Here is a 57671-nt window from a genome sequence, read left to right on the forward strand (position 1 = left end):
AACCAGCCACTGTCAGAATTTGAACTCATATTTACTTCCTAATTCATTATTGTTTTGATGACCTTGTGGTTTTTTATTTAGCTAAATTTTTACTCATAAAAAGTATAATAAATGCTCGATCATCAGTGTTTTTTATGCAGCTAAGGTAATGGTTTGCTAAACGCAGCTATACGTTTAGGTAAGAGTCACACCCTTATCCTAGTTACAATTGCGCCTAAGTATACATAGACCTTTGTGCGAGGGGAAGCGTTGAGCGCGCTATCATACATCGGTTATGTAATTGTTAAATACCAGTGTGTGAACCCCTATTTGCTGCAGTAAACACCTAAACTTATCAAAAAATATCTTTAACATCATAGGTAACATTGTCATACCAACGTTATCTTTAACACTGTTTAAATACAGCTTGAAAAATAAATAAAAGCTTTGTTTTACGGGTAGTTACAGCTACTAAATTTTTAATAATAGTTAACCTTTACTACTTTAATTTAATAATCACCACTTAGATTAAACATGAGCGAATATTGGCGTATGGACAGTAATGATTCGCTCATTGCAGCATATAATTTATACAAGGCCAGCTTGACTAAATTGAGTTGCAATAACCCCGACTTTTAGTGAACAGCCAAGCTTGAATTCGTTAAGTGCTTGAAAAAGCCCTCTAGTTAGTAAAAAAACATTTTTTCGTCCAAATTTCTTTACAATAAACTATGCTCGTAAACAGAGTTAGCGTATTATTCACGCCAACTAGTTTTTCCTTACCTGAGGGTGTATGCGTTTAGATATTCACTGTGCAGACCGAGTTGGTATTGCTCAAGAGATTCTTAATATTTTAGTTAGCTACAATGTTGACTTAAAGGGGATTGAAGTCGACTCAGTAAATTGTCGTATGTATGTGAGTTTTCCTGAGATTGAATTTGAACAATTTCAAAAAATCATGCCGTCTATTCGCTTAATCGATGGTGTACATGATGTACGCACAACCGCGTTTTTACCGTCTGAACGTGAGCACAACGAACTTAACACCTTATTAAGAGCACTTCCTGATGGCGTTATATCTATTGATGCTAAAGGGTGGGTGCGCCTGTGTAACGACGCAGCCTGCAAAGATTTACAACTCACAGAAAAAGAAGTCACCGGTGCTAATATTAATAATTTGCTCAAAGGCTTTAACTTTACCCGTTGGTTAGAGGGCAAAGAAGTACTGGGGCAAACCACGCGTGTTGAAGTAGCAGGTGAAGATTTTATTGCTGATATTCTGCCTATTGCGGTCCCTCAAGGCAGCGAAGGTGATGTGTTAGCGGGCGCGGTAATTAATATAAAATCGCAAAGCCGTTTAGGTCAGCAAGTGAGTGCTTTTAGGCGTTATGGCCAAGAAAGCTTCGCGACTATTCATAACTTTAGCACGGCGATGCGCCGTGTGGTTCGCGAAGCGCGAAAAATGGCGCAACTTGAAGCTCCCATTCTTATTACGGGTGAAACGGGGACGGGTAAAGAGTTGCTAGCACGAGCTTGTCACTATGCATCTAACCGCTCAGTAAAACCATTTATTGCTTTATCGTGTGCCTCGTTACCAGATGATGTTGCTGAGTCCGAACTATTCGGTTATGCCGGGTATGAAGAAAACGCAGCGCCTAAACGTGGTGTACTCGAACAAGCGGATGGTGGAACGGTATTTTTAGATGAAGTAGGTGAAATGTCGACGCAGCTACAAACTAAATTGCTACGTTTTTTACAAGACGGTACATTTAGAAAAGTTGGCGACGAAAACGAAGTTAAAGTGAACGTGCGTATTATTGCTGCCACGCAAAAAGATTTACCTGCAATGGTTCAAGAGGGCGTATTTAGAGAAGATTTATACTACCGAATTAATGTATTAACACTGGAAATTGCGCCGCTTAGAGATCGTAAAGCGGATGTTGGGCCACTTGCTGAACACTTTATTCAAAAATATGCGCAGCAAAATGGTCATACAGTCCCCGAGTTATCTGAAGAATGTTTAACGTTTTTACAAGATTACCCATGGCCTGGCAATGTACGCCAATTAGAAAACGCGATTTACCGTGCGGTATCGTTGTTAGAAGACAGTGAACTGCGCGTTGAACATTTACAGTTACCTACGTTTACCCATGATTTAGGCTATTTAGAGTCTGATTTTGAGGGCTCGCTTGATCAAGCGGTTAAGCGTTTTGAAGCCACCTTACTGCGTAAGCTTTATCCTGCCTATCCTAGCTCTCGTCAGTTAGCTAAACGCTTGGGACTAAGTCATACTGCTGTGGCTAATAAATTGCGTGATTACGGCATTAACCGCAAAACGGTTAAAGTTTAAAAATAGATACCCAAATATCCTCATTTAGTGATTGATTCCTTGGTTTAAAAACAACCAAAGGAGTCAATCGCTATGATACACTGATAAAAACTCAACTGGTAAGACCTCTACTGTGAACTTATATTTTAGACTACTGCTGTTATTTTTTAAAATTAAACGTAATCGTGACTATCAATCGTTGTTAGATACGGTTGATATAGACTACAAAGCATTACCAAGTGACTGCGATATTAATTTGCATTTAACCAATTCACGCTATTTAGCGATGATGGATTTATCGCGTACCTGGATGACTGAACGGGTTGGTTTGCTTAAGCAAATAATGAAACGTCGTTGGTTTCCTATTGTTAATGCGACAGCTATTACCTACATCCGCGATATTAAGCCAATGCAACGTTTTACTATTAGTACGCGTTTGGTTGGCTGGGATCATAAATACTTTTACATTGAACAAAAGTTTCATTCAGAGCGTGGCTTACATGCCATTGCTTATGTGCGCGGCGTGTTTAAAAGTAAGAAAGGGGTGGTCAGTGTTGAGCATATGCTCGAGGTTGCAGGCTTTGACGGGGTTGCCCCCATTTTACCGGCTGAAATAATTCACTGGAAAGAAATGCTTGAGCAAAAAAAAGTAAATAACTTACCTCGCTAAACACAGGCAAAAAAAAAGGCCTAACGGCCTTTTTAACACACACATAAACGTTATTAAAACGAGTATTTAAGACCAAACATGGCAACAACAGGGTCAAGTGACACGGTTGATGTTAATGCTTTTGCGCCATTAGCATAAACAATCGCATCAGTATCAATATCCATGATAGATACCATAGCGTGTAGGCCCCATTTTTCATCAATCTTGTAGTTAGCACCTACTTGAGCAACAAAACCAAATGAATCATCTAGTTTTACTTCTACATCGTTAGTTCCTAACGTTGCTTTAAGTGCTGCAGAAGGCTGTTCGTCAAAGAACGTCGTATAGTTAATTCCCACACCTACAAACGGACGAAGTGCATAGCTGCTATCTAAAAAGTGGTACTGTGCAACCAGTGATGGTGGTAAATGTTTAATATCAGCAATTTTATTACCAGCTAAACCACCAGTACCTTCTACATCATGAGAAAACGGCGTTGCTGCAATAAGCTCTAATACCCATTGGTCGTTAAATGCGTAATCTACAGTAATACCTAACTGAGTATCTGAGTCGCCTTTTAAGCCTAGAGTGGGTGCTTCGTTGATTTTTGAACCATCGTTATCTGGATTAACATTAATTGCGCCAACATTAACACTAAAGTTAGCGTGTGCTGCAGGAGAAAGAGCCAGTAAAGAAGTAAGTATTGCAATGCTTAGTTTAGTTTTCATGTTGTTCTCCGTGAACTACTGTGTGACTATTTGTTGATTGAGGCTATTATTGCTCGAGGTTAAAAATAAAAACCTGTTCTAGATCAAAGTTTCAAAAGCGGATGAGTAAAGAGCCTCTATTTATTGATTTAGATTAAACTTTTACTTAATTAGTGCTTAAAAATTATTGACTGATCACTTAAATACAAGCCGCAAACGAAGTATTCATAATATAATCAGCTAGTTTTGTTAAACTAAGGCTATGTTCACGGTTTAATAAAAGTAAGCGACCTCATGACTCCCTCTGGTCAACTATTTCTTCAAGGCTCCATTGCTAAAGCGCTGTTGAAATTAGGTATTCCTATTATCCTCATTAATATATTGCAGTCGGCTTATCAGCTTACGGATGCATTTTGGGTTGGGCGATTAGGAGCAACCCAAGTCGCTGCAGTGTCTATTAGTACCCCGATCACTTTTTTAGTCATTGCTATAGGCTCTGGGCTTGCAATGGCCGGTGCTATTTTATCGGCGCAATACATGGGCGCAGGTCAGCAAGATAAAGTGAACCATGTTGCAGCGCAAACGGTGTTAATGGTTGCATTTACCGCCTTAGTGTTAGGGCTACTTGGTTATGTACTTTCCCCATACTTTTTAAAACTGCTAGGCGTTGAGCAGGCGGTTTACAGTGATGCGCTTAAGTTTATGCATGTGTCCTTTATTGGCGTTATTTTTGTGTTTATTTACGCCATGTTCCAATCGCTAATGCGGGGCATTGGGCAAACTAAAGTACCTTTAATCATAGTTAGCACCACCGTGTTACTTAATTTTATTCTCGATCCGCTATTTATTTTTGGTTACGGCCGCTTTGAAGGGCTTGGCGTTATGGGCGCTGCGCTGGCGACTTTGGTTACACAAAGTTTAGCGGCGCTGGCGGGCATTATTATATTTTTACGCGGTCGCCATGGCATTCAATTACAGCTAAAAAGCTTCTATCCCGATTGGCAATATATGAAACGGGCTTTTTTCTTAGGAGCGCCTGGTTCTATTGAATTATCAACACGTGCTTTTGGCTTGATTATCATGTCATTTTTAGTGGCAAGCTTTGGAACCGTTACCATTGCGGCTTATGGCGTGGGCTCTAATATTTTGCAAATGGTGATGATCCCTGCCATGGGTTTATCAATGTCGGTATCAACCTTGGTGGGGCAAAATATGGGCGCCGGCAATATTAAACGGGCTGAGCAAATAACGAAGCTTGCCAGTATGTGGGGATTAATAGGCCTTTCTTTTGTTGGGGGCATTGCTTACTTGTATGCTGATACGCTGGTGGCATTTTTTATTCCCGAAGATAACAGTGTAATAAATAAAGGCGCGCAGTTTGTTCAAGTGATGTGTTTAAGCTGGGGGGGAATTGGTGTTCAGCTTTGTATTGTTGCTGCTTTTCGTGCCTCTGGGAATATGCTTAATGCCATGATTATCGCGTTATTATCACAATGCGTGGTGCAGTTTCCTGCCGCTTATATTCTTTCTAATCACACTTTGCTTGGCGATCAGGGAATATGGTATTCGTTTGCAATTACGAACATAACCATCGCACTGATAGCGTTCGCTTGGTTTATGCGTGGCGCATGGAAAAAAAACAGATTAACCAAAGAAGATAAACACATTGTGCAGGTGACACGAGAAACATTAATAGAAGAGGGCACACGTTAGCCTGTAATTTCATAATGCGGTCATAAAAAGTCGTTGTAATAAATACACTGCTAAAACGAGGTGTGTTTATTATGACAAAAGCTATCAACAAAAAAGTACCCGCGCCGTACTTAACTATTCCACAGTTAAAAACGCTCAGTCACTTACAAACGCTGATCCGTTTTAAGTCAATTACGCCTAATTCCGCAGGTGGTGTTGAGTGGCTGGCACATCAGCTAACTGATTTAGGTTTTAGCATTGAGCAGTTTAGTGCCCATAATGTCACTAATTTAATTGCTAAAATATCTTTTGGAGCAGGTCCTGTGGTGGCATTTTCTGGTCATATTGATGTGGTCCCTGCTGCGCAAGGTGGCTGGTTAGCTGATCCGTTTGATGGAAAAATAATTAATGATGCGATTTATGGGCGTGGTGCCGCTGATATGAAAGGGGGCATTGCAGCCATGCTCAGTGCAACGCAGTCGCTAATACATAGTGCGCAGCAAAAGCAGGGCACCTTGTATTGGTTGATCACCTCTGATGAAGAAGGTGAGGCAGAGCATGGCTCAGTGTTGATTGCGAAACGCCTAGCACAACAAGGTGTTGTACTTGATGGCTGTATTGTTGGTGAGCCTACAAGTCATTTGCAAGTGGGCGACACCATAAAAAATGGCCGACGTGGCGCGCTGTCAGCGCGTTTAACTATTCAAGGAAAAGCAGGACACGTGGCCTATCCTGAAAATACCATCAATGCTGCGCATATCAGCGCTGAAGTAGTGAATAGATTAACCCAAATTGATTGGCTTTTAGATGAGCCAAGCTCAAAAACAAGCTTGCAAGTAACCGGTATTAATATTGATAACGTGCTTGATAATTTAGTGCCTGCTCAATGTAATATTACGTTTAATATTCGCTACAGCCATGGGTATAAAAGTACAGATGTGAAACAGCTGGTACTTACTGCACTGAATGATTTAAACGAATATTTAACGGTGCAATGGGAGCGTCCATGTGAACCTTATTATACAAGCCATCGGTCAGAGCGCTGCTTACTCGCCCAGCTAGAGCAGGCAATATTTAACGTGACCGGAAGCTATCCGGTACTTAGTACCAGCGGCGGGACTTCAGATGGGCGGTTTTTTGCAAGTAAAAACACGCAAGTGATAGAGTGCGGGGTTTTAAATCAGACCATTCATCAAGTTAATGAACATGTGCCCATTAGCGACTTGTTACAAATAGAGAAAATATACACCCAACTATTAGTACATATATTTACTCAGTCTAATAATCAGGGGATTTGATAAATATGAAATTGCCTAAGTTTAAGTATTTAAGTTTAAGCGCCCAAGCTTAGGCGCTTAAGTTAATATTTTAACGGCAAAGCTTAGTTTATTGAGGCGGTGTCTTGCGCTCCCAAATAGCGTTTTGCTTTACTCGGTTTTACTTTCTCAAGGTCGACCAATACCAATCCATCAATACAATTATTAAATTGCGGATCAATACTAAAACTTAAAAACGTTACCCCATTTGGCTCACATAGCTCGGTGTATTGTTTAAATAGTGTGGGTACATGGGTGCCCATATTAGCCAGTATGTGTTTAAGTTCTACAAAGTCTTCTTTGATGTTGTTACCCATAAACAAATTAGTGCATTGAATCTGTTGCTCACGGGTGTGACGAAATGCATTGTTAGGCGTTGCGAGTGACTTTTCAGAGCCATAATAGTGCTGATAATAATGTACCAGTAAGGATTTTGCTTGCTCTGGCAGTGCGTTTGACACACTCACTGCACCAAATAAGTAACGATACTGAGGGTAGCGGTTAATAAAAGCACCAATGCCATACCATAAATAGTCGAGGCTTTTTCTGCCCCAGTATTTGGGTTGTACAAAACTACGGCCTAATTCTATGCCTTGCTTGAAGTATGGCGTCATCTCTTGGGTATAATTAAATAAGCTATCGGTATAAAGCCCACGTTGAGAGTGCTGTTCAATTACATCCTGCGCGCAGGCTAATCTGTAAGCGCCAACTAGTTCGAGTGATTGTGCATCCCATAAGACTAAGTGTTGATAATGCATGTCGTATTTGTCTATATCACGGCGATTGCCACTGCCTTCACCTACTGCACGAAAGGCAATTTCCCGTAAGCGACCCAGTTCACGAAATAACGGTGAGCTGCCTTGGTATTGGTATAAATAAATAACCATGCCATCACTGGTTTTACCTAAATGTTCACAGCTTTCGATGGCTTTTTTTAATTCTTTTTTACACTCTGGTGAGGCAATAGGGGCATGAGTTTTTAGTGGCAGTGTTTTTTTAGTGGTTAAACGGTACAGCTGTTTTCGTATAAGCTCGACCACTTCCTTGTCTTTTAAATCGGGTATTAAATAAGATTCAGGAGCAATGGAGGCGCCTATTTCAAATTCGAGCGATTTTTGGCGCTGTTTAAACATTTCTTTGACTAGTAATAAACTGGCAAGCGGTTTATATAGCATAGAGGCACCGTAAAAAAGCGGGCTGTTTCTGGCTTTTATATGTATGGGTAAAATTGGGCTATTGGCTTTTTTAGCGATACGTAAAAACCCGCTGTTCCATTTACAGTCTTTGATCCCTGTTGGTCGAAGTCGAGAAACTTCACCCGCAGGGAAAATAAGTAATGCTCCTTCATTTTTTAAATGCTGGTGGATATTACTAAGCTCTTGTTTTTTACTTTGCCCCGACAAATTATCAACGGGTAGTAATAATGAATGCATTGCATCAACGGTCATTAGCATTCGGTTAGCCACGACTTTTAAATCGGCACGCACCGTCGATAACACATTAATTAATGCAAGCGCATCTAAGGATCCAATTGGATGATTAGCAATAATGACAATTTTCCCTTCACTGGGAATATTTTCTATTTGTTTTGCTTTGTATCGAGTGTCAAAATCAAGTTCATCAAGTACTTGCTCGACAAATTCTATTCCTTGAAGATGGGGATAAGTTGTTGCAAAGTTTGTAAACTCTTGTTCATGTAATAAGTAGCTAAGGCTCTTTTTTACCAGTTTTTTTATTTTAAATGAGTTAGTTAACTGTGGTAAGTTAGTCGCAATTACTTTATCTACACTGATCATACGCACCTCTTTTTTATACTAGGCTAAAGCCAATATGTTTAGCTTAGAGTGCGGATATGACAATACGCGGTCAGTTGTGTGACTTTTTAAAACCGTTTACATACTATTGAATTGAACCATATCAGTACTATTATTCAGGGTTACTTTTTAAGGAATCATCATGTCAGTTTTGGTGGCTATAACAGGCCGGGACAACACAAAATTAATAGCAAAAATGCAATCACGATTGCCTAGTATTCGAATTGAAGAACTTGATGATTGCCAAAATTTAGAGAGTGTAGAGTTCGTTTTAGCGTGGAATGCGCCTGCATCACTGTGGCCCACGTTACCAAACCTAAAGGCTGTGTCATCATTTGGCGCTGGCGTTGATAGCATTGATTTAAGTTTATTACCTGCGGATGTAGAGGTCGTGCGTATTGTTGATAAACAGTTAGCCAACGATATGGCTGAATACGTACTTACCCATGTATTAGCACAAAAATTGCGATTAAAAGAATATGCAATAAAGCAACAGCAAAGTATATGGAAACCTAAAAGAGCGCATAAACATAATCAAGTAAGCATTTTAGGGTTTGGCGAACTAGGTCAAGCATGTGCACATAGGCTGGTTAATAACGGTTTTAACGTAAATGCTTGGAGCCGAAGCCCTAAAACATCAAACATTGCGACACTCTATCATGGTGATGACGGCTTAACACAGATGCTTGCGCAAACCGATTATTTAGTATGTTTATTACCGCTTACCAGCAGTACCCAAGGCATTATTAATAAACAGTTACTTGAGCAACTGCCTGAACATGCTGTGGTGATTAATGTGGCCAGAGGTGGGCATATAGTAGAAGCTGATTTACTTGATGCACTTAACAATACACGTATACGCGCAGCAACGCTTGATGTGTTTGCCAGTGAACCACTGCCAAGCGAACACCCTTATTGGTTGCATCCAGGTATTACTTTAACACCGCACTGTGCTGCGTTGTCAGATCTGGATAGTGTTATTGAACAAATAGCAGAAAACATTTTGCGTTTAAAAGCGAAACAGCCATTAATAAATTGCATTGATAAGCAGCAAGGTTATTAATTGGCAGTTGTTGGCCTTCAAGGATTAAAATTTGTTTAATTTTTAACAGAAACAGCTTGTTAACATTTGTAATTTTTATTATTGTTAAAAACAGTTCTAACAATAATAAAAAAATAGGATGAATTATGAAACCCAATCAAGGGGGCGCAAAAATTAGCATCGTGGTTGTATCTATCATTATATTAGGAATATCTGCCTGGTTTAATCAAGCCAATGCGGCAGCGCTGCTGATCTGACCCTTATTTTCACAGCAAGATTTAGCTACGCTTGCTGTGTATTTCTCTATTTTGATGCTTTTTATCATCACTTTTCTTCAATAAAACATACGTCGCACCACTTCCTCCATGCTGCCTAAGTGCAGTATGAAACGCTAAAACGCATGGAATTGTTTGTAACCACTGATTTACGTAACTTTTTAATATCCCTGGCTTGGTTTTATTTTTAATACCTATGCCATGGCGAACGAGTACCATTCTTATATTTCGCTGATGGCAGTCTTGAACAAAGGCTAATAATGATGCGTGTGCATTTTTTAAAAGTTGCCCATGTAAATCAAGCGTCGCATCAAGCTGATATTTCGCTAATCTTACATTTTTAAAAACCGCGCTTTGTACGCCCTCTTTTTTAAAGCTTAATATGGCAAATGGATCGAGTAATTCAAGTGGTTCATCCAACGGATTGAACTGTTCAGAGACTAAATCTGATTGTGCTGCTTTATTTTTTTCTTGCTGGGCGATGACCGCTTTATGGTTTTTAGGTGGTAAGGTCACAGTGTCATGCGTTATGGGGGTAACATCTTCCATAGAAGATAAGAATAAATCGAAATCTGACAATGGCATGGGCTTATCTCAAATTAGGCAAGGGTCTGTTGACCTTTGCGGATTAAAATTTGTTCAAAATAGAGGCGGTTTAATCGCGGCGCGAGGTTTGTAACCTAGTGGGCTAAGTAAAAACCGAGCAACAAAGAGTAAATCGCCCCTAGGTAGAACCCAAAGGGCAGCGCCTGTTTGGCATTGATGCTGCGTTATCACCTATCTATGGGGAATACCACACCACATAGGCTCTGCCTTGCCTAAATACCAAACAGACTGCTGCAAATTTAACCTTGAAAGGTCAACAGACCCTGTTACGAGATAAATTTTAACTTAGTTCAAACCCAGACCCAAGATTTTTAACAGTGAGATATAAAAATGCCCAGAAAAACTGGGCTATAAAATATTCTAAGGGGAAGTAATTAATGCTGAGATACGCTAAATTGCCCAAACGTATAAACTTTGAACAAGTAAAATGTGTTGATCAACACTAAACTCATATTTGAAATAATACTCGACGACATAAGATCTAAGCTAAATGATAGGAATAACAAACCACACGCACTAATCGCAGCAACGCGAAGCAGTGTCAGTTGGTTGATAAAGAATGCACCTAAACCTAGTGCAAGTAGTAATGTATTTAAAAGCCAATCTAGCTCGTTTAGCATGGTCGTTTCAATAGTTCAGTTGTTGAAAAAAGGAGCGCCATTATGTTGATCTTTTGCACAGCTTTCAACCAAGTAATTTTAAATTTTCAGATTAGTTTTTTTAATGCTAAAGGTAGGTCATTAATACCGAAAATAATCCCTCTTCAGCAATAACATGATATTTTTGGCAGCTTTGTGGTTGCTGAAGATCTACACAGAGGTATAGTGTTCTGCGATGCTTATCTAGTCTAGGGTGCAGCGTTGAATCCAGTAGCTTTGGTTTATTGGCAAATAGCCCTGGCCAATAAATACTTTTGCTAACCATGGCTGATTTTTTATAGGTGAGTAAACTAGGCTTTGGCGCTAAAACAAATATAAGTAATAATATCGTGAAAATAAAAAATGCGGTTAGTTTGGCGCCACGTTTTACACCTACTGCGCGCGGGTTTGATTGTGAGCCAAGGTTTGCAGGCTTGTTACTAAGTATTGGTTTAACATAGGCCGCTTTATTTTTTTTGCGACGACTCTTTTTTGTATTTTTCGACATAAAGCAAATCTGGCCTTTTTGGCTTAGCTCTCTATAATAAAGTAAATATTTGTATTTTAAGCAAATCACCAATTTCGCAGACACGGCTTTTAGCCTATAAGGATTATATATGAATACGCAGCTATCTATTTTAATAGTTGATGATGTTAGCACGGTGCGTAGCTTTCTAAGTCAAACATTGATGCATTTAGGGATAGAGAATGTAAAAGAAGCGTCTACGGCCGCGCAGTGCATAAGTGAATGCCGTGCAGCAAACTTTAACATTATATTTTTAGATATAGAGCTACCTGACGGCGATGGTAAAGAGCTTATTGCGCAGATAAATGAGTTATCACCAGAGACAAACGTGGTGATGGTGTCGGCGCATTCAGGCGTTGAAAATGTGAAGGATGCAATAGATAGAGGGGCAAAAGGATTTGTGGTTAAGCCTTTTTCTCCGAAGAAAATTGCGGCGATGCTGAAAAAGTTTTATCCAGAGCTCGATAACGTTTAAAAAGCGTATTTATTTTGGGCAAAAAAAAACCGGCAAAAGCCGGTTTTTTTAATCTTGCAAAAACAAATTATAGCGCTTTAATTTTAGCAGCTAAACGGCTCTTATGACGAGCAGCTTTGTTTTTGTGGATTAGACCCTTAGTTGCGTAACGGTCTAGGATAGGTGTAGCAACAGAAAAAGCTTGCTGTGCAGCTTCTTTATCGCCAGCTTCAATAGCTACGATTACTTTTTTGAAGTAAGTACGCATCATTGAACGACGGCTTGCGTTGTGCTGACGGTTTTTTTCGCTTGTGATAGCGCGTTTTTTTGCAGACTTGATGTTAGCCAAGGTTTGCTCCTAACAATCTTAAATAAAGCTTAAATTAAAGGCCGTGGAATATGCCTGTTTTTATCATGAATGTCAATTTAATTTTAACAATCCAAGAAAAACTGCTCCTTATAACGAACATCAATTTGCCGCTTTAGCAGTTAATGCCGCTATTGTAACAAAGCAAGGGGTTCGAGCCTAGTGCTTTAAAGCGATTTATAAAAAAGACTATGGCATAATTAACTTAATTGCTGATTTTTAATATGGATTTATAGTGTCAAAAGGTTTGTTTCGTTCCGGGATGATTGTAAGTGCAATGACAATGATCTCGCGTATTTTAGGGCTAGTACGAGATGCCGTCGTAGCTAACTTGTTGGGGGCAGGGGCTGCTGCCGATGTGTTTTTATTTGCAAACCGTATTCCTAATTTTTTACGCCGTTTATTTGCTGAAGGGGCTTTTGCACAGGCGTTTGTACCGGTATTAAGTGAAATTAAACAGCAGCAAGGCGATGAGAAGGTCAGAATATTTGTTGCCCAAGCCGCCGGCACGTTAGGCACTATTTTACTGATAGTGACGCTCTTTGGTGTGATAGCGTCACCTGTTATTGCTGCTTTATTCGGCACTGGTTGGTTTATTGATTGGTGGCAAGGTGGCCCTGACGCAGAAAAGTTTGAGCTTGCCAGTTCACTATTAAAGCTGACCTTTCCTTATTTATTTTTTGTAAGCTTAGTGGCGCTTAGTGGCGCAGTAATGAATGTGTACAACCGTTTTGCAGTTGCCGCATTTACTCCTGTATTACTTAATGTTTCTATTATTGGTTGTGCCATTTTATTGCATGACCAATTTTCTGTTGGTGCATATGCATTAGCAATAGGCGTATTTTTAGGGGGCGTGGTACAGCTATTATTTCAACTGCCGTTTTTATATAAAGCAAAAATGTTGGCCCGCCCGCGATGGGGTTGGCAAGACGAAAATGTTAAAAAAGTACGTAAATTAATGCTCCCAGCGTTATTTGGTGTATCAATTAGTCAAATTAACTTATTACTCGATACGGTAATAGCTTCATTATTGATGACAGGCTCTATCGCTTGGCTGTATTACTCAGATAGACTGATTGAATTCCCACTTGGTTTATTTGGTATTGGTATTGCGACGGTTATTTTACCTGCGCTATCAAAATTACACAGCAGTAAAAAAAGTAGCGACTTTCAACATACCCTAGATTGGGGAGTGCGATTTGTTATTTTTTTAGGGCTCCCGGCCATGATAGGGTTGATGATTATTAGCCCGTTGATTATTACCGTGCTGTTTGATCACGGTGCGTTTAAAGAGGCTGGCATTGATCACGTTAAGGCAGTGAGCTTAGGGGTGGTTGCCTACTCGGTGGGATTAGTCAGTTTTATGTTAATTAAAGTGTTGGCGCCTGGGTTTTATTCTCGCCAAGATACGAAAACACCGGTGCGCATTGGTATTGTCACTTTGGTGCTTAACATGGTGTTTAATATTATGCTGGCGCCCTTTATTGGCTATTTAGGCTTAGCCCTGGCAACCTCTATGTCGGCTAGTTGTAATGCCTACTTACTGTACCGACAGCTTAAAAAAGAGAATGTTTATCAGTTTTCCAGCATGAGTGGCTACTTCACTTTGAAGTGTTTGTTGGCAAGTATAACAATGGGCGCATTGGTTTGGTTTACTAGTAGGCAATATGACTGGGTTAGTTGGCACTTTAGCGAACAAGTTATGTTATTGGTTGTGTTATTAATTATTGCGATTGTTAGTTACTTTTTTATGTTGTTTTTGATGGGTGTTAGACTAAATACGATAAAAAGTGTAGCAATTACTGAATCAAATTAAAAAAAAGATTATAATCGGACACTCTGCGGCCCGAGGTCGCATTTTATCGCTCGCTGAAAAAGGCATTAGGTGGCATGGAGTTAATTAGAGGTATACACAATATACGCCCACAACACTTTGGTTGTGTGCTGACCATTGGTAATTTTGATGGTGTTCATTTGGGTCATGCTGCCGTATTAAAAGGGCTTTTAGCTGATGCAAAAGAAAATAATTTACCCAGCACCGTAATGTTATTTGAGCCTCAGCCACAAGAGTTTTTTGCAAAAAATAACGCTCCGGCTAGGCTGACTCGACTGCGTGATAAACTACGCCTATTGAGTAACTTAGGAATTGAACGCGTTATTTGTATTAGCTTTAATCAGGCTTTTGCAAACATGCATGCTGAGCAGTTTGTTAGCGATATTTTAATTAAAAAGCTGGGCGTTAAAGCATTAACGGTTGGTGATGATTTTAGGTTTGGTAAACAGCGCCAAGGTAACTTTAGTCTATTGGCAACTATGGGCACCCAAGCGGGAATGAGTGTTAAAAGCACTGCCAGCTTTAGGCAATTAAATGCTAGAGTAAGCAGCACCTTGATACGAGAGGCGCTTGCAGAAGGTGACCTAGTTAGTGCAAAAGTTATGCTTGGGCATAATTATGCGATATCTGGGCGAGTTATTCACGGCTGGAAAAAAGGCCGAGAACTAGGTTTTAGAACGGCAAATATTGCTCTAAAGCGTCAAGTTTGTCCGGTCAATGGTGTATTTGCGGTTCAAGTGATGATCGCAGGAAAGCAAGTTTTTGGGGTGGCTAACATTGGAAACAAACCCACGTTTAATGGAACTCGTGCCTTATTAGAAGTTCATCTTTTTGATTTTGCACAAGATATTTATGGACAATTTATGCATGTGGAGTTGATTGAAAAACTCCGCAACGAGAAAAAATTCGAGACATTAACACAACTGACGGCACAAATAGCAACCGATGTTGCCGCCGCTAAGCAGTGTTTTGGTTTAAATTAGGTAGCCGATAGAGACGGAAAGTAGGATTAATGAGCGACTACAAACATACTTTGAATTTACCGGAAACAATGTTTCCAATGCGTGGCAATTTGGCACAACGTGAACCAAAAATGCTTAAAGCATGGTATGAAGACGACCTGTATGGTCAAATTCGCAGCGCAAAGAAAGGTAAAAAAACTTTCATTTTGCATGACGGCCCTCCGTATGCAAACGGCGATATCCATTTAGGCCATTCAGTAAATAAAATATTAAAAGATATTATTGTTAAGTCTAAAACCTTATCAGACTTCGATGCGCCATACGTACCGGGTTGGGACTGTCATGGTTTACCAATCGAGTTAATGGTTGAGAAAAAAGTCGGTAAACCCGGTGTTAAGGTAACTGCTGCAGAATTTCGCGAAAAATGTCGTGCCTATGCTAAAAAGCAAGTGGAAGGTCAAAAAGTAGACTTTAAACGTTTAGGCGTTTTTGGTGATTGGGATAAGCCTTACCTAACCATGAACTTTGACTTTGAAGCCAATGCAATTCGTGTACTAGGTCGCATTATAAAAAATGGCCATCTACATAAAGGCGCAAAACCTGTGCATTGGTGTACAGATTGTGGCTCTGCATTAGCAGAAGCAGAAGTTGAATACCAAGATAAACAATCGCCAGCTATCGATGTACGTTTTACTTTTGCTGATCAAGACGCAGTAGTAAATGCGTTTAACTTAGCTGATGGTCATCAAGGCACTGGCAGTGTAGGGACTGTTATTTGGACTACGACACCGTGGACTTTGCCAGCTAACCGTGCGGTTGCTGTGCATGCTGATTTAGAATACGCGCTAGTACAAGTAGACGATGAAGGTGCTCAGCAGCGTCTGATTTTAGGTTCTGAGCTTGTTAAAGATGCGATGGATCGTTTTGGCTTTAACCACTTCCATATCCTTGGCTATGTTAAAGGTGCAGCACTTGAAAACTTAAACGTTGCACACCCATTTTATGACTTTAACGTACCGGTTATTGTAGCTGAACACGTAACCACAGATTCTGGTACGGGTGTTGTACATACTGCACCTGGTCATGGTCAAGAAGATTTCGTGGCAGGCCTTGAGTATAATCTTGAAGTAGCTAACCCAGTTGGCGCAAACGGAGTGTACTTACCTGACACTGAATTATTTGCCGGTCAACATGTGTTTAAAGCCAATGCGAGTGTAATTGAGGTATTAAAAGAAAATAATGCCTTAATGCATCATCATGCATTAACTCATAGCTACCCACATTGTTGGCGCCATAAAACGCCTATTATCTTCCGTGCCACACCACAATGGTTTGTTAGCATGGATCAGGCTAACTTACGCAAAGATTCACTGGCTGAAATTAAAAATACTCAATGGTTACCTGAATGGGGCGAAAGCCGTATTGCCAACATGGTTGAAGGCCGCCCTGATTGGTGTATTTCGCGTCAACGTACGTGGGGTGTACCTATTGCATTGTTTGTTGATAAAGACACGGGTGCATTACACCCAAATACTCAAGAGCTGATTGAACAAGCTGCAGTACTTGTCGAAAAATCAGGTATTCAAGCATGGTATGACCTAGAGCCTGCTACTTTGCTAGGTGAAGAAGACGCTAAACAGTACATGAAAGTACAAGACACGCTAGATGTGTGGTTTGACTCAGGTGTGACTCATGCCTGTGTTGTTGATGCGCGTGAAGATTTAGTTGGTCCTGCAGATTTATACCTTGAAGGTTCTGATCAACACCGTGGTTGGTTTATGTCATCAATGATGACTTCAGTGGCAATTAATGGTCATGCACCATACAAGCAAGTGCTTACGCATGGCTTTACGGTTGATGAAAACGGCCGCAAAATGTCTAAGTCATTAGGCAATGTTATTTCGCCACAAAATGTGATGAATAAACTGGGCGCTGATATTTTACGTTTATGGGTAGCATCAACTGATTACACAGCAGAAATGACCGTATCCGATGAAATATTCAAACGTTCGGCAGATCGTTACCGTCGTATTCGTAACACCAGCCGTTACTTACTTGCTAACCTAAGTGGTTTTGATCCAAAAACGGATCAAGTTGCTGTTGATGATATGGTTGAGCTTGATAAGTGGATTGTAGGGCGCGCAGCACAGTTACAAGATGATATTTTAGCGGCTTACGATAGCTACCAAATGCTATTAGTAACGCAAAAGCTAATGAACTTCTGTACCGGTGAGCTTGGTTCGTTCTACTTAGACGTTATAAAAGACCGTCAGTACACGGCAAAAAGCGACAGCCATGCACGTCGTTCTTGTCAAACAGCGCTTTATCATATTGCTGAAGCTATGACTCGCTGGATGGCGCCAATCATGAGCTTTACAGCGCAAGAAATTTGGGAAGCACTTCCAGGTGAGCGCAGTGACTATGTATTTACTTCAACATGGTATGAGGGATTACAAGCACCAACAACGACCAAGTTTAGTAATGAAGACTGGCAAGCTATTTTAAATGTGCGTGACGAAGTGAACCGTCTGTTAGAAGCTGCACGTAAAGAAGATGTGATTGGCGCAACATTACAAGCAACCGTAAACCTGTTTGCCAGCAAAGAGCTTGCAGCAAAACTTGCGGCGTTAGGCGATGAGCTACGTTTTGTGTTGTTAACCTCTGCGGTTAACGTTACCGAGGTAGACAGTCAACCTGCAGATTCACAAACTACTGAAATTGATGGCTTATACATTAGCGTATCAGCAACAGATGCTAAAAAGTGTGAACGTTGTTGGCATTACAGTGAAGATGTAGGTGTTGAGCCTGCTCATCCCGAAATTTGTGGTCGTTGTGTAAGTAACGTTGACGGTGAAGGTGAAAAGCGTCAATTCGCTTAGGAGTTGTTTTTAGTGAGCAAACTAACCCAAAAAAGTGGTTTAGTGTGGCTTTGGTTGAGTCTATTACTGCTTGTAATAGACTTTGCCAGTAAAACACTGGTTGTAAACACCATGGCTTATGGTGAGTCAATTAATTTACTGCCTGTTTTTAGCATCACTTATGTACATAACTACGGTGCAGCCTATAGCTTTTTAAGCGAAGCGGGTGGCTGGCAGCGTTGGTTTTTAAGTGCAATAGCAATCGCGATTAGTTGTTTGTTGGTGTGGTGGTTAAAACGTCTTCCAGCGTCTAATAAAGTATTATGTGGTGCTTACTCGTTAGTTTTAGCCGGTGCTATTGGTAACTTGTACGACCGCATTGCTTATGGTTACGTTATTGATTTTTTACATGTGTTTTACGAAGACTCACATTTTCCCGTATTTAATATTGCAGACTGCGCTATTTGTATTGGTGCTGCATTATTACTATTTGACGCCTTTACCGGCGAAAATCCAAAGGAGCATAAAGCATGAGCCAAGCTGTAATTGGTGAAAACTCAGACGTTATTTTTCATTTTTCTATTAAACTAGAAGATGGCTCTGCCGCTGACTCAACGAAAGTGCATAACAAGCCGGCTAAGCTCACTATGGGTGATGGCAGCTTAACCGCTAATTTTGAAAAATGTTTACTTGGCCTAACGGCCGGTGAGAGCAAAACATTTGAGCTTGAGCCGGAAGATGCCTTTGGTCAACCAAACCCAGATAATATTTATTATGTAGATCGTAGTAAGTTTGGTGTAGAAACGCCGGCTAAAGTAGGTGCTATTATTGCGTTTACTCAACCTGATGGCACCGAGCTTCCGGGTTTGGTGCGTGAAGTGCAAGGCGAGTCAGTTACTATCGATTTTAATCACCCATTAGCGGGCCAGCGCTTAACGTTTGAAGTTGATATTATTGAGGTGCAAGGTTAATGGAAATATTATTAGCTAATCCACGAGGCTTTTGCGCCGGTGTTGACCGCGCAATTAGCATTGTTGAGCGCGCTTTAGATATTTTTGAAAAACCAATCTATGTGCGCCATGAAGTGGTACACAATCGTTATGTGGTTGATGGCTTAAAAAATCGCGGCGCTGTGTTTGTTGAAGAGCTTGATCAGGTACCGGATGACAGTATTGTTATATTTAGTGCTCATGGTGTATCACAGGCTGTACGCAGTGAAGCAAAACGCCGTGAGCTTAAAGTATTTGATGCAACCTGCCCGTTAGTGACTAAAGTGCATATGGAAGTTACCCGTGCCAGCAGAAAAGGCATTGAATGCATTTTAATTGGTCACCATGGACACCCCGAGGTTGAGGGCACTATGGGTCAATACGACAATCAACAAGGTGGCATTTACCTAGTTGAAACCGTTGATGACGTGTTAAAGCTTGATGTTAAGAATGCAGATAACCTTTTTTATTGCAGCCAAACAACCTTGTCGGTAGATGATACTGCGGATGTGATTGATGCTTTACGCAGCAAGTTTCCTGCTATTGATGGTCCGCGTAAAGATGATATTTGTTATGCAACTCAAAACCGTCAAGATGCAGTACGTGACTTAGCAGACAAAGTCGATGTGCTATTGGTTGTAGGCGCTAAAAATAGCTCTAACTCCAATCGTTTACGAGAACTAGCTGATAAAATGGGTACGCGTGCGTACTTAATTGACGATGCCAGCAATGTTGAAGCGTCATGGTTTGATGGTATCAATAGTGTGGGGGTTACCGCAGGCGCCTCAGCACCTGAAGTGCTAGTGCAGCAAGTGATTACCCGCTTAAAAGAGCTCGGTGGTAACCAAGTAACAGAAAATCCTGGTGAAGAAGAAAACATTGTTTTTGCTGTACCAGTAGAGCTGCGTTAATTTAGAGATAAATCATAAAAGGAGGGTCGAATGGGTAAGCAACTGTCACCAGATGCGTTACTTTTTTCGGCCCTTTTTAATGAGCGTGGTGTGCTTGCATCCCTCGTAGTAACACAGGTTGTGGCTATTATATTAGCTTTTGCTCCTAATGCTGGCGATGACATATGGCTGCATTTGGGGGCGATCAGTTTGTTTCTCCATGTAACTGTGCTGGTCAGTACCTCTTTTTTATATCTTTGTCGTCGATTACTCGCAAAACAGACTCAGTTTATTCAGATCAGTTTTTTTATTGCTTCATATAGTCTCAGTACTGCTGTATTTAGTCTGGTGTTTTCTCATATTGCTTTTGATATTGAAAACGAAAAACAACTGACGTTTTTTGTGCTGCGTAATTGCATTATTGTATTTTTGCTTACCTTACTGTTTGTACAATTTTTGCTTATTCATTTTGAAAAAGAGCAGCAAACCAAAGCACTTTCTCGTGCAGAACTTGATGCTTTGCAGGCACGGATCCGACCCCACTTTTTATATAATAGCTTGAATACGGCGGCAGAATTAACGCATCATGACGTTGAGGCTGCAGAGCATGCAATTTTAGCACTAGCAGCGCTGTCTCAAGCTGCAATGCGTTCAGGTCAAAGTGTATTACTCAGTGATGAAATAACATTAACTAAACAGTATATTGCGCTTGAATCATGGCGCTTTGCAGAGCGCTTAAAGGTTGAGTGGTTATTACCAGAACATCTCCCTGCGCTCTATATTCCATATCTAACATTACAACCTTTGGTAGAGAACGCAGTATGTCATGGCATTGAGCCAAGCCAAAGTGGTGCTACTATAAGTATTGAACTGCATGTGACAACACATTATTTAACCTTAATTGTAACTAATCCTGTACCTACTGAAACTGAAAATACTAGAGAGCATAACGGTATGGCTCTTGATAATATTCGTTCTCGTTTAAGTATTTATTATAAAGGTCGGGCGCAACTGACAATAACCAACAAAGATAATCAATTTAGAGTCAAAGTAGTCATCCCAAAACAAGCAGAGAATACGTTATGAATGTATTGATTGTAGATGATGAACCCTTAGCAAGGGCACGATTGAAGCGTTTACTCGCTGAGAACCATACATCCATTCATGTGCAAGGAGAGGCTAGTAATGGCAACGACGCTTTAACACAAATGAAAAAGCAGCAGCCTGATTTAGTGTTTTTAGATATTGATATGCCAGGCTTAAATGGCATCGAAGTGGCCAATCAACTCAATGATCTAGCGGTACCTCCGGCTATTATTTTTATAACCGCTCATCCTGAGCATGCACTTGATGCGATGCAGTTAAATGCAGCCGGATATTTGGTAAAACCTATATCAGAAAAAAGTTTGCAACATGCATTACAACAGCTAGGACGTTTAAACAGAGTACACCTGCAACAACAAACAGAAAAAATAACCTATCAATTAGCAGGCACCGTAAGAAGTATAAAAATAGAAAATGTTTTTTATTTTTATGCACAGGAAAAGTATACCAAAGTTGTGTTCGATGGTGGGGAGGCTCTAATTGAAGACAGTTTAAAGCAACTTGAAATGCAATATCCTCGTCACTTATTGCGAATTCATCGAAATACCTTAGTGAATAAAAATAAAATTTTGGCACTCCATACACTTAAAAACCATCAACATGTTATTGAACTCAAAGGGTGTTCACCTTTTTTAGCTGTTAGTCGTCGAGCGCTCAAAAGCGTAAAAAGCGTACTTTAGCACACCGACCTATTAACCGCTTATCAACATAATTAACCGTTGGTCGTGGTCCTAGTTGAATCTATTTTTTTATTGCATACACTTAGTATCAGATAATTATTATTTGGTTTTACTATGTCTTTGAGCACGTTTAAATTGCAAAAAGGTTTTACCCTTATTGAGGTCCTGATTGCGTTTATTATTCTTAGCTTTGGTTTATTGGGGGCTGTAGCCCTGCAAGCAAAAGCAAAACAAGCAAGCTTTGATTCAATGCAACGTGCTGCTGCTGTTGCGCTTGGTAATGATATTATCCAACGTATTCGGGCTAACGATACATCGCAACTAGCTACATTATACGACCTTGAGTTTACCAGCGAGACAAGTATTAATTCCTCTACAACCTGTTTTACAAGTTCATGCAGTAATGCACAAATTGCGAGTTTAGATATAGAGCAGTGGAAGCGTGCTATTCGTGCCCGCGAAAATACGGGATCACTTGATGGTGCCACCGTATGTATTAATCCAGAGTCGGTAGCAGGCTCTGGCGGTAAGGCGTTTAATATTGAGGTCATTGTTTCTTGGCAGGGTCGTCAAGAATTTAAGGCGAGTGAGGCAACAGGCAAAATTAGCTGTGGTGTAGCAGATAAAAGGCGCCGTTTAGTTGTACTTACTAGCTATATTTACGTTAGGAGCTAAGATGAAGCAAGCCGGTTTTACACTCATTGAAATGATGATCTCTTTATTTATAGGGGGATTAATTTTGGGTGGCGTAATGTTTACCTATATTGGTATGAAAGTGACGACCCGCGATACGATGACAATAGGTGAGCTGCAAGAGTCCGGTCGATTAGCCATTAATATCATGCAACGCGATATAGAACAAGTAGGCTTTTGGGGAACATTTTATGATGATTCGTTTACTGCAATAAATACATCATCATTAACAAATCCTACGGGTGATTGCTTTGAAGGTCTCAACAATGGCAGCTTTCCTGATTTAACCAGCAGCAGTAATTTTAAAACCCTTTATGCAAAAACAGCGGCAAGTTCAAGTGAACTTAATTGTGTTAATAACCCTTTAGCGGGTACTGATATTTTACAGGTTAAGTTTTTACAAGGTCACCAACTAGAAGTTGATGCCGCAGGTGTTAATGAAACGCAAAGTGATGAGAATTACTTTATTGCTGAGCAAGAAAATGCACGCTTTGTTCGAGGTGTTATCGACCCTGATAGTTTAAATGTTAATGCCAGTGTTTGGCCTTACAGCCATCATAGTTATTATATTGCTGAGCAAACTTATACAGTCAATAATAAAAGTATTACTGTACCCGCACTCATGCGAAAACGTTTAGTAGCTGGTTCTATGAATACAGAAACTATAATGGAAGGCGTGGAGAATATGCGTTTTGTGTTTGGTTTAGATACCACCACCGACAGTCGCGTGGATACCTATAAAAGCATTAATAACATGACAGCCACAGACTGGGAAAACCGCAAAGGTATTTTAACGGTACAAGTTTTTTTATTGATTAGAGCACTGCAACCGGACCCAGGTATTACACTCAAAAACCAAACCTATGTATTAGGGGAAGATGCTAATAAACGCACCCTTACTTTTTCAGATAACTTTAGACGTACTGTATTCACAACAACTATCCGTTTAAATAACGTGGGAGCAAATTTATGGCGTATTTAATCCCGATGAAAAATAAACAGCAAGGTGTGGTGCTTATCACTGCACTAATAATGGTCATAGCCGTTACAGGTATTGCAGTGACCTTAATGAGTAGCAGTAGTATAGATATTAAAATTACTAATTCAGCACAAGAGCGAGAAGTTGCCGAAAATGAACTTATCGGCGAAGTGCAGCGCATGATTGCCGATGAAGCGAGCAATGGTGCAACAAATCAATTTTTCTTAACGCCAGAGGAAGTAACTACCATGGCGTCTGGCAATGAAAAAGGCATGGTTATAGCCGAACATAATGATATGCAAAGTAGAATGATTAACTTAAATAAAGGCGTGCTTGATTTAGAATGTCCTCGTCGTTTTAGTTTTACAGCTGGGATCTCATGCAACATGGTACAAGTTTCAACAACTATTGAGTATGGCTCTAAAAGTAAGCACCAACTAACAATTGTGACAGGCGTAGCCCAAGAGATGGCTAGCCTAAGCAAGGGGATTTAAAATGAAACTGATACTAAATAAAGCACTCATTTCTTTAATAGGAATAATGCTTAGCATGTCAGCAGGCGCTGAAGATATAGAGCTGTATGTTAATCATAATGTACAAACCAATGAAAAGCCTCGCGTAATCATGATTTTTGATACATCGGGAAGTATGGCATGGGATGTAAATGATGGTGATGCCTGTTATAAAAGAAGCGGTAATAGTTATTACGAGGTTGATTGCTTTGAAAGTAAAGACAGTTATAAACGAAATGAGCAATGTTATAAAAGAACTAGTTACTACAATTATGAACCCACATGTAGTGATAGCCGCTTAAGAGTTGCGCAAAATGCTATCACCCAATTAGTGAACGATAACGATGATATTGAATTTGGTTTAATGCGCTTTAATGGTAGTAATGGTGGGTATGTTTTAGCCAGAGTAGGGGCTGAAAAGTCATTTTTACTAAATAAAGTAGAAGAGTTACCTGCAAGTGGTTCAACTCCATTAACAGAAACACTCTGGGAAGCCTACCTGTATATCACGGGACAAAACGTATATTACGGTGGAAATACTAATGAACGAGATTTTACAGCAGAGTCATCAGGGATATATAAATCACCCTTTGCGCCTGTTACTGGCGAGCCACTTAGGTGTGATAACAGTATTAATATTATTTTAATGACAGACGGCGATCCAACCAACGATTCAAATAGAAATAATGATATATACAACCTTCATAATAGTTATTTCTCTGGTAATCCGCCTGCTGTTAGTAACAGCTATTTGGCGGCGCTAGCAAAAATTATTCACGGTACAGATGATGTAAAAGTTGACTTGTATAGCAAAACTAAGAACGTACTTGATATAGGACGTGTATTTCCTATCGGTTTTGGTACGGGTATGAGTGACTCAGGTAAAAACTTACTTACTGAGACTGCAGATTACGGTGGTGGGCAATACTTACATGCGAATACAGCTGCGCAACTATCTGATGCACTTAAAAATACGATTTCTCGTATTCGTGAAGTAAATGACAGTTTTTCATCGCCGTCAGTGGCGAGTAACAATGTAGATCAAACTCGAAGTCGTGATGCTATTTATTTTGCTATGTTTTATCCAGAAACCGGGGCGCGCTGGCGTGGTAACCTGAAAAAGTTAAAGGTATCGGGCAGCCAAATAGTCGATGCAACCAACAAACAAGCCCTTAATAGTGACGGTTTAATTTCAAAAGAGGCAAAAACATTTTGGTTACCTGCGGGCCAACCCGCTGATGGTAACGCGGTTGCGCAGGGGGGGGTAAACCATTATTTAAGCACCATAGATCCACTTGCTCGTAATTTATTTACGGAGAATCAAGGCTCGATTGTTAGTTTTGATACTTCGGCTGTTAGTGACATTCTCAGTGGCATTGTTAATAACCCGCTGACCTTATCCACTCAAGATGTTAATTGGGCAAGAGGAGTAGATGTTGATGATGAGGACAAAGATGGCTCATCACAAGACCAACGCGCTGATATATTTGGTGATCCGTTGCATTCAAAACCAATTGCAATTGATTATGGTAATGATGATATTCGCATCCTCATAGGGACAAATGCTGGCTTCTTACATATGTTTAAAGATGCCGGTGAGACTGTAAGTGAAAGTTGGGCATTTATACCTTCAGCACTGTTTGAAATTATTAAACCACTTAGAAATAAACAAGCAGATAGTAAAGTATATGGTATGGATGGCCCTATCAGTGTCTACTTTAGTAATAAAAGCTTAAATAGTGAAGGTTTGAATGACGGTATTATAGATGCTAGCAAAGGAGACGAGGTATGGGCTTTTGCAGGAATGCGCCGTGGTGGTAAAAACTACTATGGTTTAGATATTACAAATCCTAATCAGCCAAAACGTCTTTGGAGCAAACCCATTGAAGGGGGTAAAGGCGACTTTACTGAATTGGCACAAACGTGGTCAAAGCCACAAATAGCTTATATTAAAGCTTTTGGTAATAAGCCTTTGCTTGTGTTTGGCGCGGGTTACGATACAAATAAAGATGCGGCAATAAGAGCAGAGGACTCAAAAGGGCGTGGTATTTATATTGTTGAGGCAAAAACAGGCAGCTTAGTTTGGGCGTTAACCCCAGACAGTAATGGCTTTAAAGGTAAACACAGTATTGCTGCTGATTTAACTACGCTTGATTCAGATTATGATGGCTACATTGATAGAATTTATGCCTCAGATACCGGTGGTAATATTTGGCGAATTGATATGCCTGGAGAAGATAGCAGTGAGTTTAGCCATTTCAAACTTGCAGAGCTAGGTAGTAATCAAGATACTCAAGATAGACGATTCTTTTATAAACCATTGGTTGCGCGTACTTTGTTTAGTAAAGTAACAGAGACCACGGTTAATGGTAATAAAGTCATTACTCGTTTAGATACTCCTTATGATGCAGTTGTTATTGGCAGCGGTAACCGTTCAAAACCAACGAATACAAACGAGCAAGATCAATTGTTTATGATCCGTGATGAGAATACTCTGACGCGTTCATTTAAAACTAATGCTCCTGCGCCAATTGTGCCTGCAGATTTAATGGTGATGAATAGTGACCCCTTTGGTAATACTTTAGATGACTTAGATGGTTTCACCCTTGTTGAAGCTGAACTGGCGAAAAAGAAAGGGTGGCGTTATGAGCTAGCGAAAGGTGAAAAGTCATTAGCTGCAGCTACCGTTGTTGGTGGGGTTGCTTATTTTACCTCTTTCACGCCAGCATCTGATGAAGTTGTAGAGAATCAATGTTCTTTAAGCGGCGGTGGCGGCGCACTTTATGCTTTTCATTTGCATTACGGTACTAAAGTGTATGAACAACTAAAATTTGCAACCAGTTATGATGTGCCAGATACACCACAGCTTTATTTTGGTGCGACTAATTCCTGTGCTGATTCTAACAATGATGGAAAATGTGATGATAATCCAGAGGAAGATGTTATCGAAGAGAGCCAGTTTTTTCTAATTGGCCCAGGGATCAAAGGGGAACAAGCTGAAAATCCACTTAAGCCAATAGAAATTACAGGACCTGGCTTAAAAGTGGTAGATGGTAAAATTAAGCTAGTGAATGATAAACAACCCATTGGCTTTGGTTTTAAAACGCAGCAAACATATATTTATAAGCGTGAAGAAAACGATGAGATCAACAATTAAGGGCTGTATATGAATAAGACACAACAAGGATTTACATTAATTGAGTTAATGATCACCGTTGCGATTGTTGGCATCATTGCCGCCATTGCAGTGCCTAATTACAGTGAATATATAAAAAGGGCATCACGCGCAGAAGCCGCTTCTGCACTTTTAGATGCCGCAAACAAGCAAGAGCAATACTTTGTGGATAACCGAGCATATTCAACTTCGTTTAGCGACTTAGGTATTCAAAGTAAAACTGAAAACGGTCATTTTGAGCTAACAATTAATGTGGTTAATAGCAATGAGTTTACAATCACTGCGAAACCCATTGCTGGTGCTGTGAAAGGGGATGCTGATTGCACGTCATTAACCATTAATGACGTTGGCTTAAAAGGAGCAACGGGTAGTAAAGGCAATACCGACATCAACTATTGCTGGGGTAGATAACATTAGTTATTTTTGGCATTTGTTAGTAGATTTTATTCGTATTCGCCCAGTTTGACTTATTGACAGAGCAAGCCCCTCAAGGCTTGCTTTTTCGTTATTTGGGCAATAGATAAAAGTACCGTTTTGAAAGCCGTTTAAAGAGCCGTCGGGTCTAAAAGTGATGGCATCCCGAGGATACTCTAAGCTATCAGAGGGATGGGTATGTTCAAAGGTACTAATAAGGCGCTCGTCATCATCCAAAGAGGTTGACTTGTCGTTATCAATAAAAAGTGACACCTGATTGTCCCAATCATCTTCTAAACACTCATTATTTTTCAAGGCACATAGAGTGACGTAGCTATTATTTTCTATTGCATAAAGACGTGCATAATTAATGTTTCTGTGTAATAGATTAATCTGGTTATCTGCGCGATTGAGCGCCAAGAAATCAGGAAAAAACCATAAAGAGAATTGGCTTAGTATCGCTATAACTGAAATGGTTACTAGTAATTCTAATAATGTAACGCCACCATTTTTGTGAACACTTATAATTAACTTCATCCCTGAAGCCTTTCATTGAACAGTCCATTATATTAGTTTAGTAAACAATCAAAAAAACGGCAAAGTAAGAAATGGCTTTTAACCACAGCTCTCTGTGGTATCCCCTAAATAAAAAGCGGTGCCTGATTGCGTTAATGTTAACGCTTTTTGGTTTTTGTTGTCGCCGTTAGGACAAAATATGAAGTTCCCAGGATTTGTAGTTATACGTCCGCTGGTATTAAATCGTATACGGGTATCTGTAAATGAAACGCGATCATTAGGACTAATTTCCTCCATGACTCTGATCAAGCTATCTGTTTCATTATTATATTGGCCATTATTATTAGCATCTATAAAGGTAATAATTATTTGATCAACATCCCATTTACTTGAGCAAGTTAGGGTTTTATCATCACTTTTTACTTTTGTACCTGGAGCAGCGCACACAATTACGATCTCATCGGTACTAGCCGCTTGTGAACGTGCAAAACTAATATTACGTTTAAGTTCTAATAAAAAATTTTCACCTCGGTTTTCTTCCAGCATATCGCTACTGTTCCACAACGCAATAGTGGCTATAATGCCAACAATGGCCACGGTGACCATTAACTCTAATAGGGTAAATCCACGGTGCTTAGTTTTCATATAAATCTCATTAACTCGGTGATGTTTTAGTATAGTTATTTTTATTAAAATAATCATACCATGATTATTTTTCACCGGTGCTATTCAATCTCTTTGTTTGCTATGAACCTCATGATTGTCTAAAATCGAGGCAACTGAAGCTTTCAAAAGTAATTACTATGAAAAAAATAGAAGCAATCATTAAACCGTTTAAGCTCGATGATGTGCGTGAAGCATTATCTGATGTAGGCATTACGGGTATGACAGTAAGTGAAGTAAAAGGGTTTGGGCGTCAAAAAGGCCACACAGAGCTATACCGTGGTGCTGAGTACATGGTTGATTTTTTACCTAAAGTAAAATTAGATATTGTGCTAGGCGATGAAGACGTAGAACGTGCTATTGATGTTATTGTTAAAACAGCACAAACTGGCAAAATCGGTGATGGTAAAATATTTGTCACTGACGTAGAACGTGTGGTTCGAATTCGTACTGCAGAAGAGGATGAAGAGGCTATATAGTCGAATAAACCTCGTAAAAAAAGGCGCTAATTTTATAACTAGCGCCTTTTTCGTGTTATTTATTTCTGCTATTAAATTTACGCGTTTGCTCTGCATGCTGACTTAGTTCAGTCAAGCCAAGCTTCTCGTAACTTTTTTCCATCATGGCGAGTGCCGCATCAAGATAACTACTTTGTGAGTAGTGCTCTACCACATATTTACCGCGATTTGCGGCTGCTAAATAGGCTTCACGTTCGTAATAGTAAGTTGCCACTTTTAGCTCATAACGTGCCATGCGGTTTAATAACCAAACTAAACGACGTTTTGCTTCTGGCGCATAATCACTTTCTGGAAAACGTTTAACTAAAGTTGATAAGTCGGTATAAGCAACACGGGTGCGTTTAGCATCTCTGTCGGCTCTGTCTACGCCAAAGTATTCTTGGAAAGCATTTTTATCCGCCTTAATATTAACCAAGCCACGCATGTAGTACATGTAATCTAAATCTTTGTGGTTTGGGTTTAAGCGAATAAAACGGTCGATTGTAGCAAGCGCTTGCTCTGTATTACCTGATTGGTAATGTGCATACACTAAATCCATTTGGACTTGTTTTGAAAACGGACCAAACGGGTAGCGAGAATCAATTGCCGTTAATAATTCAATTGCACGAGCGTATAAACCAGAATCAAGCGTTTGTTTTGCATCTTCGTATAGTGCTTGTGCCGATCTGTTGGGTACGCGTTGAATATCTTCTTGGTCAGGTGCAGACGAGCAGGCCCCTAAACTAAGCACTGAAACTGAAAAAACAATGGCGAATGCACGTTTCCCTATTTTATTTATCATTTTATTTGTTACCTTCGATGTCTTCGGCTAGGCCAAGTGGGTAAAACCGAGTAAACTATGCGTATTATGTTATGCTTTTATTAAAAGCGATTCTAACCCAGTCAAGCAAAGCTTGCACTGGTAAATTGGGTAAAGTTACTAATGTCAGAGCAAATATCTCTCCAAGCCGAGGTCCCAACAGACTTAGGTGGTAAACGTCTAGACCAAGTATTAGCACAATTGTTCCCTGATTATTCACGATCACGGATAAAAACGTGGATTTTAGATGATAAAATCACCGTTGATGGTGAAATTTTCAACACCCCGCGTGAAAAACTACTCGGTGGTGAAGTTGTAGCTGTTGAAACAACAATAGAAGCACCTCGTGAATACGAAGCACAAGATATCAAATTAAACATCGTTTATGAAGACGATGATATTTTAGTGATCAACAAACCAATGGGATTAGTGGTTCATCCTGGCGCAGGTAACCCTGACGGTACGGTGTTAAATGCTTTATTACACTACTATCCAGAAATTATTAATGTGCCACGAGCAGGTATTGTGCATCGTTTAGACAAAGATACAACAGGTTTAATGGTTGTTGCTAAAACGATTCAGGCACAAACACATTTAGTTAAAGCACTGCAAAAGCGCGAAAACTTTACACGTGAATATGAAGCGTTATGTAATGGCACTATGACAGCCGGTGGTATGGTTGAAAAACCAATTGGTCGTCATGCTACGCAGCGTACGCATATGGCAGTACATGAAATGGGTAAACCAGCTATTACGCATTACCGTGTTGCCGAAAAATTCCGCGCCCATACACGTTTGCGTTTACGTCTTGAAACAGGGCGTACACACCAAATTCGTGTGCATATGGCATACTTAAACCATCCATTAATTGGTGATCAATCTTATGGCGGTCGTCCTCGTCCACCAAAAGGGGCAACGCCTGAGTTATTTGAGTTACTGCGTAGCTTTAAACGCCAAGCGCTTCATGCCGTTAAATTAAGTATTGCGCATCCAATCACCGGTGAAATGATGACCTGGCAAGCGCCTATCCCTGATGATATGGTCCAAATGACTCAAGCATTGCGCGAAGACACAAAAGCAAACCCTGATATAGCGAGTTAACAATGTTTGGCTTATCAGCTACATGGCAATCTCTTCATGGTGTAGATACATTGAGTACTACACGTGAAGGGGGCGTATCTCAGCCTCCATTCGATAGTTTGAATTTAGGGTTGCATGTAGGTGATAACAGCCAAGATGTATTAAATAACAGAGCACGTGTAAATGCTCATTTGCCTAAACCGGCAATTTGGTTAAATCAGGTTCATAGCGCTGATGTAATTACAGTGGATGAGCGATTTGACCCCAATCAAATACTCACAGGCGATGCGTTATATACGCAATTACGCAATCAACCTTTAGCCATAATGACTGCTGATTGTTTACCTATTTTACTCTCATCGAGTGACGGGCAAGAAGTGGCCGCAATTCATGCCGGTTGGCGAGGGTTAGAGCAAGGGGTGATAAACAATACGCTGGCATGTTTTAAAAATGCCTCGGCAAATATACATGCTTGGTTAGGTCCTGCAATAGGGGCTAATCAATTTCAAGTAGGCCAAGAGGTAGTCGAGTTATTTACAGCAAATAACCCCCTAATGCACAGCGCGTTCAAAGCTCAAAATAATGAAAAGTATTTAGCTGATATCTATCTAATAGCAACTATTTTACTTAATCAACAGGGCGTTATAAACATTAGCGGAGGTGAATATTGCACTGTTTCTCAAGCTAACTTGTTTTTTTCTTATCGGCGCGATGGCCAAACCGGTCGTATGGCAAGTTTGATCTGGCGCAAGTAAATAATCATTAGGTGATTATTTTTCCCACAATACCTTGAACAAACCCGCTAACATACCCATCTATTAAGTAATTCGTTTTTTTATAGGTAAACCCCCATGCGTTTAGATAGATTTACAAGTAAATTTCAGTCTGCGCTTTCAGATGCGCAATCATTAGCGCTAGGTCGCGATCATCAATTTATTGAACCTGTGCATCTAATGTACGCTTTGTTAAAACAAAGTGGCTCAAGTGTACGTGCACTATTTGCACAAATGAGCATCAGCGTTGATGAACTCAACACTAAATTATCACAAGAGATAGAAAAGTTATTTAAAGTGGAAGGTGTTGGTGGCGATGTACAGTTGTCAAATAACATGGTTTCACTGATAAACCTATGTGATAAATACGCCCAAAAACGTAAAGATAAATATATTTCAAGTGAGTTGTTTGTATTAGTTGCGTGTGAAGATAAAGGCCCGCTTGGCAGTGTTTTTAAAGCACTTAACATTACTGCGAGTAAGGTTGAAACGGCAATTGAAGCGATTCGTGGTGGCCAAAAAGTTGACGATCCTAATGCGGAAGAAACACGTCAAGCACTTGAAAAGTACACCATCGATTTAACTGAGCGTGCAGAGCAAGGTAAGCTTGACCCTGTAATCGGTCGTGATGATGAAATTCGCCGCACTATTCAAGTATTACAACGCCGTACCAAAAATAACCCTGTGTTAATTGGTGAGCCAGGGGTGGGTAAAACAGCCATAGCTGAAGGGCTTGCACAGCGTATTATTAATGGTGAAGTGCCTGAGGGCTTAAAAAACAAGCGCGTATTATCACTTGATTTAGGCGCATTAGTTGCTGGTGCAAAATACCGAGGTGAATTTGAAGAGCGTTTAAAATCAGTACTTAATGAGTTGGCTAAAGAAGAAGGCCAAGTTATTTTATTTATTGATGAAATTCATACCATTGTTGGTGCTGGTAAAAGTGATGGCGCTATGGATGCGGGTAACATGTTAAAACCTGCCTTAGCACGCGGTGAACTCCATTGCGTAGGCGCAACCACTTTAGATGAATACCGTAAGTACATTGAAAAAGATGCTGCGCTTGAACGCCGTTTCCAAAAGGTATTAATAGAAGAGCCTTCAGTAGAAGACACCATTGCTATTCTGCGTGGCTTGAAAGAGCGTTACGAATTACACCATTCAGTGGAGATCACCGACCCTGCAATCGTTGCCGCAGCGCAGTTATCGCATCGTTATATTAGTGATCGCCAATTACCCGATAAAGCAATCGATTTAATTGACGAAGCGGGCTCTTCTATTCGCTTGCAAATTGATTCAAAGCCAGAAGCTTTAGATAAATTAGAGCGTCGTATTATCCAATTAAAAATTGAAGATAACGCATTGGCCAAAGAGAAAGATGAAGCAAGTCAAAAGCGCCGTACAGAAATGGTCGAGCTGATCACTGAGCTTGAAGGGCAATACCGTGAACTAGATGAAGTATGGAATGCAGAAAAAGCGTCTTTACAAGGCACGCAGGTTATTAAAGCTGAGCTAGAGCAGGCACGACTTGATTTAGAAGTGGCTCGCAGAGCAAGTGACTTGCAGCGTATGTCTGAACTGCAATATGGACGTATACCTGAGCTTGAGCGCAAACTCGATTTAGCATCACAAGCAGAAATGCAAGAAATGAGCTTGCTTAAAAATCAGGTAGGCGAAGATGAAATTGCAGAAATTTTATCACGTTGGACCGGGATCCCAGTGGCGCGTATGCTCCAAGGTGAACGTGAAAAACTATTACAAATGGAAGAGCAGTTACATAACAAAGTCATTGGTCAAGATGAGGCCGTCGTTGCGGTGGCTAATGCCATTCGTCGTTCGCGTGCAGGGCTTGCTGATCCCAATCGTCCAATTGGCTCGTTCTTATTTTTAGGGCCTACAGGGGTTGGTAAAACAGAACTTACCAAGGCACTAGCAGGCTATATGTTTGATACCGAAAGTGCCATGGTGCGTATAGATATGTCTGAGTTTATGGAAAAACACTCAGTCGCACGTTTAGTCGGTGCGCCTCCAGGGTACGTAGGTTACGAAGAAGGTGGTTATTTAACCGAAGCTGTTCGTCGTAAACCCTATTCGGTTATTTTGCTTGATGAAATAGAAAAAGCGCATCCAGATGTGTTTAATATTTTATTACAAGTCCTTGATGACGGGCGTTTAACGGATGGCCAAGGGCGTACGGTTGATTTTAAAAATACGGTTATCATTATGACCTCCAACTTGGGCTCAGATATCATTCAAGAGCAAGCGGAAAGTAATGACTATGACGAGCTTAAAGCAAAAGTCATGGGTGTTTTGCATAATGAATTTAGACCCGAGTTCATTAACCGTATTGATGAAACTGTGGTATTTCACTCACTTTCACATAGTCATATTAAAGAAATTGCAGATATTCAATTGAGTAAATTACGTCAACGATTAACAGAGATGGGGTATTTACTTGAGTTGACAGACGCTGCTCTTGAGCGAATTGCTGCCAGTGGCTTTGATCCTGTCTATGGCGCTCGTCCGCTTAAACGGGCAATACAGCAAACCATTGAAAATCCATTAGCACAAAAACTGCTTAATAATGACTTTCAACCAGGTTGTATCATTGTCATTGATGCTAACGAAGACGGCTTAGTGTTTACGAGTCGATAATCTGAGCACAGTAAAAAGCCGCTGTTTACAGCGGCTTTTTTGTTTTTATTAAAGGGAGTTGGTTAAACCTTAAAAGTCAGTAATAAATCATTCACTTTTCTTGAGCCTTCCACTAGTTCAGCCGCACCGCGCGCTACGCTAAAACTCAATTGTAAATTGTCATCCCCTAAGCCTTTAATCTTTTCAACATTACTACCAATGTCTTTACTTACAACCTGCTGCTGTTCTGCTGCGGCTGAAATATCCGTGGCGAGCTGTGAAATTTCACTAATTTGAATAAAAATACTATCAAGCTCTTGTTGTGTTTGTCCTGTTGTATTAACACAGTCATCGGCTTGTTGTTTTGTACTCTGCATGATTTTAGACCAGCTAAACAAGGTATCTTGAATTTCTTTAATTGAGCTGTGAATTTGTGCTGTGGCGTTTTGAGTACGTGACGACAGCGCTCTTACTTCATCGGCAACAACGGCAAAACCACGGCCATGCTCACCGGCGCGTGCCGCTTCAATAGCCGCATTAAGTGCCAATAAGTTAGTTTGTTCAGCAATCCCTTCTATTTCACTCATGACTTGGCCAATTTTATCTGCTTCAGAGGCAAGCCCCGTTGCTGTGGCGGCCGCTTGCTCAACTTGTACAGCTAAGTCAGACACCATTTTACTGTTATCTGCAATATGATTTTTGATATCAGAGCAGCTTTGATAAGTAATGCCCACTTTATCAGCTGTGTTATTAGTATTGTTAGAGATTTCACCAATCGTGGTACTCATTTGTGACATGGCTGAAGCAATTTGTTCTAGCTGAGTGCCTTGAGAAGAAATACCTTGCTCGGTCAACGTCGATTGTTGATCTAACCCTTGGGCAATCGTATTAAAACTCAAGGTTGAATCTTTTACCCGTCCCAGTACCGTTCTTAATTTAGCACTGAGCATCTGCTCTCTATACTCACTAATGCTGTGTGGGTGCGAGCCACTAAACACATAACGAGATACAGAGTCTGCTTGGCTTTTTTGTTGTTTGAGGGTTGCTGGTGTGATTACCAGCTCATCATAATTTAAAACTAAAATAACAATACATACTAATAAGTTAATCGCGGCAAGCGAAATTGAGCCCCATATTGCGACACTTGCTAACCAAATTAAAATTCCCGCAATGCTTAAACCTTGTCTCAATGATGTGCGTTCGCGCCAGCTGAATAATGATTTATTAGCGTTAATTTTGGCATAGAGCTTTTGTGCTCTGCGTTTTGCGCGTTGCTCTAGTTTTATTCGCACAGACTGATAACCAATCAGTTGGCCATGCTCAAAAATAGGCGTTACAAATGCATCAACCCAATAATAGCGGCCGTCCTTACATAAGTTTTTTACCGCGCCACGCCACGAATGGCCTTGTTTTAAAGTGTCCCACATTTCTTTAAATGCAGCTTTTGGCATATCAGGGTGGCGAACGATATTGTGATTTTTATTTATCAGTTCATCCATCTCGTAGCCTGCGATACTACAAAACTCATGATTGGCATAAGTAATAACACCGCGTAAGTCAGTGGTTGAAACCAACTCTTGGTGTTCTTCGAAGTTAACTTCTTCATCTATTAAGCTTTGATTACGACGCATAGTGACTCTTTATCATTCTTTATTATGGCGGCTATTGTAATTACTAAAACTAATGTACGTTAGTGATATGTGTAAAATAGCAGGAATAAGACATTTTTTTTGATATTTATATGATCTTTATCAATATTAAGCGTAATTGAATTTTTCAGTTATGACAAACTTTTAGGGTTTAACTCTATCTTATCAAAGCGTTTTAAAACGCCATGTTGTCAGCGGGGGGTTATGGCAAATAATATGTAAAAGAAATTGTATATTCGTAGTGGCAATGGCAAGATTATCTTTTATAGCGTGAAACAAAGCGTGTTTAAAATCCAGTAAAAACTATATCTAATAAATTCATATAGTTTTTTCATCGTTTAATCTTGAGTAAAGGTAAAAAGACCCCATAACCTTATGATTAAGCCACTTGGCTCGAGGAAACTTTTTTTTGACAACTTATAATTTAAAGAACACGCTCAACGCGCTATCTAATGCAGATAATCAACAGGCTATTAAAGGCATTATGCGCGGTATTGAGAGAGAATCATTAAGAATTAACCACGATGGTTCTATTTCTAAACAGGCTCATCCTCAAGGTGTGGGCTGTGCGCTCACCAATGAGCATATTACCACTGATTTTTCTGAGTCTTTACTTGAGTTCATTACACCGGTTAGCGAGTCATCAACGCAAACTTTGCAGCAGCTAAAAGATTTACAAAAGTTCACCCTAGAACATATGGGCGATGAATTATTGTGGCCAATTAGTATGCCGTGCTTTATAAATCATCAAGACGATATTGTATTGGCACAATTTGGCGACTCTAATGTCGGTAAAATGAAAACCCTATATCGCGAAGGCTTGAAGAATCGTTACGGCAGTATGATGCAAGCGATTGCTGGCGTGCATTTCAATATTTCTTTTCCACAAACGCTATGGCAGTCACTGCACTCATTAAAGCAAAGTGACGCGAAACTTGAAGATTTCATATCGGATAGTTACTTGGCGTTAATTCGTAACTTTAAACGCGAACTGTGGTTAATTAGCTACATGTTTGGCGCATCACCGGCATTATGTAGTTCTTTTTTACAAGGGCGTAAAAGCGACTTACCGTTTAAAAAACTCGGTAAAGGCACTTTATATTTGGAAGTGGGTACCGCATTACGATTAGGTAACTTAGGCTATACCAATAGCGCACAATCGTCATTACGAGTAATGTATAACTCATTAGATGAATATGTTGCAGGACTTAAAAAAGCCATAAATACGCCTTCAGATATTTACGGCAGTATTGACGATTACACCAGTGCTACGCCAAAGCAATTAAATAAAAACATTTTGCAAATAGAGAACGAGTTTTACTCGCCAATTCGTCCTAAACGTAATGCAAAAAATGGTGAAACGCCCACCGATGCATTGCTAAGAGCGGGTATAGAATATATTGAAATTCGTGCATTGGATGTTAACCCGTTTAGTGAAGTTGGGATTGACTTAGAGCAAATACACTTTTTAGATGTGTTTTTAACTTATTGTTTATTAAAAGATTCAGCACCTATGGATTGGCAAGAGCAAACTCGTAGTACTGAAAATCTTGATACTGTGGTTAACCAAGGTCGAGAACAAGGCTTGATGCTTAATTTTAATAACGAGCAGCGCAGCCTAGAATCTTGGGGTGATGAAATATTTAGTCAGCTGAGTGATGTTGCTCAGTGGATGGATACTGCTTACGATGTTGACTACTACTCAAACACCATTAAGCGCATGGCGACTTGGATTCATGATCCGGCATTAACGTATTCTGGTCGTTATGTTGAGCAGTTAAAAGCATCAGGGTTAGATAATGGCCACTTTGCACTGTCACTTGCTCAGAAGTACAAACAAAGCCATGAAACAGCAAGTTATACTGAATTTTCAAAATCGTGGCTAGAGCAACAAGCTGCAGAGTCGTACCAAGCCCAAAAGGCAATTGAACACGCTGATAAACAATCATTTACCGCATTTTTAGATACATATTTCAGGGTCTGTTGACCTTTGCGGATTACAATTTGTTCAAACTAGGAGCGGTTTAATCGCGGCGTGAGGTTTGTAACCTAATGGGCTCGATAACTGCTCCTGCGTTATTCTACTGGCTTACATCCATGTAAGAATAAGTAAAAACCGAGCAACAAAGAGTAAATTGCTCCTAGGCAGAACCCGAAGAGCAGCACCTGTTTGGCATTGATGCTGCGTTATCGCCTATTTATGGGTAATAACCACACCACATAGGCTTTGCCTTGCCTAAATACCAAACAAACTGCTGAAAATTCAACCTTGAAAGGTCAACAGACCCAAGTAAGTAGTAGGCAAAAAAAACGCAGCTCATAGTAGCTGCGTAAATATTCTTTAGGGATGAAACAATGCTGTACTGCTGCATTCATAGATTCAGACCCACGCTTTTTTAAAAAGTTCAGTGAGATCTTAAAAAATGAAAAAAAATATTATTACTTTATCTCTAGTGCTTACCTTAGCGGGGTGTGCCACTGCGCCACCTAAGCAACCCGAAGATATTTGTAAAATCTTTGAAGAGAAATCTGACTGGTATTTTGATGCTAAAGACGCGCAAGATAAGTGGGGCTCTCCCAAACACGTATTAATGAGTATGATGTACCAAGAAAGTTCTTTTCGTCATGATGCCGCGCCACCCATGGAATACTTTTTATGGATAATTCCAACCGGCCGCGCAAGTGATGCCTATGGTTATTCTCAAGCTAAAACTCCAACTTGGTCTGATTATATTCGTGAAACAGGTAATAGTGGTGCTGATAGAGATGAATTTGAAGATGCGATCGATTTTATGGCGTGGTTTGTTTATAAAACTCACAAAGTTAATGGTGTTTCTAAATGGGATGCTTACGCACAGTATTTAAATTATCACGAAGGGTGGGGCGGTTATAAGCGAGGCACTTATCGTAAGAAAAAGTGGTTAATGAGCGTTGCCAATAAAGTAAAACATCGTGCAAGCCGTTATGGAGCACAGCTAAGACGCTGTGAGGATGATTTAGACAAAGGTTGGTTAGAGCGTTTATTCTTTTAACTAATCTAAACCCAGATTAATAAAAAAGGAGCCATTTGGCTCCTTTTTTGTTGGTTTATTTTTTACGTTTATTGGGCTGAATTTTAACTTGTTTAATCATGTTTTCTTTCACTTCAAGTACCTCAACCGGATAACCTGCAATACGAATGCTTAAGTTAGCATCAGGGATGTCTTCTAAGTACTCAACAATGAGGCCACTTAGCGTTTTAGGGCCATCTAATGGGAATTCCCAACCCATTTCTTTATTTAAGTCGCGTACGTTAGCACCACCATCAACAATATAAGAGCCATCATTTTGTGTGGTTACTTCTTCACTCGGTGTCCGAGTTTGAGTAGTGGTGAAATCGCCCACAACCTCTTCAAGAATATCTTCTAGAGTAACTAAGCCTTGGATATCGCCATATTCATCAACAACAATACCAATTCGTTCTTTTGATAATTGGAACTTCAGTAGTTGGGTGTTAAGCGACGTTCCCTCAGGAATAAAGTAAATTTCACGTACAGCGCGCAGTAGCGAAGGTTTATCGAATTGCTCTTTAGTAAGAAGACGCAATGCATCACGAGAGTGAATAAATCCCACTGCATCATCTATATTGTCGCGATATAAGAGTACGCGAGTATGTTGAGCGTGAGTAAGTTGTTTACTGATTATTTTCCAATCGTCATTAATATCAATCGCCACAATTTCATTGCGAGGGATCATAATATCTTCAACGGTAACTTGTTCTAAATCTAAAATAGAGGTCAACATACTTTGGTGACGAGCGGGGATCAGCGCCCCCGATTCATTTAGCACGGTTTTTAATTCTTCTTTACTCATGCTGTGCTCATCTATTTGTGCAGCGCTAATACCAAATAAGCGCAATATACCATTGGTCATCCAGTTAACAACGACAACAAATGGGAAGAGAATTTTTAGTAACCCTTTGAGTATCACCGAACTTGGAAAAGCGACTCGCTCAGGATAGAGGGCGGCCAGTGTTTTTGGCGTTACTTCAGCGAAAATCAGCACCACAAGTGTTAATGCACCTGTTGCTATAGCAATACCTAAATCACCATACAAACGAATACCAATAATGGTGGCAACTTGGGCAGCCGCAATATTGACAAGGTTATTACCAATAAGGATAAGACCTATCAACCTGTCAGGTCGACTGAGTAATTTACTAACGCGTTTCGCAGCACGATGATTCTCTTTAGCGAGGTGTCGTAAACGAATACGGTTGATTGACATGATTCCGGTTTCTGACCCGGAGAAGTAAGCAGAAAAAAGTACCAATAAACCTAAAATGATAAACAGCGTACTTGTCGATATGTCGTCCAACGATGGATCCTTTTTTTATAAACCAATGCGTATTAAGCTAGAGTGAGCTTTCAGAGTCAAGTTAAAACTTATTTAGAACCACTTCTTGTATAAAACGGCTGCCAAAATAAGCGAGTGTGAGTGTAAATGCGGCAATCATAATACTCACTACCACCATTTTCCCTCGCCAACCTCGTTTTACATGGCCAACGGCAATCGTAGCAAAAATAGCCCAAGCAACTAAAGATAAGATTGTTTTATGAATAAACTCTTTGGCAAACATGCCATCAAGAAATACAAACCCTGTAATCAGCGCCACGCTTAATAATACTGTGCCTAAATTTAATAGTTGATAAAGTTGACGCTCTACCACCATTAGTGGCGGTAAATGGCTATGTACTATTGCTAAATCTTTACGTTTCAGACGTTTATCAATAAAGTAAAATTGTACGCCGTAAAGGGTGGCAATAATTAAGATACAGTAGGCTAATAACGACAGTGAAATATGCGCAACTAACGCAAGCTCTACATTAATGCTATGAAGTAAAACGTGATGAGGAATAAACAGGCTAGCAATAGTTAACAGGGCAGCAAAGCCGTATACAACAGGTAATAGCAGTGTCGCAGGAAACTTCAAAGAGACGGTGGTGACACAAAGCACTATTACCCAACAAGTCAGTAATGCAACATTAACAATACTTAAATCTTGGCCATCGGCTCTAAACACCGAGTTTACTAAAAGCAGCATATGCGCCAAAATAGCGACAGTGCTCAGTATTATGGTAATTTTTTGGCTTGGTCCCTGACGATGAAACAATCGCGAAAGCACGTGAGACGTTGCTAACACATAAAATAAACTGGCAATAATAGTTAAACTAATAATCAGCATTTTGCTTTGGCCACTTAATTGAAGTCAAATAATTCGTGTTCGTTATCTGGTCATTGTATTTTATAGCAACGCAAATGCATAGACCCTGTAAAAAGAAACTCAATAAGCAGCACTTCAACACTGTATTGTATGCCACCATTTACGGTATACTATTTTCAATTGAATTTTAATAACATCGACCTTATTAATAGAGTTGATATAAACGTCTTTTCGGAACCGTTACATGTTTGAGAACCTCCAAGAACGATTAGGTAAAACCCTAAAAAATATTAGTGGCCGTGGTCGCTTAACTGAAGACAACATTAAAGATACACTTCGTGAAGTGCGAATGGCATTTTTAGAAGCCGATGTGGCGTTGCCTGTTGTTCGCGAGTTTGTAAAGCAAGTTAAAGAGCGTGCGGTTGGTGTTGAAGTCACCAAAAGCTTGAGCCCTGGCCAAGTATTTATAAAAATTGTTCGTGAAGAACTTGAAAAAGCCATGGGTGAAGCCAACGAAGAGCTAAGTCTTAATGCACAGCCGCCAGCGGTAGTGATGATGGCTGGTCTTCAAGGTGCGGGTAAAACCACCAGTGTGGGTAAGCTGGCTAAGTTTTTAAAAGAGCGCAAGAAGAAGTCTGTGCTAGTGGTGAGTGCCGATGTGTATCGTCCAGCAGCAATTAAGCAATTAGAAACCTTAGCAACAGAAGTTGATGTAGAATTTTTCCCAAGTGATATTTCGCAAAAACCAGTTGATATTGCAACTGCCGCCATTTCTCATGCGAAAAAGAAATTTATTGATGTTGTATTAGTCGATACTGCGGGTCGTTTGCATGTTGATAGCGACATGATGGATGAAATTAAAGCCTTGCATCATGCAATTAATCCAATCGAAACGCTATTCGTTGTTGATGCAATGACAGGTCAAGATGCGGCAAATACAGCAAAAGCATTTGACGAAGCTTTACCGCTGACCGGTGTGATACTGACTAAAACAGATGGTGATGCCCGAGGTGGTGCTGCTTTATCTATCCGTCATATTACTGGTAAGCCAATTAAGTTTATGGGTGTGGGTGAGCGCACTGATGCCCTTGAGCCTTTCCACCCAGACCGAATTGCTTCACGTATTTTAGGCATGGGTGATGTACTTTCATTAATCGAAGAAGTCGAGATGAAAGTAGACAAAGAACAAGCGGCAAAAGTAGCACAAAAAGTATTTAAAGGTGATGGCTTTACGCTGGATGACTTTGCTGATCAACTAAAGCAAATGAAAAACATGGGTGGCATGATGTCGATGCTCGATAAACTGCCTGGCATGCAAAACATCCCAGATGCGGTTAAAGGGCAAATGGGTGATAAAACCTTTATTCAAATGGAAGCGATTATTAGCTCTATGACCAAAAAAGAGCGTGCACGCCCAGAAATCATCAAAGGTTCGCGTAAAAAGCGTATTGCTGCGGGCTCTGGTACTCAAGTACAAGAGATCAATAAACTGCTTAAGCAATTTACGCAAATGCAAAAAATGATGAAGAAGATGAAAGGTAAAGGTGGCATGCAAAAAATGATGCGTGGCATGAAAGGGATGTTACCACCTGGCATGATGGGTGGCGGTGGTCCAAAATTTTAATAATTTAACCTTTAATACCTCCAATACGAGATAAAAAGTAATCAATAAAGAGGCAAAATGCCTCTTTATTGTTGAATAAACTATGCACAGAATAGCTTATTCATATACTTTTTCATCTTGGATCACGGTTTAATCTACTAAACTGGCTTTTTGCATCACTTCTTACTTGCATTGTTGCTAAAAACTCGTACAATTCACCGGCTCCCCATACTGGGGAGTAAATCTTATTAATGAAAACAGTCAATCTATTTAGAGGACGGTATGGTAACTATTCGTTTGCAACGTGGTGGCGCTAAAAAACGCCCTTTCTATCAAATTGTGGTTGCGGATAGCCGTTTCTCGCGTGACGGTCGCTTCATCGAGAAAGTAGGTTTCTTTAACCCAATTGCTTCAGGTCAAGAAGAAAAACTTCGTTTAGATTTACCACGTGTTGAACACTGGTTAGGTCAAGGCGCAGGTCTTTCAGATCGTGTAGCTAAATTAGTTAAAGACGCTCGTAAAGCGGCTTAATAGGCGTAAGTGTAACCATGAGTCAAGAGAACACCTCATCAATAATTGTCGTAGGAAAGCTCGGCGCCCCATATGGTATAAAGGGCTGGCTTAAGGTGCATTCATTTACTGATGATCCCCAAGGGATCTTCGATTTCAGCCCGTGGTTGATAGGGCAGCAAGGTAAATGGCAATCCTTAGAAGTGGTCGACTGGCGTCGCCACAACAAAGGCTTTATCGCTAAGTTTGCGCAAGTAAATGACAGAGACCAAGCAATGGCTTATACCAATGTTGAAATTTCTGTTGATTCAGCGCAGCTACCAGAATTACCGCAAGGTGAATTCTATTGGCGAGATCTCATCGGCATGTCGGTTGTAACTGATAAAGGTTATAACTTAGGCATTGTTGATGACCTTATGGAGACAGGCTCAAATGATGTACTGGTTGTGAAAGCAAACAGTAAAGATGCATTTGGCCAAGCAGAACGTTTAATTCCTTTTTTAACTGATTCAGTTATTCAAGAAGTTAAATATGATGCGAAAGAAATTACTGTAGATTGGGATCCAAGCTTTTAATGAGTCAAACAAGTTCGTTGTGGGTAGGGGTTATCAGCCTTTTCCCGGATATGTTTGATGCAATTACAACGCAAGGTGTAACCGGTCGTGCTGTTAAAAATGGCTTAATCGATTTTAACTGCTGGAATCCACGTGACTATGCAACTGATAAGCATAGAACCGTAGATGATCGTCCTTACGGGGGCGGGCCAGGCATGTTAATGATGGTTGAACCATTAAAACAAGCCATTCTTGAAGCCAAACAGGCTGCAGGTGATGGTGCAAAAGTAATTTATATGTCGCCACAAGGGCGCAAATTAGATCAGCAAGGGGCTAGCGAACTCGCAAACTCTGAAAAACTGATTTTAATTGCCGGTCGCTATGAAGGTATAGACGAGAGAATAATAGAGTCGTACGTTGACGAAGAATGGTCAATTGGTGATTTTATTTTGAGTGGGGGTGAACTACCTGCCATGACATTAATTGACGCAGTAGCGCGATTAGTGCCAGGGGTGTTAGGACACAACCAGTCAGCAGAGCAAGACTCATTTTCGGATGGCTTGCTAGATTGTCCTCACTATACACGGCCAGAAACATTGGACGACAAACAGGTGCCTGCTGTATTACTCAGCGGAAACCACCAAGAGATAGCAAAATGGCGGCTTATGCAGTCATTAGGTAGAACTTGGCTTCGCCGTCCTGACTTGTTGCATAACCTAGCTCTGACTGAGGAGCAAGCGGTATTACTCGCGAAATTTCAGCAAGAGTACCAAAAAGCTTGTGGCTAGAAGACAGTTACACCTAGGAAAGTGAGAAACATAATGGCAAAAGTAAACCAAAATATTATTAAAGCGCTTGAAGATGAGCAGCTTAAAACAGACGTACCTGCATTCGGCGCTGGTGATACAGTAGTTGTACAGGTAAAAGTAAAAGAAGGTGCTAAAGAGCGTCTACAGGCCTTTGAAGGTGTTGTAATCGCTAAGCGTAATCGTGGTCTTCACTCAGCATTCACAGTTCGTAAAATCTCGAACGGTGAAGGTGTTGAGCGTGTATTCCAAACGCACAGCCCTCTTATTGATAGCGTAACAGTTAAGCGTCGCGGTGCGGTTCGTCGTGCTAAGCTTTACTATCTACGTGAGCGTTCTGGTAAATCTGCACGTATTAGAGAAAAACTTAACTAATACGCGCTGTTTATCAACGCAAAAAAACGGGTTGCAACCTTTGGGTTGCAACCCGTTTTGGTTTTAATGCTATTGCAATTTTTATATCGCTACATTTAAAAACCAATACACACCTTAACCAGCATGCGTTAAAGTGTGGTTCACTTCAAAGCACAATATCTTCTCACTTCTTGCAAAAAATGATGTACAAAAATGAATGATAAAACGATAGTTACGCACAACGGCAATTTTCATGCAGATGATGTTTTTAGTATCGCTGCGCTTAAAATTATTTTCCCTTCTTTTACCCTGATCCGCACACGCGATAATGCGATTATTAATGACGCTGATGTGGTTATTGATGTTGGCGGCCAATATGACCCAGAAACTGACCGGTTTGATCATCATCAGCGCGGCGGTGCCGGTGCTCGCGAAAATGGGATTCCTTTTTCGTCATTTGGCTTGGTGTGGAAAAAATATGGCTTAGCAATATGTGATGATAATCAAGATGTGGCGAATGCAGTTGATGCAGGGCTTGTATCAACTATTGATGCCATTGATTGTGGTCATGTTGAAGGTGTTGCCACAGGCATTAGTTTAAGCCAAACAATTTCTATGTTTAACCCAACATGGGAAGAGGAAAGTAATTTTGATGCTGCTTTTGATCAAGCGGTGGAATTTGCACACACTTTGCTGCTTCGTTTTGTTGCCTCAGCGCAGGGTGGTTTAAATGCTAAAAAGATTGTTGCTCAAGCAATTAAACAAGCAGACGATCCACGATTAATCGTACTAGAGCGTTATACGCCGTGGAAAAAAACCGTACATAGCTTATCAGAAGAGGCGCTATATGTTGTGTATCCATCGCATTCTGGTAAGTGGATAGTGCAAACGGTACCTGCAGAGCTAGGCTCGTTTGAAGACCGAAAGCCATTACCTGCACCGTGGGCTGGATTATCTGATAGTGAATTTCAAGCAGTGACCGGTATAGATGATGCTATGTTTTGTCACAATGGCTTATTTATCGCCGGTGCAGAATCATTCGAAAGTGTTATGTCGCTTGCGACTATGGCATTGGAATATTAGATAAAAAATGCTAATTAAAGTGGCTATTAAGCCACTTTAATTTTCATTGTTTAAACTCGGCATAGACTTACATTTTATATGCTTTTTAATTCACTTTACGCAAGCTGTGTTCTATTCATTTAATTATCCTACCTTGGTCGCAGTTGAGTGACTCATACTGATCTTTTCACTAATTAGCCTTTTAACCCCTGACGTATCCTGTTAGTATTTATCGTATTGATTAGTTTACTTTTTTGTAAGTATTTATTTACGATTTTGCTTTTTTGGATGGAATGAGAACGTGGCAGAGATAAGTGATTTAGCGCAGCTAAGAAAAGGTATAGATGAATGCGATGCGCAACTGGTTGCCTTACTTGCAAAGCGCAATGGTATTACTCAACAAATTGGCGCAATAAAACAACAAACTGGCGCGCCACTACATGCACCCGATAGAGAAGCTGATTTATTAGCTGCACGACGCCAAGAGGCAATTAATCAAGGTGTAAACCCTGATTTAGTCGAAGACATTCTCAGGCGCATGATGCGTGAAGCTTATCAAAATCAACAGGCCAAATTAGCTTGTGCCGACTCACAACTATCTCCGATTGTCATTGTTGGTGGTGAAGGGGCAATGGGGCAGCTATTTGCAAAACAATTTCAGCGCTCGGGTTACGAAGTTAAAGTTTTAGATAAAGCCCAGCAATCACAGGCAGCAGAGATTTTAAAAGGCGCAAAACTGGTGATGATCAGTGTGCCAATTAATGCCCTCGAAACGGTTGTTAACGCGTTACCTAAACTCGATGATGATTGTTTGCTGGTTGATATTACATCGGTTAAACAAGCGCCGTTAAATGTGCTCAAAAAAGTTCACAATGGCGCTGTTGTTGGCTTACACCCCATGTTTGGTCCTGATATTTCTCATTGGGTGAAACAAACCGTGGTGGTATGTGAAGGGCGTAATCCTGAAATGACACAAGGTTTATTAAAGCAGCTACAAATTTGGGGCTGTCAGTTAGTAGAACTTGATGCTAAAAAACACGATGAAGCGATGCAAATCATTCAGGTTATGCGCCATTTAACCACCTTTGTATACGGTCAGTTTTTAGCAAAACAAGGACACACACTGGCAGAGCTGCGTAGTTGTTCATCACCTATTTATCAGTTAGAGCTGATGATGGTCGGTCGTCTCTTTGCGCAATCGCCAGAGCTGTATACTGATATTATGCTGGCGCAATTTGATAATGTAGAAAGCTTATTAGCGCAGTATCAGTGTTTGTTCTCAGAGACGCTTAAAAAGTTAAAAGCAGGGGATAAGCCAGCCTTAATCGATGCCTTTGCTGATGCAAAAGCCTACTTTTCTGACTCCACAGCGCACTTTTTGACACAAAGTCGCAGTTTATTAAATAAAGCGAACGACGCCAAAGTACTCGATTAAACGTGACAGATTAATTAAAACTAAAAAAGGGCCCGCAGGCCCTTTTTTAATGTTGCTTTAGACTAGCTTTGTACGCTCACTGCTTGCAGTGATTCGCTTTGATAACAGCCTAATACGCGTACGTACTGGGTATGCTCTTTAAGCTCTTCTAACGCATGTTTCACTTGGCTATCAGCAAGGTTCGCTTCTAAATCTACATAGAATACTTCTTCCCATGGATTTCCTGGTACAGGGCGAGACTCTAATTTTACTAGATTTATATTATGCTGTTTAAAAATCATCAGCGCATCGGCGAGTGAGCCTGCTTGTTGCTTAGTTGCCATAATTAAACTGGTTTTAGTGGGGATTTGTTTAGATACATGTAGCGGTTTACGTGCAACCACAATGAAGCGACTATGGTTTTCTTTTTGATTAGCAAGATTGGCCTTAATGACTTCAAGCCCTACATTTTTACCTGCTTGTGCAGAGCCAATAGCCGCACTGTTAGGTGTTTCAAGTGCTGATTTTAATGCACTCGATGTTGAATCGCAGGTCTCATGCTGCAAATCGCCAAGCCCTTGTAAAAAACGGCTACATTGAGCAAACGGTTGCGGATGAGCAAACACTTTGGTTAATTGGTTAAGTTCTGTGTCTGGGGCGGCTAATAAACAATGCTCTACGCTGTGAGTGACTTCGCCGACAATAGAGACTTGCGCGTGCTGGAGTAAATCAAATACTTCATTAATACTGCCTGAGCTAGTATTTTCAATCGGTAACAAGCCAAAGTCGGCTTGGCCATTTTCTACTTTACCGGTGATCTCATCAAAAGAACTACAGCCAATTTCAATTAATTTGCCTGGTCGGCGACTAAAGTACTTATGACACGCAAGTTGACTGTAAGATCCTTGTCCGCCTAAATAGGTTACCCGATGGGTTTCACTTAGCGCATCAGGGTTGAGGTTTTTTTGCAGCATAGCTTGTTGATGTAATACCGAGTCTTCTAATATGGTTTGAAAAACATTATTTACATAGTAGGCATCTAAACCAAGAGATTTACCATAACCGATTAATTTTTCGAGTAATGCTAATTCACGTGCTTCATCACGAATTGGTTTATTATTCGCTATCTTATATTCAACAACACCATGGCTAATACGGCGTCGCTTCGCTAATAACACAAGTAGGTCAGAATCGATTTCATTTATATCGTGCCTAAGCGTGTCTAAAACATCATTGCTCATTTGGTTTTCCTCATTCCAAAAATGTCACTGTATTTAACAGCGTAAACAAAAAAGCCTCCCAGTTGGGAGGCTTTACTATTCGATTGATTTTATCTCACAAACAGGGAAGCCTCTTCTATATAAAGAAGCTAAAAAAAGATAAGAAAGTAAGTGAGTATTTTATATTCATGCCCTTAATGTATGAAGAGTAACCTCTAATGTCAACAAGCACTTATATTAAATAGGTTTTTTACCTGATATATATACAAAACATATTGTTTTTTAAAAACTTTACAAATAATTTATAATTCTGATTTGAGATCTGGTATATTTCTACTACTCGCAAAAATAATAATTATAAATAAGGTTGGCCTTTTGTGTATCGACGCCCTCCATCTCGATTTGGAATAAACTCACTCAGTGTCAAGTTATCACTGTTGATCTCTGGCATTTGTTTAGTTGCAGGTATTTGTGCGGCTGCATTAATGCTCAAATCAGAAGAGAAACAGCTTGTATTTGAAGAGCATGAGGTATTAAAGCAATCAAATGAATTATTAATAAACCAGTTTAATAATTTGATAGCGACCAAAGTTAAAATAGCTGAGCAAGCTAATATTGTTGTTAGCGAGCAGTTATTTGAGGGGCAATTATCATTTAAGAATAACAATGCCCCGACTATGCAAGTCACCAATGATGGTTCAGTGCGCAGCGCATCTGCCGATGGCTTATCTGCGGCGTTCATTCCCGAAAATGCTTATTCTCCTTTTTATAAACAGTTAATTGCAGATTCTGAATCGCTTTGGAAAGTGATTTCCCCCACGTTAATTCAAGATTTTTATAATTTTTACCTGATCACCAAAGATAATTTTATCCGTGTTGCGCCACCAAATTGGGCACTTAATGTCCCCGGAGATTACACCTTTAATCAAAGCAAAAGTTTTAATTACGCAAAATCATTAACAAACCCTCAACGCGAGCCGCTGTGGTCACGAGTGTATTACGATGGCGTTTGGAATAAGTGGGTCGTTAGTTTAATTGTACCTATTTATAAAAATGATGAGTTTTTAGGAGTTACGGGTAGTGATATTTCTCTCGACTCTCTCATATCGCAATTGCCCGTCGGCGGAAAAGAAAAACATTTAGTGGTGTTCGATAAGCAAGGGCAGCTATTGGCGCACCCTAATTTAGGAGCCGATAGTTATACCCAATACGGAGAGGCGGGAAAAAAGTTGCTACCTGGCGATTTTATTTCTCCTGAGCTAAAGCGAGTTATTGATAATGCAGGGCAAATACAATTGCCGGAATATGCCGACTCGTTTTCATTAAATGATGAAGACTACATTATAAATATCCATAAAGTTGAAGGTGTAAATTGGTACGTAGGCGTATATAAAAAGCGCTCTTCTACACTATCGGCACTGAAAGACTTAAAACTGAAGTTTTTTGGCTTGTTTATTCTGTATGCCATTTTAGTTGCTTTATTATTACACCAAGCACTTTACCAACTAGTATTAAGACGCCTACATTCACTGGTTTATGCGGTTACTAACTTTGGTAAAGGCCAGTTAGAAATTGATTTTCCAAAAGAAAATAAAGATGAAATCGGTACGCTTAATGGTTCATTTAAAGATATGACCATTGAAATCCGCAAACTCATCGATGGCTTAAACCAGCGCATAATAGAAAAAGAAATTGCAGAAAAGGCTGCAAATCGCTTGTCTAAAGCGGTTGCCTTCTCGGGCACGGGTGTGGTGATTACTGATGAAAACTTTGTGATTGAATATGTTAATCCAAAAATGCTGGAAATGACCGACTTTGCAGAAAGTGATTTCCTGCGCCAGCCACTTCTGACTATTATTGCTAATGAAATGACCATGCTGGTAGAGGATATTGACATTGATTTGCGCAACCGTAATTACTGGCGAGGGGATACCCTTATTGAAGCGCAAAACAAGCCACCCATATGGGTATCGCTGAGTGTGTCACCTATTCGTGAAGATGGTGGAAAAATAACCAGTTACGTTGCTTCAGCGCAAGATATTTCATTTGTAAAAGAAAGCCAACGCAAAATGGAACAGCTCGCTTACTTCGACACATTAACCGGGCTCGCTAATCGTACATTCTTTAGAATGCAGCTTAGAAAGTCGATGGCGCTTGCTGAAAGAGGGCGTTACTCGTTTGCTTTATTTTATTTTGATTTGGATGAATTTAAGCGTATTAACGATACTTTAGGTCATGATGCAGGCGATCAACTATTGGTTGAAGTGGCAACGCGCTTAAAGCAGCGCTTACGAGCAGAAGATACTATAGCCCGTTTAGGCGGTGATGAGTTTGCGGTATTACTCAGTGGTATTGAGCATCAAAAAGAAGCATCGGAAGTCGCTGACACCATTCAAAAAACGTTAAATCAGCCAATAAAATTAGGTAGTAACGAAGTCATTGTTAGTGCCAGTATTGGTATTACCTTGGCGCCATTTGATAGCTTAGAAGAAGATCAGTTATTAAAACATGCCGATTTAGCCATGTATGAAGCAAAAGCGAAAGGGCGTAATACGTTCCACTTTTATAGCCAAGATCTAAATGCAGCCGCCAATGAGCGATTATTCCTTGAAAATGAGTTGCGCCATGCAATTAAAGAAAAGCAACTCACACTGCATTATCAGCCACAAGTTGATTGTCGAGATAATAGTGTAGTGGGATATGAAGCATTGCTTCGCTGGTTCCATCCTACGCAGGGATTCATTCCACCTACTAAATTTATTCCTATTGCTGAGGCAACGGGTTTAATTGTGGAACTTGGTAAGTGGGTATTACAACAAGCGTGTGAGTTTACTAAACGACTAGAGCAACAAGGTAGAGCGAGTAACATGTCGATAAACCTGTCAGCAAGGCAGTTTAAAGACGCAAGCTTAGTACCTATGCTGAAAAAAATAATCATAGAGACGCAAATTAATGCTAAAAGCCTGCACCTTGAACTGACTGAGAGCATGCTAATGGGTAATGTTGAGGCGGCTATTGATCAGCTACATCAATTGAAAAAGCTGGGTATTTCAATTTCTATTGACGATTTTGGTACGGGCTATTCTTCGTTGAGTTACCTTAAACGTTTTCCTGTTGATATTCTTAAAATTGACCGCTCGTTTGTTAAAGATATCCCTGAAGATGATAATGATATGGAGATCACCGCTGCGATTATTGCGATGGCACAAAAGCTCAAGCTTGATGTGGTTGCTGAAGGGGTTGAAACAATAGAGCAAGTTGAATTTTTACAAAATAATAATTGTTTTATTGTGCAAGGCTATTACTTTAGTAAGCCCGTTGCCGAAGCCGATATCCCTGTGTTGTTTGATCAATTAGCTGCGTTAAAAGTCCCTGAATAGAACAAAAATTGCGGGTTAACCACCCGCAATTTTTACCTTAAACTTTAATCCTTCTAAAATCGCCTTTAACTTATCGCGATCATCGCCTTGTACTTCAATAACTCCTTCTTTTACTGCGCCACCTTGGCCCATCTTACTTTTTATTGTTTTTGCTAACTTTTTTAAATCGTGCTGTTGGGGATCTAATCCTACAACTAGCATTACGCCTTTACCTTTTCGACCTTTGGTTTGTCGCTCTATGCGAATAGACCCGTCTTTAAATAGTTTTACATCCAGTTCTTTTTCTGGCTTTGGCTGGTCAATTCGCCCTGTTGCTGTTGAATACACTAAGTGATTATCACTCATAATTAACCTATCTAAGATTGAATCTAATATTGGGCTAAATAATAACAAATTTGTGACGCAAAGGCGTAATTTTTGCGCCTAAGCTGAACACCTTTTAATCCCGCAAAGATAAACACCCTCTGTTTAAGTACCGCAATAGTGCCTATGAATAAAAGTGTTTAAGGATTTTAAAAAGCGCTTTAAATTGGCTAGCGCTATAAAAATATCCATGCTACTATTTCAGCATTATAGATGTATGGATGGCCAAATGATAGATTCTTATTTAGAGCAAGCTCAGCTTAATGTAGAGCAACAGTTAATTAACGCTGAGCTAGAAAAGCTTGAGCAGTACTTAAATAGCAATGCTGCACCGGCCGTGCGTTGGCAGTATCAAATTCCAGAACTCGGTGAAGGTGGCGCATGTAGTTTATTCGGCTACTTGCAAGATGAGCCGTTTAATTTAAACGATTACGTTAGCCAAAATACGCAAACAACGGCAAAGTTAGCGCAACTTCAGTTGATTGTTGACTATGTAATCGAAAACACCCAGTTAGATTGGTATGGCATCTATCAAAATACGGCCACCCCTGAAGGCGAGCAGTTATTAAAGCTCGCTTATTTTGGTGCACCGAGTCGCCCTTTATTTCCGCTCACCGCTGAATTTGCAACCGGCAGTAATAATGTGCAAGTGGCACTCAGTGGTAAAGGACGTGTCATTAATAATGTTGAGCAATATTTAGCCGCGGGTGGTGAGTATTACACCTGCGATCCGAAAGTAAAAGCAGAGGCCTGTTTACCACTATTTAATGCGCAAAAGCAGTGCATTGGCATTGTCGATGGCGAAGCCTTTAGCACGGATTTTTTTGATAATGCGACACTCGCGTTATTAATTGCATGCTGTATTAAAATTCCTCACTTTTTAGTGTAAATAACACTGGTCAATCGAGTGAGTTTTTATGTTAAGCTTAGCGCAACAGCTAACCCCTAAATAACGAAGAGATAGTCAATGTTCTCAGTATTAAAACCATTACCAACAGACCCTATTCTTGGCCTTATGGCGGCCTATAAGCAAGATACTAACCCTAATAAGATTGACTTAGGGGTTGGTGTATATAAAGACGAGCAGGGGAATACCCCGGTATTAAAGTCAGTAAAAAAAGCAGAAGCGTTTCGTTTAGAAAATGAAATGAGCAAATCTTACATTGGTCTTGCTGGTAACTTAGATTACTGTCAACAAATGGAAAATCTTCTTCTTGGTGAGCACCCGGCATTATTAGCTAATCGCGTACGCACAGCACAAGCACCTGGTGGTACAGGCGCACTTCGTGTTGCAGCAGAATTTATTGTACGTTGTAACCCAGGCGCTACTGTATGGGTTACCAACCCAACGTGGGCTAACCACATTAGCTTATTTGAAGCTGCAGGCTTAACTGTTAAAGAATACCCATACTACGACTACGAAAACAAAGATTTATTGTTTGATGAAATGGTTGAAACATTAACACAGGTACCTAAGGGCGATGTTGTGTTATTACATGCATGTTGCCACAACCCAAGTGGTATGGATTTAAACGAAACACAATGGAATACTATTGCTGAACTTGCAAAAGATGTGGGCTTTACGCCATTGATTGATATTGCATACCAAGGTTTTGGTTCTTCTTTAGAAGAAGATGCCAATGGTTTACGTATTTTAGCCAATGCGGTTGAAGAGTTGATCATTTGTTCATCATGTTCTAAAAACTTTGGCTTATACCGTGAGCGTATTGGTGCGTGTTCAATTATTGCAAAAGACAGTGCAACCGCTGATATTTCAAACTCGGTATTATTAAGTGTGGTACGTAGCATTTATTCTATGCCGCCAGCGCACGGTGCAGACATTGTAAACACCATTTTAAGCAGCACAGAGTTAACGCAGTTATGGCACAGTGAACTTGATGAAATGCGTAACCGTATTAATGGTTTACGTAGTTTAATTAAAGACAGCCTTGCAGCCAAAGACATTGCTCAAGACTTCTCATTTATAGACCGCCAACACGGTATGTTCTCTTTCTTAGGTATTAATAAAGAGCAAATCGAGCGTCTACAAAAAGACTACGGTATTTATATTGTGGGCTCTAGCCGTGTAAACGTTGCGGGAATTAGTCAAGCAAACATCGATTACTTTGCTAACGCTGTTGCTGATGTATGTAAGTAACCAATAATAAGTTTTAGCTTATTAGCAATAAAAAAACCGCACACTCGTTGCGGTTTTTTATTGTTTGTAATACCCATCCCCTTATATATATCTGCTTAGATATAAGGGAGTTTAATTCGTTAAATTGTTCAAATATTTATACAAATTGGTATTACAGCCAGCGAATAGCGCCTGCAATACGTTCATTATACATATCAACCGGTGAGCCTAGGCTTGCTATTAGTACAGTATCAGCTTGTTTTCCTCGGCTGATATGGCCTACATAGCGAGAGTCACTAAAGTCACCCGAGCCAATTTCAAAGACTTTGTTATCACTAGGGACAATAAACACGGTCATAGGGCCAAAGTCCGATTCAAACACTAAATGGATGCCTTTCTCGCCTTGAAAATCGCAAAAGTTAACGTAAGTAACTTTCCCAGGTAAATCATTAAGTTGACCGCCAAGTAAAGCCAGCTTTTCATTGACTGTTTGTAAGCTGATAGGTTGAGTTTTATTTAACGCGTTAAGTTCATGATAAACATGCGCCAATGCATGCTCGCCAGCCGCATGATTCAAGTTTTGCTCTGTGCTAAACATAAACGCACTTACCGCAATTACAAATGAAGCAGCGAACGCCAAATATACACGGTCAAACTTAAAGCGTAAGCGTGAATCAATAACGTTGTCTTTTTGTTCAAGCTCATCTTTTCTGGCTTTTTCTTTTAACGAGGTGTTTAAAATAATCCGTTCAGCAAGGTTGTCAGGCACAGGAATATCAAGCGCATCATTGAGTTGCTTATCAAATGCTTTATTTTCATTTAAAAATTGTTGTCTATCGGGACTGCTGTTTGCAAATTCCAGTAGTTCTTTGTCTAGCTCGTTTGGCTGTGCAATCGTGCGGCGACGAAACTCAAGTTCATCCATTATTTTGATGCCCCTTTAAGTTGTTCATCATCACGGCTTAGTGCCTCTTTAAGTTGATTTTTTGCTCGAAATAAACGTGTCATAACCGTATTTTTGTTTAAATCGAGTATGTCTGCAATTTCATCCCCAGAGCAGCCCATAACCACTTGTAATAGTAGCGGCTCTTTGTATTCATCGGCCAACAACGAAATTTGCCGTTGAATAACGGTTTGCTCCATTTCATCATCTAAAGAATGACTGGTTTGATCCACTAGCGTGTCGTTATCTACATCACTGTAATCAAATTGCTTGCGCTCAAAGCGCCTCGCATTTTCGCGTCTTAAAATTGTTAGCAACCATGGCTTAGCTGCTTTTTGATCGAGTAACGAGTCAAGCGATCGCCAAGCACGTAAAAAGGTTTCTTGCACTAAGTCATCTGCAATATTCGGATCGTTACATAACCAGTAAGCGAAGCGATAGAGTTCCTTATGATAAACGTGAACCAGGGCTTCGTAGCGTTGTTGTTTTTCAGCCATATTTAGTAAGACCCGATCATTCGATTTTTTATTTCCAAACATAAGCACTTTTTAGTTAAAATTATTATAGGTCAAAAAAGCAAAATACAATTGAGATCAAGAATACAGCTCTTTTAACGCAGGTGATGAAGGCTTAGCTGTTTGCGATTGATGTGCCTTTAACATGCTAACTATAGCGTCTAAGTTGGCGCTAGCCGTTTGCTTACTGTACAACTGTGCTTGTAAATTGTTTACCTGCGCGGTGAACTCTGAGTTGTTTATCATAGCGCATAAATGGGATAGCGCCCCTACCTTTTTACCTGTAAGGGTTAGCGCATACTGATTGAGCGCATCGTAAAATGCTTTTTCGTCATGGCTTTTAGCTAATACCAGCAGGGCTTTTAAAGATGGTTGTTGATTTGTTTTATTAGTTGTTTGAGCCGCTTGTTGCACTTCTTTAGCTGGGCGTTTAATAAAGTAAAAAATCACCGTCGCAATCCATAAAACATAACCAAGCGCGGCCACAATAATTAGCCACAGTGGTGTGGCAGTTTGCTGTTGCACTGTAACTGCTTGCTCCGTTGACTCTGCCATAGTGTTATTTAGGTTGTTTTCAGCTGGCGGATTAAGCGTTTGCACTGGCGCTGTTGTACTGGGTGTTACTGTAATAGTACGCTCAGGTAAGGTCGCATAACTAATTCGACTTATTTTGGTGTTATACCAAGGCAAGCTAATTTCAGGCAATGTGTAAGTGCCAGGTGTTTGTGGCAATAGCGCAAATGAGGCGCTTTGCTGTGATACCACTCGACCATCACGTACCGCATTATTGGTTTCTTTTTCATCAGGGTAGCTGCGAATACCATTAATAGTAGGCATATCAATTTCGGGTAGTTGCTCTTTAGTCACCCCTAAGGCGGTAAGCATAATAGTGCGTGTTATTGGCGTGCCGGCTTCAACGGTATTATCGTCTGGTTGCCATTGCTCGGTTAGACTTACTAATTCACTGGGTAACCAATCACCTTGATAATTCTCAGGGATGGGTTTGATTTCAATCTGTTGTTCATCGCCAAGTGCCGACACCTCTAGTTGGCGATAGTTTTGTTGAACACGCCCTTGAAAAACCGGTGCTTCAATGGTGTATGCACCACTTTTTTGCGGCTGAATTAAATAATTACGAGTGATCACTAAATAACGTTTACCGTTAACCAGTTCATAATCTTCGCTTTGTTTACCGAGTTGGGTAAGTTGGGCATCTTCCATACTTGGCGCACTTAAGCTGCCATCAAGAAGCTCTTTGGCTAAGTAAAGTTTAATGGTGTAAACGCCAGCCTCTTGTACAAATAAGCTGTTGTTTGAGAGCGAGGTTTTTAAAAATATATCGTTATTTTTATCTGCGTCGCTGCTGCGCTCTTTAACCGATAAACTAATTGGTTGCGAGTTTAGCCCTGCAACACTAAAACTGGGAATGGTGTATTCACCCGCATTGCGGGTCATTAGTTTAACAGACCAAGAGGTTTGTTTTTTTATACT

The 57671-nt window shown here is 40.2% G+C and carries 53 protein-coding genes and 1 other annotated feature (2 of these 54 cut by a window edge); of the genes, 35 read left to right on the plus strand and 18 right to left on the minus strand.

Annotated elements, in window-relative coordinates; all coding sequences use genetic code 11:
* Positions 1-29, minus strand: the 5' end (the start) of a protein-coding gene (locus tag ABZP26_RS05080; protein ID WP_036956839.1) for a peptide MFS transporter. It extends 1471 nt beyond the left edge of the window; 29 of the gene's 1500 nt are visible here — the first part of the coding sequence; it begins with the start codon at positions 27-29; the stop codon falls past the left edge of the window.
* 743 nt (positions 30-772) lie between these two features.
* Between ABZP26_RS05080 and tyrR the strand changes: the two genes are divergently transcribed.
* Together tyrR and ABZP26_RS05090 are read left to right on the plus strand one after the other, a co-directional pair.
* On the plus strand, positions 773-2329 hold the full coding sequence (tyrR, locus tag ABZP26_RS05085; RefSeq protein ID WP_013464456.1) for a transcriptional regulator TyrR: 1557 nt from the start codon (positions 773-775) through the stop codon (positions 2327-2329).
* Positions 2330-2441: 112 nt separating this feature from the next.
* Positions 2442-2978, plus strand: coding sequence for a thioesterase family protein (locus ABZP26_RS05090; RefSeq protein WP_016899430.1), 537 nt, complete (start codon positions 2442-2444; stop codon positions 2976-2978).
* A 53-nt stretch (positions 2979-3031) separates the two neighbouring features.
* On the opposite strand, the gene ABZP26_RS05095 is transcribed toward ABZP26_RS05090, so the two are convergent.
* Entirely contained in the window at positions 3032-3685 is a 654-nt protein-coding gene (locus ABZP26_RS05095) for an OmpW family protein (RefSeq protein WP_368485429.1), read from the minus strand.
* A 273-nt stretch (positions 3686-3958) separates the two neighbouring features.
* Between ABZP26_RS05095 and ABZP26_RS05100 the strand changes: the two genes are divergently transcribed.
* Both ABZP26_RS05100 and dapE read left to right on the plus strand, forming a co-directional pair.
* Positions 3959-5377 carry an MATE family efflux transporter gene (locus ABZP26_RS05100; protein WP_368485430.1) on the plus strand — a complete coding sequence of 473 codons (1419 nt, stop codon included), beginning with the start codon at positions 3959-3961 and terminating at the stop codon, positions 5375-5377.
* Between the two features lie 71 nt (positions 5378-5448).
* A complete protein-coding gene (gene dapE / locus ABZP26_RS05105; RefSeq protein WP_368485431.1) occupies positions 5449-6654 on the plus strand; it encodes a succinyl-diaminopimelate desuccinylase in 1206 nt (401 codons plus the stop codon).
* An 83-nt stretch (positions 6655-6737) separates the two neighbouring features.
* Here the strand turns inward: dapE and ABZP26_RS05110 are convergent, their stop codons facing one another.
* Entirely contained in the window at positions 6738-8468 is a 1731-nt protein-coding gene (locus ABZP26_RS05110; RefSeq protein WP_024602838.1) for a lysophospholipid acyltransferase family protein, read from the minus strand.
* Positions 8469-8628: 160 nt separating this feature from the next.
* Between ABZP26_RS05110 and ABZP26_RS05115 the strand changes: the two genes are divergently transcribed.
* Positions 8629-9549 (plus strand): glyoxylate/hydroxypyruvate reductase A, encoded by a 921-nt coding sequence (locus ABZP26_RS05115; protein WP_024602837.1) that lies wholly within the window; start codon positions 8629-8631, stop codon positions 9547-9549.
* Between the two features lie 257 nt (positions 9550-9806).
* Here ABZP26_RS05115 and smrA read toward each other — a convergent pair whose 3' ends face one another.
* From smrA to ABZP26_RS05130, 3 genes are all read right to left on the minus strand, one after another.
* Positions 9807-10388 (minus strand): DNA endonuclease SmrA, encoded by a 582-nt coding sequence (gene smrA / locus ABZP26_RS05120; protein WP_020476932.1) that lies wholly within the window; start codon positions 10386-10388, stop codon positions 9807-9809.
* 395 nt (positions 10389-10783) lie between these two features.
* Entirely contained in the window at positions 10784-11029 is a 246-nt protein-coding gene (locus ABZP26_RS05125) for a hypothetical protein (RefSeq protein ID WP_013464466.1), read from the minus strand.
* A gap of 106 nt (positions 11030-11135) precedes the next feature.
* Positions 11136-11555, minus strand: coding sequence for a hypothetical protein (locus ABZP26_RS05130; RefSeq protein WP_244186375.1), 420 nt, complete (start codon positions 11553-11555; stop codon positions 11136-11138).
* A 109-nt stretch (positions 11556-11664) separates the two neighbouring features.
* Between ABZP26_RS05130 and ABZP26_RS05135 the strand changes: the two genes are divergently transcribed.
* Positions 11665-12048 (plus strand): response regulator, encoded by a 384-nt coding sequence (locus ABZP26_RS05135; protein WP_008114419.1) that lies wholly within the window; start codon positions 11665-11667, stop codon positions 12046-12048.
* 67 nt (positions 12049-12115) lie between these two features.
* Here ABZP26_RS05135 and rpsT read toward each other — a convergent pair whose 3' ends face one another.
* Positions 12116-12376 carry a 30S ribosomal protein S20 gene (rpsT, locus tag ABZP26_RS05140; protein ID WP_008114420.1) on the minus strand — a complete coding sequence of 87 codons (261 nt, stop codon included), beginning with the start codon at positions 12374-12376 and terminating at the stop codon, positions 12116-12118.
* 253 nt (positions 12377-12629) lie between these two features.
* Here rpsT and murJ point away from each other — a divergent pair, with 253 nt between their 5' ends.
* From murJ to ABZP26_RS05205, 13 genes are all read left to right on the plus strand, one after another.
* A complete protein-coding gene (murJ, locus tag ABZP26_RS05145; RefSeq protein ID WP_255314645.1) occupies positions 12630-14210 on the plus strand; it encodes a murein biosynthesis integral membrane protein MurJ in 1581 nt (526 codons plus the stop codon).
* A 74-nt stretch (positions 14211-14284) separates the two neighbouring features.
* Entirely contained in the window at positions 14285-15211 is a 927-nt protein-coding gene (gene ribF / locus ABZP26_RS05150; protein WP_010391271.1) for a bifunctional riboflavin kinase/FAD synthetase, read from the plus strand.
* 29 nt (positions 15212-15240) lie between these two features.
* Positions 15241-18069 carry an isoleucine--tRNA ligase gene (gene ileS, locus ABZP26_RS05155; protein ID WP_013464470.1) on the plus strand — a complete coding sequence of 943 codons (2829 nt, stop codon included), beginning with the start codon at positions 15241-15243 and terminating at the stop codon, positions 18067-18069.
* 12 nt (positions 18070-18081) lie between these two features.
* The gene (gene lspA, locus ABZP26_RS05160) at positions 18082-18582 is read left to right on the plus strand and encodes a signal peptidase II (protein WP_013464471.1); all 501 of its coding nucleotides are present in this window, start codon (positions 18082-18084) and stop codon (positions 18580-18582) included.
* Positions 18579-19019 carry an FKBP-type peptidyl-prolyl cis-trans isomerase gene (gene fkpB / locus ABZP26_RS05165; RefSeq protein ID WP_013464472.1) on the plus strand — a complete coding sequence of 147 codons (441 nt, stop codon included), beginning with the start codon at positions 18579-18581 and terminating at the stop codon, positions 19017-19019. The genes lspA and fkpB overlap by 4 nt, the downstream gene beginning before the upstream one ends.
* Entirely contained in the window at positions 19019-19948 is a 930-nt protein-coding gene (ispH, locus tag ABZP26_RS05170) for a 4-hydroxy-3-methylbut-2-enyl diphosphate reductase (RefSeq protein ID WP_013464473.1), read from the plus strand. The genes fkpB and ispH overlap by 1 nt, the downstream gene beginning before the upstream one ends.
* 30 nt (positions 19949-19978) lie before the next feature.
* Positions 19979-21013: a sensor histidine kinase gene (locus ABZP26_RS05175; protein WP_013464474.1), complete on the plus strand. Its 1035-nt coding sequence runs from the start codon at positions 19979-19981 to the stop codon at positions 21011-21013.
* Entirely contained in the window at positions 21010-21711 is a 702-nt protein-coding gene (locus ABZP26_RS05180; protein WP_058154363.1) for a LytTR family DNA-binding domain-containing protein, read from the plus strand. Before ABZP26_RS05175 ends, ABZP26_RS05180 begins: the two co-directional genes overlap by 4 nt.
* 114 nt (positions 21712-21825) lie before the next feature.
* Positions 21826-22386, plus strand: a complete 561-nt coding sequence (gene pilV / locus ABZP26_RS05185) for a type IV pilus modification protein PilV (RefSeq protein WP_024602830.1) — start codon at positions 21826-21828, stop codon at positions 22384-22386.
* Position 22387: 1 nt separating this feature from the next.
* Entirely contained in the window at positions 22388-23386 is a 999-nt protein-coding gene (locus tag ABZP26_RS05190) for a PilW family protein (RefSeq protein WP_013464477.1), read from the plus strand.
* Positions 23374-23877: a hypothetical protein gene (locus ABZP26_RS05195; protein ID WP_016899436.1), complete on the plus strand. Its 504-nt coding sequence runs from the start codon at positions 23374-23376 to the stop codon at positions 23875-23877. The genes ABZP26_RS05190 and ABZP26_RS05195 overlap by 13 nt, the downstream gene beginning before the upstream one ends.
* Position 23878: 1 nt before the next feature.
* Positions 23879-27052 (plus strand): pilus assembly protein, encoded by a 3174-nt coding sequence (locus tag ABZP26_RS05200; RefSeq protein WP_368485432.1) that lies wholly within the window; start codon positions 23879-23881, stop codon positions 27050-27052.
* A 9-nt stretch (positions 27053-27061) separates the two neighbouring features.
* Positions 27062-27481, plus strand: a complete 420-nt coding sequence (locus ABZP26_RS05205) for a type IV pilin protein (RefSeq protein ID WP_013464480.1) — start codon at positions 27062-27064, stop codon at positions 27479-27481.
* Between the two features lie 6 nt (positions 27482-27487).
* Here ABZP26_RS05205 and ABZP26_RS05210 read toward each other — a convergent pair whose 3' ends face one another.
* Positions 27488-28021, minus strand: coding sequence for a GspH/FimT family pseudopilin (locus tag ABZP26_RS05210; protein ID WP_024602828.1), 534 nt, complete (start codon positions 28019-28021; stop codon positions 27488-27490).
* A gap of 78 nt (positions 28022-28099) precedes the next feature.
* The gene (locus ABZP26_RS05215) at positions 28100-28645 is read right to left on the minus strand and encodes a GspH/FimT family pseudopilin (protein ID WP_013464482.1); all 546 of its coding nucleotides are present in this window, start codon (positions 28643-28645) and stop codon (positions 28100-28102) included.
* 158 nt (positions 28646-28803) lie between these two features.
* Here ABZP26_RS05215 and ABZP26_RS05220 point away from each other — a divergent pair, with 158 nt between their 5' ends.
* Positions 28804-29142 carry a P-II family nitrogen regulator gene (locus ABZP26_RS05220; RefSeq protein WP_013464483.1) on the plus strand — a complete coding sequence of 113 codons (339 nt, stop codon included), beginning with the start codon at positions 28804-28806 and terminating at the stop codon, positions 29140-29142.
* 55 nt (positions 29143-29197) lie between these two features.
* Here ABZP26_RS05220 and ABZP26_RS05225 read toward each other — a convergent pair whose 3' ends face one another.
* A complete protein-coding gene (locus tag ABZP26_RS05225; protein ID WP_013464484.1) occupies positions 29198-29962 on the minus strand; it encodes an outer membrane protein assembly factor BamD in 765 nt (254 codons plus the stop codon).
* Positions 29963-30103: 141 nt separating this feature from the next.
* On the opposite strand from ABZP26_RS05225, the gene rluD reads away from it, so the two are divergent.
* The 3 genes from rluD to clpB all read left to right on the plus strand — a co-directional run bounded on the left by rluD (position 30104) and on the right by clpB (position 34488).
* The gene (rluD, locus tag ABZP26_RS05230) at positions 30104-31081 is read left to right on the plus strand and encodes a 23S rRNA pseudouridine(1911/1915/1917) synthase RluD (RefSeq protein WP_013464485.1); all 978 of its coding nucleotides are present in this window, start codon (positions 30104-30106) and stop codon (positions 31079-31081) included.
* 2 nt (positions 31082-31083) lie between these two features.
* Positions 31084-31815: a peptidoglycan editing factor PgeF gene (gene pgeF / locus ABZP26_RS05235; protein WP_138687091.1), complete on the plus strand. Its 732-nt coding sequence runs from the start codon at positions 31084-31086 to the stop codon at positions 31813-31815.
* A gap of 96 nt (positions 31816-31911) precedes the next feature.
* Complete coding sequence (clpB, locus tag ABZP26_RS05240; protein WP_090494023.1) at positions 31912-34488, plus strand: ATP-dependent chaperone ClpB; 2577 nt, start codon at positions 31912-31914, stop codon at positions 34486-34488.
* A gap of 62 nt (positions 34489-34550) precedes the next feature.
* On the opposite strand, the gene ABZP26_RS05245 is transcribed toward clpB, so the two are convergent.
* The gene (locus ABZP26_RS05245; protein ID WP_090494021.1) at positions 34551-36098 is read right to left on the minus strand and encodes a PAS domain-containing methyl-accepting chemotaxis protein; all 1548 of its coding nucleotides are present in this window, start codon (positions 36096-36098) and stop codon (positions 34551-34553) included.
* A 427-nt stretch (positions 36099-36525) separates the two neighbouring features.
* On the opposite strand from ABZP26_RS05245, the gene gshA reads away from it, so the two are divergent.
* Both gshA and ABZP26_RS05255 read left to right on the plus strand, forming a co-directional pair.
* A complete protein-coding gene (gene gshA, locus ABZP26_RS05250) occupies positions 36526-38103 on the plus strand; it encodes a glutamate--cysteine ligase (RefSeq protein ID WP_036956848.1) in 1578 nt (525 codons plus the stop codon).
* Between the two features lie 436 nt (positions 38104-38539).
* Positions 38540-39148, plus strand: a complete 609-nt coding sequence (locus ABZP26_RS05255; RefSeq protein ID WP_008114460.1) for a hypothetical protein — start codon at positions 38540-38542, stop codon at positions 39146-39148.
* Between the two features lie 55 nt (positions 39149-39203).
* On the opposite strand, the gene ABZP26_RS05260 is transcribed toward ABZP26_RS05255, so the two are convergent.
* Positions 39204-40472, minus strand: a complete 1269-nt coding sequence (locus tag ABZP26_RS05260) for an HlyC/CorC family transporter (RefSeq protein ID WP_013464491.1) — start codon at positions 40470-40472, stop codon at positions 39204-39206.
* 61 nt (positions 40473-40533) lie between these two features.
* Positions 40534-41340, minus strand: coding sequence for an inner membrane protein YpjD (locus ABZP26_RS05265; RefSeq protein ID WP_013464492.1), 807 nt, complete (start codon positions 41338-41340; stop codon positions 40534-40536).
* Between the two features lie 223 nt (positions 41341-41563).
* On the opposite strand from ABZP26_RS05265, the gene ffh reads away from it, so the two are divergent.
* The 7 genes from ffh to tyrA all read left to right on the plus strand — a co-directional run bounded on the left by ffh (position 41564) and on the right by tyrA (position 47643).
* The gene (gene ffh / locus ABZP26_RS05270; RefSeq protein WP_008464738.1) at positions 41564-42943 is read left to right on the plus strand and encodes a signal recognition particle protein; all 1380 of its coding nucleotides are present in this window, start codon (positions 41564-41566) and stop codon (positions 42941-42943) included.
* A 261-nt stretch (positions 42944-43204) separates the two neighbouring features.
* A complete protein-coding gene (rpsP, locus tag ABZP26_RS05275; RefSeq protein ID WP_008114468.1) occupies positions 43205-43453 on the plus strand; it encodes a 30S ribosomal protein S16 in 249 nt (82 codons plus the stop codon).
* Positions 43454-43470: 17 nt separating this feature from the next.
* Positions 43471-44007, plus strand: coding sequence for a ribosome maturation factor RimM (rimM, locus tag ABZP26_RS05280; protein WP_008114470.1), 537 nt, complete (start codon positions 43471-43473; stop codon positions 44005-44007).
* Positions 44007-44774 carry a tRNA (guanosine(37)-N1)-methyltransferase TrmD gene (trmD, locus tag ABZP26_RS05285; RefSeq protein ID WP_008114471.1) on the plus strand — a complete coding sequence of 256 codons (768 nt, stop codon included), beginning with the start codon at positions 44007-44009 and terminating at the stop codon, positions 44772-44774. The genes rimM and trmD overlap by 1 nt, the downstream gene beginning before the upstream one ends.
* A 33-nt stretch (positions 44775-44807) precedes the next feature.
* Positions 44808-45167, plus strand: a complete 360-nt coding sequence (rplS, locus tag ABZP26_RS05290; protein ID WP_011327636.1) for a 50S ribosomal protein L19 — start codon at positions 44808-44810, stop codon at positions 45165-45167.
* 192 nt (positions 45168-45359) lie between these two features.
* A complete protein-coding gene (locus tag ABZP26_RS05295) occupies positions 45360-46229 on the plus strand; it encodes an MYG1 family protein (protein WP_013464495.1) in 870 nt (289 codons plus the stop codon).
* A 280-nt stretch (positions 46230-46509) separates the two neighbouring features.
* Positions 46510-47643, plus strand: a complete 1134-nt coding sequence (tyrA, locus tag ABZP26_RS05300; protein WP_128583232.1) for a bifunctional chorismate mutase/prephenate dehydrogenase — start codon at positions 46510-46512, stop codon at positions 47641-47643.
* 62 nt (positions 47644-47705) lie between these two features.
* On the opposite strand, the gene ABZP26_RS05305 is transcribed toward tyrA, so the two are convergent.
* The gene (locus ABZP26_RS05305; RefSeq protein WP_013464497.1) at positions 47706-48863 is read right to left on the minus strand and encodes a chorismate mutase; all 1158 of its coding nucleotides are present in this window, start codon (positions 48861-48863) and stop codon (positions 47706-47708) included.
* Between the two features lie 44 nt (positions 48864-48907).
* Positions 48908-49030, minus strand: a sequence feature (Phe leader region).
* 189 nt (positions 49031-49219) lie between these two features.
* Between ABZP26_RS05305 and ABZP26_RS05310 the strand changes: the two genes are divergently transcribed.
* Positions 49220-52222, plus strand: coding sequence for an EAL domain-containing protein (locus tag ABZP26_RS05310; protein WP_064663788.1), 3003 nt, complete (start codon positions 49220-49222; stop codon positions 52220-52222).
* A 15-nt stretch (positions 52223-52237) separates the two neighbouring features.
* Here ABZP26_RS05310 and ABZP26_RS05315 read toward each other — a convergent pair whose 3' ends face one another.
* Complete coding sequence (locus tag ABZP26_RS05315) at positions 52238-52567, minus strand: translation initiation factor (RefSeq protein ID WP_008464752.1); 330 nt, start codon at positions 52565-52567, stop codon at positions 52238-52240.
* 247 nt (positions 52568-52814) lie between these two features.
* Here ABZP26_RS05315 and ABZP26_RS05320 point away from each other — a divergent pair, with 247 nt between their 5' ends.
* Complete coding sequence (locus ABZP26_RS05320; protein ID WP_368485433.1) at positions 52815-53474, plus strand: GAF domain-containing protein; 660 nt, start codon at positions 52815-52817, stop codon at positions 53472-53474.
* A 78-nt stretch (positions 53475-53552) separates the two neighbouring features.
* Positions 53553-54743: an amino acid aminotransferase gene (locus tag ABZP26_RS05325; protein WP_008464755.1), complete on the plus strand. Its 1191-nt coding sequence runs from the start codon at positions 53553-53555 to the stop codon at positions 54741-54743.
* A gap of 151 nt (positions 54744-54894) precedes the next feature.
* On the opposite strand, the gene ABZP26_RS05330 is transcribed toward ABZP26_RS05325, so the two are convergent.
* The 3 genes in view from ABZP26_RS05330 to ABZP26_RS05340 are tightly spaced (at most 54 nt apart) and all read right to left on the minus strand, a layout consistent with a single transcriptional unit that may run on beyond the window.
* On the minus strand, positions 54895-55647 hold the full coding sequence (locus ABZP26_RS05330) for a DUF3379 family protein (protein ID WP_368485434.1): 753 nt from the start codon (positions 55645-55647) through the stop codon (positions 54895-54897).
* Positions 55647-56204, minus strand: a complete 558-nt coding sequence (locus ABZP26_RS05335; RefSeq protein WP_013464502.1) for a sigma-70 family RNA polymerase sigma factor — start codon at positions 56202-56204, stop codon at positions 55647-55649. Before ABZP26_RS05335 ends, ABZP26_RS05330 begins: the two co-directional genes overlap by 1 nt.
* Before the next feature lie 54 nt (positions 56205-56258).
* Positions 56259-57671 carry the 3' portion of a BatD family protein gene (locus tag ABZP26_RS05340; RefSeq protein ID WP_368485435.1) on the minus strand. 234 nt of this gene lie beyond the right edge of the window, so only the last 1413 of its 1647 coding nucleotides appear in the window; the start codon falls outside the window, past its right edge; its stop codon occupies positions 56259-56261.

Source organism: Pseudoalteromonas sp. SD03 (genome assembly GCF_040937955.1).
Taxonomy (GTDB): Bacteria; Pseudomonadota; Gammaproteobacteria; order Enterobacterales; family Alteromonadaceae; genus Pseudoalteromonas; species Pseudoalteromonas tetraodonis.

Excerpts from the sequence above, each read along its gene's own strand:
- ABZP26_RS05325 (WP_008464755.1), top strand. The coding sequence starts at position 53,553 with ATGTTCTCAGTATTAAAACCATTACCAACAGACCCTATTCTTGGCCTT.
- ileS (WP_013464470.1), top strand. The coding sequence starts at position 15,241 with ATGAGCGACTACAAACATACTTTGAATTTACCGGAAACAATGTTTCCA.
- ABZP26_RS05190 (WP_013464477.1), top strand. The coding sequence starts at position 22,388 with ATGAAGCAAGCCGGTTTTACACTCATTGAAATGATGATCTCTTTATTT.
- pilV (WP_024602830.1), top strand. The coding sequence starts at position 21,826 with ATGTCTTTGAGCACGTTTAAATTGCAAAAAGGTTTTACCCTTATTGAG.
- ABZP26_RS05095 (WP_368485429.1), bottom strand. The coding sequence starts at position 3,685 with ATGAAAACTAAACTAAGCATTGCAATACTTACTTCTTTACTGGCTCTT.
- tyrR (WP_013464456.1), top strand. The coding sequence starts at position 773 with ATGCGTTTAGATATTCACTGTGCAGACCGAGTTGGTATTGCTCAAGAG.
- ABZP26_RS05335 (WP_013464502.1), bottom strand. The coding sequence starts at position 56,204 with ATGTTTGGAAATAAAAAATCGAATGATCGGGTCTTACTAAATATGGCT.
- ABZP26_RS05315 (WP_008464752.1), bottom strand. The coding sequence starts at position 52,567 with ATGAGTGATAATCACTTAGTGTATTCAACAGCAACAGGGCGAATTGAC.
- smrA (WP_020476932.1), bottom strand. The coding sequence starts at position 10,388 with ATGCCATTGTCAGATTTCGATTTATTCTTATCTTCTATGGAAGATGTT.
- rplS (WP_011327636.1), top strand. The coding sequence starts at position 44,808 with ATGGCAAAAGTAAACCAAAATATTATTAAAGCGCTTGAAGATGAGCAG.
- rpsP (WP_008114468.1), top strand. The coding sequence starts at position 43,205 with ATGGTAACTATTCGTTTGCAACGTGGTGGCGCTAAAAAACGCCCTTTC.
- ABZP26_RS05210 (WP_024602828.1), bottom strand. The coding sequence starts at position 28,021 with ATGAAGTTAATTATAAGTGTTCACAAAAATGGTGGCGTTACATTATTA.
- ABZP26_RS05225 (WP_013464484.1), bottom strand. The coding sequence starts at position 29,962 with ATGATAAATAAAATAGGGAAACGTGCATTCGCCATTGTTTTTTCAGTT.
- rluD (WP_013464485.1), top strand. The coding sequence starts at position 30,104 with ATGTCAGAGCAAATATCTCTCCAAGCCGAGGTCCCAACAGACTTAGGT.
- ABZP26_RS05295 (WP_013464495.1), top strand. The coding sequence starts at position 45,360 with ATGAATGATAAAACGATAGTTACGCACAACGGCAATTTTCATGCAGAT.
- ABZP26_RS05245 (WP_090494021.1), bottom strand. The coding sequence starts at position 36,098 with ATGCGTCGTAATCAAAGCTTAATAGATGAAGAAGTTAACTTCGAAGAA.
- ffh (WP_008464738.1), top strand. The coding sequence starts at position 41,564 with ATGTTTGAGAACCTCCAAGAACGATTAGGTAAAACCCTAAAAAATATT.
- clpB (WP_090494023.1), top strand. The coding sequence starts at position 31,912 with ATGCGTTTAGATAGATTTACAAGTAAATTTCAGTCTGCGCTTTCAGAT.
- ABZP26_RS05305 (WP_013464497.1), bottom strand. The coding sequence starts at position 48,863 with ATGAGCAATGATGTTTTAGACACGCTTAGGCACGATATAAATGAAATC.
- dapE (WP_368485431.1), top strand. The coding sequence starts at position 5,449 with ATGACAAAAGCTATCAACAAAAAAGTACCCGCGCCGTACTTAACTATT.
- ABZP26_RS05220 (WP_013464483.1), top strand. The coding sequence starts at position 28,804 with ATGAAAAAAATAGAAGCAATCATTAAACCGTTTAAGCTCGATGATGTG.
- ABZP26_RS05180 (WP_058154363.1), top strand. The coding sequence starts at position 21,010 with ATGAATGTATTGATTGTAGATGATGAACCCTTAGCAAGGGCACGATTG.
- ABZP26_RS05135 (WP_008114419.1), top strand. The coding sequence starts at position 11,665 with ATGAATACGCAGCTATCTATTTTAATAGTTGATGATGTTAGCACGGTG.
- ABZP26_RS05100 (WP_368485430.1), top strand. The coding sequence starts at position 3,959 with ATGACTCCCTCTGGTCAACTATTTCTTCAAGGCTCCATTGCTAAAGCG.
- ABZP26_RS05115 (WP_024602837.1), top strand. The coding sequence starts at position 8,629 with ATGTCAGTTTTGGTGGCTATAACAGGCCGGGACAACACAAAATTAATA.
- ABZP26_RS05255 (WP_008114460.1), top strand. The coding sequence starts at position 38,540 with ATGAAAAAAAATATTATTACTTTATCTCTAGTGCTTACCTTAGCGGGG.
- ABZP26_RS05195 (WP_016899436.1), top strand. The coding sequence starts at position 23,374 with ATGGCGTATTTAATCCCGATGAAAAATAAACAGCAAGGTGTGGTGCTT.
- ABZP26_RS05125 (WP_013464466.1), bottom strand. The coding sequence starts at position 11,029 with ATGCTAAACGAGCTAGATTGGCTTTTAAATACATTACTACTTGCACTA.
- ABZP26_RS05200 (WP_368485432.1), top strand. The coding sequence starts at position 23,879 with ATGAAACTGATACTAAATAAAGCACTCATTTCTTTAATAGGAATAATG.
- ispH (WP_013464473.1), top strand. The coding sequence starts at position 19,019 with ATGGAAATATTATTAGCTAATCCACGAGGCTTTTGCGCCGGTGTTGAC.
- trmD (WP_008114471.1), top strand. The coding sequence starts at position 44,007 with ATGAGTCAAACAAGTTCGTTGTGGGTAGGGGTTATCAGCCTTTTCCCG.
- ABZP26_RS05215 (WP_013464482.1), bottom strand. The coding sequence starts at position 28,645 with ATGAAAACTAAGCACCGTGGATTTACCCTATTAGAGTTAATGGTCACC.
- ABZP26_RS05330 (WP_368485434.1), bottom strand. The coding sequence starts at position 55,647 with ATGGATGAACTTGAGTTTCGTCGCCGCACGATTGCACAGCCAAACGAG.
- ABZP26_RS05175 (WP_013464474.1), top strand. The coding sequence starts at position 19,979 with ATGGGTAAGCAACTGTCACCAGATGCGTTACTTTTTTCGGCCCTTTTT.
- ABZP26_RS05265 (WP_013464492.1), bottom strand. The coding sequence starts at position 41,340 with ATGCTGATTATTAGTTTAACTATTATTGCCAGTTTATTTTATGTGTTA.
- pgeF (WP_138687091.1), top strand. The coding sequence starts at position 31,084 with ATGTTTGGCTTATCAGCTACATGGCAATCTCTTCATGGTGTAGATACA.
- ABZP26_RS05205 (WP_013464480.1), top strand. The coding sequence starts at position 27,062 with ATGAATAAGACACAACAAGGATTTACATTAATTGAGTTAATGATCACC.
- fkpB (WP_013464472.1), top strand. The coding sequence starts at position 18,579 with ATGAGCCAAGCTGTAATTGGTGAAAACTCAGACGTTATTTTTCATTTT.
- rimM (WP_008114470.1), top strand. The coding sequence starts at position 43,471 with ATGAGTCAAGAGAACACCTCATCAATAATTGTCGTAGGAAAGCTCGGC.
- ribF (WP_010391271.1), top strand. The coding sequence starts at position 14,285 with ATGGAGTTAATTAGAGGTATACACAATATACGCCCACAACACTTTGGT.
- ABZP26_RS05130 (WP_244186375.1), bottom strand. The coding sequence starts at position 11,555 with ATGTCGAAAAATACAAAAAAGAGTCGTCGCAAAAAAAATAAAGCGGCC.
- ABZP26_RS05110 (WP_024602838.1), bottom strand. The coding sequence starts at position 8,468 with ATGATCAGTGTAGATAAAGTAATTGCGACTAACTTACCACAGTTAACT.
- ABZP26_RS05320 (WP_368485433.1), top strand. The coding sequence starts at position 52,815 with ATGATAGATTCTTATTTAGAGCAAGCTCAGCTTAATGTAGAGCAACAG.